A 55239-nucleotide genomic window follows, 5' to 3' on the forward strand; every position below is an offset into this window, starting at 1 on the left:
TACGTCGAGATGAACGGCGCGCACGAGGCCGAGCTCGGTGCGATCCGGCGCGCGATCCGCGACCGGTTCCGCGTGGCGACGTGCGTCGGCTTCGGCCCGCGCTTCCTGCACTCGACGGGCCAGGCCTACAAGGGCGGGCCGAACTCCGGCGTGTTCCTCCAGCTCACCTGCGACGACGCGGCGGACGTGCCGGTGCCGGGCGAGCGGTACACGTTCGGTGTGGTGAAGGCGGCCCAGGCGCAGGGCGATCTCCAGGTGCTCATCGAGCGTGGGCGCCGCGCGCTGCGGATCCACCTCGGCAAGGACGTGAAGGGCGGGCTCGTGACGCTCAAGAACGCGGTCGTCCAGGCGACGACGTAGCAGCGAATCCAGGGCCCCGACGGGAGGACGGCGAGCATGCAGATCGGGATGGTGGGTCTGGGACGAATGGGCGGCAACATGGCGCGGCGGCTCATGCGGGGCGGCCACGAGGTCGTCGCGTACGCGAGAAGCGCGAAGACCGTCCAGGAGGTCGCGGGCGAGGGCGCGGTCGGCACCGTGACGCTCGACGACTTTGTGGCGAAGCTCAAAGCGCCGCGCGTCGCGTGGGTGATGGTGCCGGCGGGCGCGGCGACCGAGCAGGTCGTGATGGACCTCGCCCGGCGCATGGGGCCCGGCGACACGCTCATCGACGGCGGCAACTCGTACTTCAAGGACGACGTGCGCCGGAGCCGGGCGCTCCGCGACAAGAAGATCAACTACCTGGACGTCGGCACGAGCGGCGGCGTCTGGGGGCTCGAGCGCGGCTACTGCCTGATGATCGGCGGCGAGAAGGCGGCGGTCGAGCGCCTCGACCCGATCTTCCGGACGCTCGCGCCCGGGATGGGGACCATCGCGCGTACGCCCGGGCGCGAGCAGCGCGGCGGCACCGCCGAGCACGGCTACCTCCACTGCGGCCCGTCGGGCGCCGGCCACTTCGTCAAGATGGTCCACAACGGCATCGAGTACGGGCTCATGCAGGCGTACGCCGAGGGCCTCGACATCTTCAAGAACGCGAGCTCGAAGGATCTCGATGCCGACCTGCGCTACGACCTCGACCTCGCGGACATCACGGAGGTCTGGCGGCGCGGCTCCGTCGTCTCGTCCTGGCTCCTCGACCTCACCGCGCAGGCGCTCGTCGAGAACCCGACGCTCTCGAACTACACCGGGGTCGTCGCCGACTCGGGCGAGGGGCGCTGGACGATCATGGCGGCGATCGAGGAGGGCGTTCCGGTGGACGTGCTCTCGGCCTCGCTCTACGTCCGCTTCCGCTCGCGTCAGGACCACACGTTCGCGGAGAAGGTGCTCTCGGCGATGCGCCAGAAGTTCGGCGGCCACGTCGAGCGGCCGAGCGGGGGATAGCGTGGGACCCGCCCCCGTGACGGAGCCGGTCTCCCTCGACGCGCACCTCCGCGCCGCCGGCGGGCCCGCGGCCGCAGACCTGACCGTCCTGGTCGGAGCACTCGCGGTCGCCGGCAAGGTCATCGCGCGCGAGCTCGGGCGCGCCGCGCTCGCCGGCCAGCTCGGGGCGACGGGCGACACGAACGTCCAGGGCGAGAAGGTGAACAAGCTCGACGTCTGGGCGAACGACGTGGTCGTGCGGGCGTTGGAGGAGACGGGCCTCGTGGGCGCGCTCGTCTCCGAGGAGATGGCCGAGCCGCTGCGCCCGGCGAGAGCTCGCGGCCGCTACGTCGTGTGCTTCGACCCGATCGACGGATCATCCAACCTGGATGTGAACGGAACCGTCGGCACGATTTTTTCCATCCGCCCGGGCGTCGAGCCGACGCAGCCGGGGACGGCGCAGGCCGCGGCGGGCTACATCATGTACGGGCCCTCGACGCTCATGGTGCTGACGACGGGCGCCGGCGTCGACGGCTTCACGCTCGACCCGACGCTCGGCGAGTTCGTGCGCTCGCATCACAGGATCCGCATCCCCGCGCGGGGCCGCATCTATAGCGTCAACGAGGGCAACTTCTCGAAGTGGGCACGCGGCGTCCAGCGCTACATCGAGTACCTGCGCGGCGCGGAGGTGGCGACGGGCCGGCCCTACACGGCGCGCTACGTCGGCTCGCTGGTCGCCGACGTCCACCGGACGCTCCTCGAGGGCGGGATCTACCTCTATCCGGCCGACGCCGGCAAGTCGGAGGGCAAGCTGCGTCTCCAGTACGAAGCGGCGCCGATGGGGATGATCGTCGAGCAGGCGGGCGGCAAGGCGTCCACGGGCCGCGAGCGCATCATGACGATCCAGCCGGCCGCGCTTCACCAGCGGGTGCCGCTCCTCATCGGGAGCCCCGAGGACGTGACGCTTGGCGAAGACTTCATCGCAGGGAGGCGTCGATGACGGAGCGGGTGCAGGAGATCCTGAGCTGGTACGGAAGCGACAACCCGGGGACGCTGACGAACCTCGCGCGCCTCTTGAGCTGCGGCGCGCTCGCCGGCAGCGGCAAGCTCGTGATCCTGCCGGTGGACCAGGGCTTCGAGCATGGCCCGGGGCGGTCGTTCGCGATGAACCCCGCCGCCTACGATCCGCGCTACCACTTCGAGCTCGCGATCGAGGCCGGCTGCAACGCCTACGCCGCGCCGCTCGGCTTCCTCGAGGCCGGCGCGCGCCAGTTCGCCGGCCGGGTGCCGCTGATCCTCAAGCTCAGCAACCACGACGTGCTCCTCGACGACAAGGACCCCGAGCAGGCGATGACGGGCAGCGTTGAGGACGCGGTGCGCCTCGGCTGCGTCGGCATCGGCTTCACGATCTATCCCGGCTCCGAGCACCGGCTCGCGATGTACGGCCAGCTCCGAGGCCTCGCGGAGGAGGCGAAGCGGCGCGGCCTCGCCGTGGTCGTCTGGTCGTACCCGCGGGGCTCCGGCCTCTCCAAAGATGGCGAGACGGCGATCGACGTCACGGCGTACGCGGCACACATCGCCGCCCAGCTCGGCGCGCACGTCATCAAGGTGAAGCTTCCGTCGGCTCACCTCGAGCAAGCGGCGGCGAAGAAGGTCTACGAGAAGGAGGGCGTGCCCACCGGGACGCTCGCCGAGCGCGTCCGCCATGTCGTCCAGGCGACGTTCGACGGCCGGCGGATCGTGATCTTTTCGGGCGGCACCGCGGACACGGACGAGGCGATCTTCGAACAGGTGAGGGCGATCCGCGACGGCGGCGGCTTCGGCTCGATCATTGGGCGCAACTCGTTCCAGCGGAAACGGCCCGACGCGCTCAGGTTCCTCCGGACGGTCATGGACATCTACGCGGGGGCCAGGAAGTAGCGGCATGATCCTCGCGGGCGACGTCGGCGGCACCAAGACCGCGCTCGCCCTCTACGAGGCGCGGGGCGGCGGGCTCGCGCCGGCGCGCGAGGCCGCGCTGCCGAGCCGCGAGTTCCCGACGTTCGAGGACGCCGTGGCGAGCTTCCTCGCCGCCGCGCCGCGCGGCGCGGTCGAGGCGGCGTGCTTCGGCGTGGCCGGGCCCGTGGTGAACGGGCGCTGCATCGCGACGAACCTTCCCTGGGTCCTCGACGAGGCGACGCTCGCGTCCAGCATCCCGGCGAAGCGCGTGAGGCTCCTCAACGACCTCGAGGCCATGGGCCACGGCGTCCTCGCGCTCGAGCCCGCGTCGCTCGCCACCCTCCAGGAGGGCGCGGTCCGGAAGGGCAACATGGCGCTGCTCGCCGCCGGCACCGGGCTCGGCGAAGCCCTGCTGGTCTGGAGCGGCGAGCGCCATCTCGTCGTCCGCTCTGAGGGCGGGCACGCGGACTTCGCGCCCCGGACGGACCTCGAGGTGGAGCTGCTCAGGTTCCTCCGCAAGGAGTTCGGGCGCGTGAGCTACGAGCGCGTGCTCTCCGGGCCGGGGCTCGTCAACATCTACCGCTTCCTGCGCGACACGGGAGACGCTCCGGAGCCCGCGTGGCTCCGCGAGCGCCTCGAGCGCGAGGACCCGAGCGCCGTCGTCTCCGAGGTCGCGCTCGCGGGCAGCCACCCGCTCTGCGTCAGAGCACTCGAGCTGTTCGCGTCGATCTACGGCGCCGAGGCGGGCAACCTCGCCCTCAAGGCGTTCGCGGTCGGCGGCGTCTACGTCGGCGGCGGCATCGCGCCGAAGATCAGGGCGAAGCTCGCCGACGGCACGTTCGTCGCCGCGTTCTGCGACAAGGGCCGGTTCGCCGCGCTGATGGCGTCGATCCGCGTCTCGCTCGTCCTCGAGCCGCGGGCGGCGCTCCTGGGCGCCGCGCGCGTGGCGCGGGACCTGGTCTAGCGGGGTGCCCGTGGACAAGCGACGCGCCGTCACGCGCGAGGAGGCGAGGCTCAAGGAGGCCCAGGAGCGGACGGCCCACTGGAAGCGCTGGGGCCCGTACCTCGCAGAGCGGCAGTGGGGCACGGTGCGCGAGGACTACAGCCCGGGCGGCACCGCCTGGGAGTACTTCCCGCACGACCACGCCCGCTCGCGCGCCTACCGCTGGGGCGAGGACGGGATCGGCGGCATCACCGACAACCACGGCCGCCTCTGCTTCGCCATAGCACTCTGGAACGGCCGCGACCCGATTCTCAAGGAGCGCCTCTTCGGGCTCACGGGCAACGAGGGCAACCACGGCGAGGACGTGAAGGAGTACTACTTCTACCTCGACTCGACGCCGACGCACTCGTTCATGAAGTTCCTCTACAAGTATCCGCAGGCCGAGTTCCCGTACGCGACGCTCGTCGCGGAGAACCGGCGCCGGGACCGGGGGGCGCCCGAGTACGAGCTCCTGGACACGGGTGTCTTCGACGACGATCGCTACTTCGACGTGATGGTCGAGTACGCCAAGGCGGCGCCGGACGACGTCCTCGTCCGGATCACCGCCACGAACCGCGGCCCCGAGACGGCCGAGCTCCACCTGCTGCCGACGCTCTGGTACCGGAACACGTGGGCGTGGGACACGGCGGGCCCCGAGCGCCCGACGCTCCGCACCGGGAGCCCGGGGTTCGGCCATCTGACGATCGAGGGCGACCACCCCTCGCTCGGCGGCCGCTGGCTCTACTGCGACGGCGCGCCCGAGCTGCTCTTCACCGAGAACGACACGAACGCCGAGCGCCTCTGGGGCGTCCCGAACGCGGGGCCGTACGTCAAGGACGGCATCGGCCGCTACGTCGTCGAGGGGCGGAAGGACGCGGTCAACCCCGCCGAGGTCGGGACGAAGGCGGCCGCGTACCACCGGCTCGCGCTCGCCCCCGGTGCCCACGCGACCGTGCGCTTCAGACTCACGAACACGCCGATCCCGGGCGACGCGTTCGGGCGGGAGTTCGAGGCCGTCTTCGCCCAGCGGATCGCCGAGGCCGACGAGTTCTACGCGACGATCGTCCCGAAGGACTTCTCCGACGACGGCGAGCGCGTGATGCGCCAGGCGTTCGCGGGGCTGCTCTGGTCGAAGCAGTTCTACCACTACGACGTCCGGCGCTGGCTCGAGGGCGATCCCGCCGCCGCGCCGCCGCCGCCCGAGCGGTGGCGGGGGCGGAACCGCGCGTGGCTCCACCTCTACAACGAAGACGTGATCTCGATGCCGGACAAGTGGGAGTACCCGTGGTACGCGGCATGGGACCTCGCGTTCCACATGATCGCGCTCGCTCCCGTGGACCCGGACTTCGCCAAGGCGCAGCTCGTCCTGTTCCTGCGCGAGTGGTACATGCACCCGAACGGCCAGATCCCGGCGTACGAGTGGGCGTTCGGCGACGCGAACCCGCCGCTCCACGCGTGGGCGGCGCTGCGCGTCTACCGGATCGAGCGCCGCGTCCGCGGCCGGGGCGACCGCGAGTTCCTCGAGCGCGTCTTCCACAAGCTCCTCCTGAACTTCACCTGGTGGGTCAACCGGAAGGACGCCGAGGGGAAGAACATCTTCCAGGGGGGCTTCCTCGGCCTGGACAACATCGGCGTCTTCGATCGCTCGGCGCCCCTGCCGACGGGCGGCCGGATCGAGCAGTCCGACGGCACCTCGTGGATGGCGATGTACTGCCTCAACATGCTCGCGATCGCGCTCGAGCTCGCCAAGCAGGACCCGGCCTACGAGGACGTCGCCTCGAAGTTCTTCGAGCACTTCGTCTACATCGCCCACGCGATGAACACCCTCGACCTCTGGGACGAGGGCGACGGCTTCTACTACGACGTCCTCCACACCGACGGCCAGGCCTGCCGGTTGAAGGTGCGCTCGATGGTCGGCCTCATCCCGCTCTTCGCCGTCGAGACGCTCGAGCCCGAGGTGGTGGAGAAGCTCCACGGCTTCAAGCGCCGGATGCAGTGGTTCATCGACAACCATCCCGAGTTCCGCCGGCACGTCGAGATGACGTCGAAGCCCGGCGTGGGGCTCAGGCGGTTCCTGGCGATCGTGTCGCGCGAGCAGCTCCCGCGCGTGCTGGGCTACATGCTCGACGAGGCGGAGTTCCTCTCGCCCCACGGCGTCCGCGCCCTCTCGCGCCACCACAAGGACCATCCGTACGTGCTCAGCGGCGATGGCGGCGAGCACCGCGTGGATTACGAGCCCGCCGAATCCACGAGCGGCCTCTTCGGCGGCAACTCCAACTGGCGCGGCCCGGTCTGGTTCCCGGTCAACTACCTCCTGATCGAGGCGCTGCAGAAGTTCCATTATTTCTACGGCGACGGCGTGAAGGTGCAGTGCCCGACGGGCTCGGGCCCGATGCTGAACCTCTGGCAGGTGGCCGCCGAGCTCTCGCGGCGGCTCACGCGCATCTTCCTCCGCGACCGGGACGGGCGGCGGCCGGCCTACGGTGGCACCGAGAAATTCCAGCGCGACCCGCACTGGCGCGACCTCATCCTCTTCCACGAGTACTTCCACGGCGACAACGGCGCGGGGCTCGGCGCGAGCCACCAGACCGGCTGGACGGGGCTCGTCGCGAAGCTCCTGCAGCAGAGCGGCGAGTAGCGGTAGGCTCGATCACGCCCGCCGCGTCGTCCCCGCCCGGGGCGACGGGTGAAGCCGCAGCGCCGCGGCCAGCGCGGGAAGTCGGGGATGCGCGCCCCCGAGCCGGCGCCGCGGATAGCCGCCGGGGTAACGCCCGGCCGGCGGCCTCAGCTCACCCCTTTTCGACCTTTACCTCGAGCCGCGGCTTTCCGGCGGTCCGCACCGCGTAGAACGCCCCGATCAGGCCGCCGCCGAGCGCGAACAGCGTGTCGCCGCCGAGATCCCAGAGGATCGCCGGGATCTTGCTGATGAAGATGTCCCAGTGCACCGAGCCGCCCCGCGCCTTCGCGTACTGCTGGACCCGGTAGGCGGCGAGGAGGACCTCGCCGAGGAGCACCGAGGCCACCGTGAAGCCGGCGCCGACGACCTGGGGGATCAGGCCGCCGCGGCCCGCCGCCTTGGTGGTGCCCCAGCCGATCAGCGCGCCGCCGGCGATCGCGATGACCCAGAACATGCGGTTGGTCGCGATGGCGACCCCGGCCCAGACGGCGGCCGCCACGATCGCCAGCACCGCCGCGGCCAGCACGGCCAGCGGCACGTTCGTCGGAAGCTCCTCGTAGCGCTGGGTCGCGACCTTGGCTTCGTGCTGGAGGCGCTCGATGCAGGCCGGGCAGACGCGGTCGATGACGCCGTTCACCAGAATCGGCTCGCTCGCGGCGGTGCCGCCGCAGAGGCGGCAGGCGGCCGCCGGCGGCGGGCTTCCGGTCTTGACGGCGGCGAGGAGCGCGTCGAGCTCCGCGGCGATCCGCGCGGCATCGAGCGACCGGAACATGGGCCGGGCGTGCGTGTAGAGGGCGAGGCCGTCGGCGACCTTGACCTTCTTCGGGTGGACGCCCGCCGCCGCGAGCCCGGGCGAGCGCTGAACCGCCTCGCGGACCGCCGGGTCCCTGGCGGGATCGCCATAGCGGACGATCTCGACGATGGCGTTGTTGTCGTCGCCGCCCCTGGCCGCTTCGACGAGATAACCGTCCTTGACGCCGAAGACGATCGCGCTGCCCGCCGCGGGCTTGAGGCCGAGCCGCTTGCCCGTTTCGAGGACGGTCTTCACGAGGCTCGTCATGTCCGGTTCCCTTTCACGCCTTGCCTTCGAGCGCGCGCTTGAGCTGGTCGAGATGGTTGTCGTCGTGCCACGCCCAGAGCGCGGCGACGGCGTCGAGGGTCATCGGGTTGGTCCCGATGGTCCCGGACCGCTTCCACTGCTCGGCGCTGAGCCCGCGCGCGACCCGGAGCGACTCCGCGCGGCGCCGGCGGAACTCGGCGAGCGCCTCCGCCGCGTCGGCCTTCGGGTACTGGCGCTCCGCGCCGATCTTGTCGGCGTCGGGGACGGGGAACTTGGCGCCGTCCTGCGTCGAGATCGTCTTGAGCACGAGGAGGAAGAGCTCCTCCGCGTCGCGGAGATGGCAGACGACTTCCTTCGCCGCCCAGTTCTTGCCGTCCGGCCGCTTCGAGAGGACGGCCTCGCTCTGATCGCGGAGGGCCGCGGCGAGCTCGTCGGGGGTGCGCTCGGAGCGCGCGAGGCGCGCGGCGATCGGCTGCTTGGCGTACTCGGCCATCGTGGGCATCGCGTCGCTCCTTTCCGGCACGAGCTGGGCGAAGAGGCTCGACTCGCGCTTGTAGAAGCCTTCCGTGTGGAAGGAGTCCCGGAGCCGGAGGCCGGTGTAGTCCACGTGGTGGCCGACCTCGTGCAACAGCGTCCGGAGGTACGTTCGAAATGCTACCACGCGCCTCTGCTTCGCGGTGCGCATCCAGAGCTGGATGCGGGGCGGCCGGCCGCGCTCGTTCGTGTAGAGGCCGTGGAGCTCGCCCCAGCGCGCGTGCGGCCGCGCGGCGAGCACCTCCACCCTGACCGGCGGCAACGCCATCGCCGCGCAGAGCCCGCCGGCCAGCGCCTGGCTCGCGCGCTGGACCGCGTCGCGGGCCTCGGACCGGAGCGCGCCCTCGAGCGCCTCGACGGCGGGGTGGAGCTCCGCCGGGCTCGCCAGGCGGATCTCGGTGAGGGCGTCGCTCTTCCGGTAGATCGCTTGCTGGGCGCGCGTGAGGCGCGCGTAGTACGCGAACGGCAACGCGGCTACGTACCGGTGAAGCGGGGCTTGCGCTTCTCGAGGAAGGCCTTGGCGCCCTCGATCCGGTCCTCGGTCGTGCGCAGGAGCGTCGCCAGGTCGTTCTCGAGCCGGAGCCCGTCGGCGAGCGGCAGCTCGAGCCCCTTGACGACCGCCTCCTTGGCGTAACGGAGCGCCACCGGCGCCTTGGCGGCGAGCGTCCGCGCCAGCTCGAGCGCCGACGCCGTCAGCTCGGCCGCGGGCACGACGCGCTCGACGAGGCCGATCCGGAGCGCCTCGCGCGCGTCGATGCGCGCGCCCGTCAGGATCATCTCGAGCGCCTTGCCGCGGCCGACCAGCCGCGGCAGGCGCTGTGTGCCGCCGCCGCCGGGGATGATCGCCAGGTCGACCTCGGTGAGGCCGAGCCGCGCGTCGTCGCCCGCGATGCGGATGTCGCACGCGAGCGCCAGCTCGAGCCCGCCCCCGAAGGCGTAGCCGCGGATCGCGGCGATGATCGGCTGGGGGCAGCGGTCCATGGCCTGGCGGAAATCCACGCGGCGCCGGCTCTCGCGAAACTTCACGGGCACCTGCGGGGCGACGAACTCGCGGATGTCGGCGCCCGCCGAGAACGCGCGCCCGCCCGCCCCCGTGACGACGACCACGCGGACGTCCTCGCTGCCCGCGGCGCCGCCGAAGCAGTCCACGAGCTCGGTCCGCATCCTCTCGTTCATCGCGTTGTGGACGTCGGGACGGTTGAGCGTGAGCGTCGCGACGCCCTCGGCGACCTCCCAGACGATCGTTTGGTAGGTCATTGATCGGGTGCTTCCAGGCCGGCTCCGGTCGTGGCCGGCCCGAGACAGATGCGCCGTTTCAAGAGGTCCGCGATCATGGCCGCGCTGTAGCCGAGCTCTCGGAGGACACCGTCGGTGTGCTCGCCGAGCGTCGGCGGCGGCCCGGGGTCGCGCGTGGGCGTGCCGGCGAAGACCAGCGGCTGGCCCATCATCCGGAGGCGCCCGACCTCGGGATGCTCGTACTCGTGGACCATGTCGTGGTGGCGCACCGCCGGGTGCCGCATGAACTCGTTCACCGTCTGCACGGGCCCGGCGGGGATATCGTGCTTCGCGAGGAGCTCGAGCCAGTGGGCGCGCGGCTCGGACTTGAACTTCGCCTCGAGGAGGGGCAGGAGGACCTGGTTGTTCTCGAGGCGCAGGAGCCAGGAGGCGAAGCGCGGGTCGTCGGCGAGGGGCGCGAGGCCGAGCGCCGTGCAGAGCTTGACCCAGAACGACTGGTTGCCACAGGCGAGGAAGAACCACGCGCCGTCGCCCGCCTGGTAGAGCCGGTACGTCGGGTTGTCGCGGATCAGCGTCGGCTTCGACGGGTACTCCACGGCGATGCCGGCCTGCATCGCCATCACGCCCCTGAGCAGGGACGTCTCGACGCGCTGCCCCCGCCCGGTGCGCTCGCGCGCGAAGAGCGCCGCGAGGATCGCCTGGGCGGCGAGCGCCGCCGTGTAGTAGTCGGTCGGCGCCGTCCGGAGGTACTGGGGCGGGCCACCGAAGCCCTGGAGCGTCATCACGCCGCCGAGCGCCTGGAAGATCGGGTCGAAGCCGGGCCGCTCGTTCTCCGGGCCCGTCGAGCCGAACGCGGTGACCGAGCAGTAGACGAGCCGCGGGTTGAGCGTCGCGAGGCGCGACCAGCCGACGCCGAGCCGCTCGGCGACGCCCGGCCGCATGTTCTCCATGAACACGTCGCCGCGCGCGGCGAGCGTGTCGACGATCTGGAGCCCCTCCGGGGTCTTCAGATTGACCGCGATCGAGCGCTTGCCGCGGTTCCAGCCGAAGAAGCCGGGCAGCTCGCGGAAGCTGTCGCCCTCGAGGGACTCGACCTTCACGACGTCGGCGCCCAGGTCGGCGAGCTGCATCGCGGCGTAGGAGCCCGCGATGTAGCTCGTGAGGTCAACGACGCGGATGCCGTCGAGCGGCGGCGCGGCCACGGCGCGGGCGGGGCGGCTAGGCCGCCACGCGGCGCAGGATCAGCTCGCGGTGGTAGTCGCCGTCCCCGTACATCGGCTCGAGCGCCTTGGCGCGCTTCATGTAGAGGTGGAGGTCGTACTCCCAGGTGAAGCCGATGCCGCCGTGGACCTGGATCGCGTTGTCGGCCACATGCCAGCCGGCGTCGGAGGCATACGCCTTCGCCATCGATGCCGCGTGCTGCAGAGTCTCCGGCTCGGCGTCGGCGGTCCAGGCGGCGTAGTAGACGGCGGAGTGCGAGTTCTCGACCTCGAGGAGCATCTCGGCGCACTTGTGGCGGATCGCCTGGAAGGAGCCGATCGGCTGGCCGAACTGCTCGCGCACCTTGGCGTAGCCGACCGCCATGTCGAGGCAGCGGCGCGCCGCGCCGAGCATCTCCGCCGCGGCGCCAACCGCGCCGCGCCGCAGCAGCGCGGCGAGCAGCGGTCCGCCGTGGCCCGGCGCGCCGAGCACCGCGTCGGCGGCGACGGGCGTCTTGTCGAGCGTGACGTTGACGAGGCGCGTGGCGAGGTCCATCACCGGCACGGGCTCGAGGGTGAGCCCGGCGGCCGAGGGGTCCACCATGAAGAGCGTGAGCCCGTCCGGCCCCTGCGCCGGCACGAGGAGGACGTCGGCGACGTGGGCCCAGGGCACGAACCGCTTCTGGCCCGAGAGCGCCCAGCCCTTGCCGGTCTTCTCCGCGCGCGTCCGCGCGGCCTCCGGGCGCCAGTCGAGCTCGGCGTCGAGGAAGGCGATCGTCGCGCGGGCGTCCCCCGTGGCGAAGGCGGCGAGCCAGCGCTTCTTGTGGACCTCGCTGCCGCCGAGCTCGATCGCCGTCGCCGCGAGCGCGGTGGGCCAGTAGGGGCCGGGGTACGCGGCGCGCCCCATCTCCTCGAGGAGCAGCGCGGTCTCGACCATGCCGAGGCCGCTGCCGCCGTACGCCTCGGGGAGCGAGAGGCCGAGCCAGCCGAGCTGGGCGATCTCCTTCCACATCGTGTCGCTCTCGCCGCGCGGGTCGTCCCAGAGCAGGCGCACCGTGGCGGGCTTGCAGTGCTCGTCGAGGAAGGCCCGCGCCGAGTTCCGGAGGAGCTGCTGGTCGGAGGTGAAGGCGAAGTCCATGGCGTCAGGCCTTCAGCCGGTCGGCGCGCACTTCCTTGGGCAGGCCGAGCACGCGCTCGCCGATGATGTTCTTCTGGATCTCGGAGGAGCCGGAGTAGATCGTGCCGGCGCGCGACCAGAGGAACGCCGTCGCCCAGGTGCCGGGCTCGCCCGAGGAGGTGTCGATCTCCTCGAACTCCTCGCGCGCGGAGATGAGCTGGCCGTACGGCCCGAGGATCTCCAGCGCGAGCTCGAAGTAGCGCTTCTCGAACTCCGTGTAGGAGAGCTTGGTGATGGACGACGCGGCGCCCGGCGAGTCGCTGTTCTGCAGCGCCGACAGCACGCGCAGCGCCGCGTAGCGCTGGACCTCCAGCTCGGCGTAGGCCTTCCCCAGCTTCGCGCGGACGGCCGGGTCCTCGAGGAGCGGCTTGCCGCCGCGCCGGAGCTCCTTCGTGGCCCGGACGAGCTGGTTGAACGCGATGGCGTAGCGCGTGACGCGCCCGAGCGAGTTGGCGCCGCGCTCCCAGCCGAGCGTGGTCTGCGCGATCTCCCAGCCGCGGTTCAGGCCGCCGATGAGGTCGCGCGGCTCCGCCCGCGCGTCGGTCATGAAGACTTCCGAGAAAAGCGAGGAGCCCGTGATCTGCTTGAGTGGCCGTACCTCGACGCCGGGCTGGCGCATGTTGAGGAGCAGGCACGAGATCCCCTTGTGCTTGGCGACCTTCGGGTCCGTCCGCGCGAGGAGGATCCCCCAGTCGGCGATGGGCCCGCTCGACGTCCAGATCTTCTGGCCGTTGACGAGGAAGTGGTCGCCCTGGTCCTCGGCGCGCGTCTTGAGGCTCGCGAGGTCGGAGCCCGCGTTCGGCTCCGAGTAGAGCTGGCACCAGATCTCCTCGGCGGTCAGCATCTTCCGGAGGTAGCGCTGCTTCTGCCAGTCGGTGCCGTGGACGATGATCGTCGGGCCGATGAACCCGATGCCGAGGCCGTTGATGGGCGGCGGGGCGGAGAGGCGCGCCATCTCGTCCTGGACGATGGCTTGCTGCATCGGCGCGCGCCCCCAGCCGCCGTACTCCGTGGGCCACAGCATCCCGACGTACCCCGCCTCGTAGAGCTTCCGGTGCCAGGCCTTACGCTCGTCGAGCGTCTTCAGGTCGTCCCGGGGGACGTTGGCCCCGAGCCAGCGCCGGACGTCGGCACGGAAGGCGCGCTCTTCAGCGGTGGGAGTCAGGTCCATCGTCCGCCTCCTCGCGGGGAATGAGCGTTTCTAGCACGCAGGCCGAGGCGAATCAATGGGCGCGCCCGCGGCGCGTCTAGCCGGCCGCGGGCGGCGGGAGCTTGTAGATCGCCGTGTGAAGGATGTGGGCGACGGGACGCGGCCGGTCGCCCGCGACGATGAGCAGGTCCGCCTCGACGAACTCGCGGCCCTTCTTCTCGAACAGCGAGCGCACGCGGCCGCGCGTCTCGAGCGTGGCGCCGACGCGCGCGCCGCCGAGGTGGCGCACCACGCTGCCGACGTGGAGCCACGGGTCCATCCGCACGTTCCTGTCGAGGGCGCGGTTGGCCTGGTCGAGGAAGAACCCCGGGTGGACGAAGCCGTCGGCGCCCCGGTAGAGGTCGAGCGCGTCGCCGACCTTCTCGAGGTACTCGCCGGCGCGCGCCGCGTCGTAGGCGTTGACGGGCGTGCCGAGGGTGGCGAGCGCATCGAGGTGTGCGCGCGTGGCGGCCGGGCGCTCCGCGGGCAGCGGCGCCCGGGGATAGCGCGCTACGTTCACCTGCGTCGGCGTGCCGGCGGGGATGGTCGCCGTCATCGCCGCGCACTCGCCGGCGCTCGCGGTGGACGCCGTGAGCGAGGCGGTCACGCCGCGCTCGTCGCGCGCCGTGACCGTCCCCGACACCGTGAGCTCCTCGCCGTCGAGGACCGGCTTCACGAACCTGACGCTGGCCGTGCCGCGCTCCAGCCATCCCGTCCCGAACGCCTCGGCGAGCGGATGGGTCATGTAGGCGTACACGGTCACGCCCGGGACCAGGCCGCCGCGGAAGCCGTACCGGCGCGCGACCGCGTCGTCGTGGATCTTGTTCTCCGAGCTCGTCGCGGTGTTGCGCGCCTTGACGCGGTACTCGGGCAGGGCGTCGCCGCTCACGGCAGTGAGGCGATGAGCTTCCGGTACTCGGCCTCGGTGAACGCCTTCATCGTGAGGGTGCGGACGTTCCCGCCCGCCGCGAGCGCGAGGACGAACTTCGCCATCGCCTCGTCGTTCGGCGCCTCGGCCACCGTGACGATGTCGTGGGCGCCCATCGTCAGGTAGAACGCCTTCAGCTCGCCGCCCAGGTCCTTGATGAGCTTCTTGGCGGCGTCGAGACGCTTGGGGCTGTCCTTCACGTTCTTGACGCCTTGGTCGGTGTAGTTGACGAGGGCGATGTAGGTCGCCATGGGGGGCCTCCTTTGGTTGCGCCGGGTGGACAAGTATATAATCGGAGCCGGTCATGGTGCGCGGCCTCCTGATCGCCCTCGCCGTCGTCGTCCTCGTCGTGGGCGGCATCGTCGCGTGGGCGATCTCGGTCAACAACCAGCTCGTCCGTCTCGAGCAGGACGTCAACGAGAAGTGGGCCCAGGTGCAGAACGTCTACCAGCGCCGGGCCGACCTCGTCCCGAACCTCGTCGAGACCGTGAAAGGCTTCGCCGCGCAAGAGAAGACGGTCCTGGAGGAGGTCACGAAGGCGCGCGCGAGCGCGACCTCGATCCAGCTCACCCCCCAGGCCCTGAACGACCCGAAGGCGCTCGAGCGCTTCCAGGCGGCGCAGGGTCAGCTCTCGGGCGCGCTGAGCCGCCTGCTCGTCACGGTCGAGCGCTACCCCGACCTGAAATCGAACCAGAACTTCCTCGCGCTCCAGTCCCAGCTCGAGGGGACCGAGAACCGGATCGCCGTGGAGCGGCGGAAGTTCAACGAGTCCGTGCGCGAGTACAACACGCGCGTGCGGCTCTTCCCCGGCTCCGTCGTCGCGGGGCTCGCCGGGTACCAGCAAAAGGCGTTCTTCGAAGCGGCGCAGGACGCGCAGGGCGCGCCCAAAGTGAAGTTCTAGACCGCTGCTCCCGCTCCTCCTCGCCGCCGCCCTCGTCCTCCCCCCGGCTCCGAGCGCCCGCGTGAACGACTATGCCGGGCTCCTGGCGCCCGCGGCGCGCGAGCGGCTCGAGCGGACGCTCGCCGAGCGCGAGCGCGCGACGGGAGCCCAGATGGCGATCGCGATCTTCCCGTCGCTCGAGGGCGAGGACGTCGCCGACGTCGCCAACCGGCTCTTCCAGAAGTGGAGACTCGGCCGGAAAGGCCTCGACAACGGCATCCTGCTCGCGGTGTTCGTGAAGGACCGCAAGCTGCGCCTCGAGGTGGGCTACGGCCTCGAGTCCGTCGTGACCGACGCGGTCGCGAGCCAGGTCAACCAGGCGGTCGCGGCGCGGTTCCGCGAGGGCCGCTGGGCCGACGGCCTCGCCGCGGCGGTGGACGCGGTGTACGCGCGGATCGGCGCGGCGAGCGCCGACCGGATGCGCGGCGAGGCGGAGGGGTTCCGGCGGAGCCAGCGGCGCCACGAGGAGAGCGCCGACCTCTACCTGATCCTCTTCCTCGCGCTGTTCGGCGGGATCGTCGCGAGCCTCGTGTGGGAGGCGTCGCGCCAGCGTCACGGCCTGACGGCCAGCCGTCGCGGCGTCGACCGGACGAGCGGCGGATGGGGCGGCTGGTACATCGGCGGCGGGGGCTGGTCCGGGGGAGGCTCGGGGGGCGGCGGCTGGTCCGGCGGTGGTGGAGGCGGCGGAGGATTCTCGGGTGGCGGCGGCGGGTCCGGCGGCGGCGGCGCGAGCGGGGATTGGTGATGGCGCGCCACCCGCGATGGGCGCGGCGGTTCCTCTCCGAGGCGGACTTCGTCGCGATCACCGACGCGATCGTGCGGGCCGAAGCTCGGACGTCGGCGGAGATCCGCGTCCACGTCGAGCGCCGCGTCCCGCGCCGGCTCTTCCGGCGCACCCCCGACCCGCTCACCCGGGCCCGGCACGTCTTCGTGAAGCTCGGCATGCACCGGGCCGCCGAGCGTCACGGCGTCCTGATCTACTTAGCACTCGGGGACCGGAAGCTCGCCGTCGTCGGCGACGGCGGGATCCACGCGCGCGTCGGCCCGGGCCACTGGCACGGCGTCCGCGACCGCATGGTGGACAAGCTCCGCGCGGGAGCGCCGCGCGAGGCGATCCGCGGCGCGATCGAGGAGGTCGGGGCGGCGCTCGCGGCGCACTATCCCCGGGTGTAGGCTCTGAGTATCCGAGCATGAGACGGACCGCCGGCGCGCTCCTCGTCCTCCTGGCGCTGCCCGCGCTCGCGGCGGCGCAGAGCGATCCCGCGCGCGAGCCCGGCCGCGTGCCCGTCGAGATCCGGCGTGGCGAGGTGTCCCCCGAGGCGAAGGTCGGCCGCCCGATCGTTCCGCCGCCCGCGCAGGACCCCGCGAGCGTGAGCGAGGCCGAGCGCGCCGCCGCCGCGTTCGAGCTGGTCCGGCGCGGCCAGCAGTTCATCCGCGGCGAGACCCGGCCGATGCCGCGCCGCCCCGACCTCGGCTACGACGTGTACGGCGGCATCCAGCAGAAGAACCTGCAGCGGTCGCCGCCGCGCTAGCGGCCGAGCAGGAACTCCTGGGCGGCGCCGAGCCCGGCGCCGAGCTTCACCGGCACACCGAGCTCCTTCAGCATCATCTCCACGCCCGCGAGGCCTCCGAGCAGGTCGAGCTCGTTGAGGCTCCCGAGGTGGCCGATGCGGAAGACCTTGCCCTTGACGGCGCCGAGGCCGACGCCGAGCGAGAGCTCGAGCCTCCGGTAGGCGAGACGGATCAGCTCGTCGGAATCGAAGCCCTTCGGCATGACGACCGCGGTCAGCGTGTTCGAGTATTCCGCGGGGTTCCGGCAGAGGAGCTCGAGCCCGAGCGCCTTCATCGCGCGGCGGCAGGCTTCGGCGAGCCGCGCGTGGCGCTTGAAGACCTTCTCGAGCCCTTCCTCGTTCAGCATGCGGAGCGCCTCCTCGAGGCCGAAGAGGAGCGCGGTCGCCGGCGTGTAGGGATACTCGCCGCGCTTGTTCCGCTCGAGGACGGGTTTCCAGTCCCAATAGGCGCGCGGGCAGCGCGCCTTCTCGGCGGCGCTGATCGCCTTCTCGCTGGCCGCGAGGATCGCCATGCCGGGCGGCAGCATGAGGCCCTTCTGCGGCCCCGTGAGCGCGACGTCCACGCCCCACTCGTCGAAGCGGAAGTCGATCGACGCGAGCGAGGAGACGGTGTCCACGAGGAGGAGCGCCGGATGCTTCGCGCGGTTCAGCGCGGCCCGGACGGCGGCGATGTTCGACGTGACACCCGTCGAGGTCTCGTTGTGGACGACGAGGAGGGCCCTCAGCTGGTGAGCCGCGTCCGCCTTGAGGCGCCGCTCGACCTCGTCGACCGGCACGCCCGCGCCGTAGTCCACCTCGACGCGCTCGACGTCGATCCCGTACGCCTCGGCGGTGCGGGCGAAGCCCGTCGAGAAGTGACCGTTGACGACGGCGAGCACGCGGTCGCCCGGCGACAGCGTGTTGACGAGCGCCGCTTCCCACGCGCCGGTGCCCGAGCCCGGGTAGAGGATGACGTGGCCGCTCCGCGTCTTGAAGACGCCCTGGAGCCCCTCGAGGCACGCCTCGACGAGCGCGGCGAACTTCGGTCCGCGGTGGTCGATGATCGGCTGCGACATCGCGCGGACGATCCGCTCGGGCACGAGCGTCGGGCCGGGGATCTGGAGGAACGTGCGTCCGGGCATGCGTCGAGTCTAGCATGCTAGATTAGGCGCGCCGCCATGACGCGTGACGAGATCCCGACCCCCGCGCTCCTGCTCGACCTCGACCGCTTCGAGCGAAATCTCGCGACGATGGCCGCCCACGTGCGGAGCGCGGGCAAGGCGATCCGCCCCCACGCGAAGACCCACAAGTGCCCCGAGATCGCGAAGCGCCAGATCGCGGCGGGGGCGCGCGGCGTCGCCTGCGCAAAGCTCGGCGAGGCCGAGGTGATGGCGCGCGCGGGCGTCCGGGGCCTCCTGATCACGACCGAAGTCGTGACGGCGACGGGGCTCGGGCGCCTCACGCGGCTCGTCGCCGAGGCGCCCGACACGATGGTCGTCGTTGACAACGCGGAGAACGTGGCCACGCTCGCCCGCGCCGCGGCGGACGCCGGCATCGTGGTGAGCGTCCTCGTGGACGTCGACGTCGGCAACCGGCGCACCGGGATCGCGCCGGGCGAGCCGGCGCTCGCGCTCGCCCGCGCGGTCGTCGCCCAGCGCTCGCTCCGCCTCCGCGGGCTCCAGGGTTACGCGGGCCAGTGCGCCCACGTCATCGGCTGGGAGAAGCGGCGCGAGGCGTCGCTGGCCGCCATGCGCCCGCTCATGGAGACACGGGCGCTCCTCGTGCGCGCTGGGCTCCCCGTCGAGATCGTCGCGGGCGGGTCGAGTGGCACCTGGGACATCGACGTCGAGCTCGGCGGGCTCACCGAGCTCCAGTCCGGCTCCTACTGCGTCATGGACCTCGACTACCGCCGCATCGGGGGACGGGGCGGGCCGCTCCTCACCGACTTCGAGATGGCGCTGACGGTCGTCGCGACGGTCGTCAGCGTCACGCCGGGCGACCGCGCCATGGTGGACGCAGGGCTCAAGGCCTTCTCGACCGACAAGCCGTTTCCCCCGGAGTCGGTCGAGCGCCCGGGAATCGCGTACGGCTTCGCGGGTGACGAGCACGGCCGGCTCGCGATCACCGACCCCTCGCGCGCGCCGCGTCTCGGCGAGCGTATCGAGTTCTTCCCGCCCCACTGCGACCCGACGATCAACCTCTACGACTGGATCCACGCCGTGCGCGGCCCGAAGGTCGAGGCCGTCTGGGAGATCGCCGCGCGCGGGCGGTCGGACTGACTCGTGCTGTGTTGCGGTGACACTCTGACTTGGAGGGCTCGCCCTATGACCACCCAAGGCCTCATCGTTTTCCTCGTCATCGGCCTCTGTGCGGGCTGGCTCGCGGGGAGGATCATGAAGGGCAGCGGCTTCGGTCTCGTCGGTGATCTTGTGGTCGGGGTTGTCGGTGCGTTACTCGGGGGCTGGGTCTTCGGCTTGCTGGGTATCGTCGCCTACGGCCTGCTCGGCTCCCTGATCACGGCGCTGACGGGTGCCCTGTTGCTCCTCTTCCTCCTGCGCCTGGTCAAATCCGCCTAAATACTCGAGGCGAGGACGCAGACGACGCCTGGCGCTGGCCACGGAGTGAGAGGGTGTCACTCTAGGCGAGGAGCTGAAGCAGCTCCGGGAGCGTAGCCAGCCTGAAGTCGGCCTCGCTGAAGTCCTCGTGGCGCGTGGCGGGGCAGGGGACCGCCGCGCACGCCATGCCCGCCGCCTTCGCGGCGAGGAGACCGTTGCGCGAGTCCTCGACGACGAGACAGTCGCGCGGCGGCAGGGCGAGCCGGCGCGCGGTCTCGAGGAAGACGTCGGGCGCGGGCTTGCCGCGCCCCACCTCGAGCCCGGAGACGAGCGCCTCGAAGACAGGCGCGAGCCCGAGCACCTCCACCGTGGCCTCGATCACCTCGACCGCCGACGAGGACGCGACGGCGAGACGGTAGCCGAGGGCCCGGAGCCGCCGCGGCACCTCCGGGATCCCGCGCATCGGCACCGTGCGCTCGCGCGTCTGCCGGACCAGGAGCTCGGCGCGACGGTGGGCCAGCTCGCGCGCGTCGGGCAGGCGGCCGTGACGCTCGCGCAGGATGCGGAACACCTCGAGGTCGGTGAAGCCGAAGAACTGCTCGTTCTCCTCGTCGGTGTAGGGGACGCTGTACGGCCGCAGGACCTCGCGCATCGCGTCCAGGTGCATGGGCTCGGAGTCCACGAGGACGCCGTCCATGTCGAAGATGACGGCCGCGAACCTCACGCGGCCGGCCGGTAGGCGATCAGGTACCTGTGCTCGCCCTCCAGCACGGTCTCGCCACGCTGGTTCGTGAGCGCGACGCGCAGCGTGAGGAGCCCGGCCGAGCGCTTGCGCTCGAGGCCGACCACCGCGTGCTCCGGGTGGATCGTGTCGCCGATGAAGGCGGGGGCGAGGAAGCGCGTCCGCTGCTCCACGAACGCGACGATGGAGTCCACGATGAGGGGCGCCAGGGTCGACGCCCCGACCGCGGTCATCGATGTGAGCAGGAGGCCGTGAGCGAGCCGCCGGCCGAAGCGCGTCTTCTTCGCGTACGCGTCGTCATAGTGGATCGGGTGCGCGTCGCCGGTCAGGCCCGCGAAGGAGAGGAAGTGGGCGTCGCTGAGCGTCTTCGACGGGCTCTGGAACCGGTCGCCGACGGCGAAGTCCTCGAACCAGCGCTGGGTCACCAGATCCGCCAGAACAGCTCGCGAGCCTCCGCCGCGCTCCGGGCGCGGAAGAGCGCCTCCCGCATCAGCGCGGCGCCGGGGAGCCCATGGCCGTACCACGCGAGGTGCTTCTTCACCTGGACCAGCGCCGTGCGCGGCAGGAGATGCGTCTCGATCAGGTCGCAGTGCCGGCCGATGATCCGCGCCTTCTCCTCGCGGGCGACGTCCGCGCCGCGGAAGATCCAGGGCGCACCGAGGGCGCCACGGCCGATCATGACCGCGGCGCAGCCCGTGGCGGCGAGCATCGCGCGCGCGTCGGCGAGGCTGCGGACGTCGCCGTTGCCCGTGACCGGGATCCGTACCGCGTCCACGACGGCCGCGATGATCTCGCGGGGCGCCAGGCCGGCGAACTGCTGGGAGCGCGTGCGCGGGTGCACGGTGATCGCGCTCACGCCCTCGCCTTCGGCGATCCGCGCGATCTCGACTGCGTTCAGCGTCCGGTCGTCCCAGCCGCCACGGATCTTGACCGTGAGCGGCACGTCGATCGCCTTCCGCATGGTGCGGAGCACGAGCGCGGCGGTCAGCGGGTCGCGCATGAGCGCCGCGCCCTGACCCTTGGCGACGATCTTCGCCACCGGGCAGCCCATGTTCAGGTCCACCGCGTCGGCGCCCGCCGCCTCGAGCCGGCGCGCGGCCTCGGCGAGGGCGTCGGGGTCCGCGCCGAGCAGCTGCATCGCGATCGCGTGCTCCTCGGGGAGGTAGCGGGCCAGCTCGAGCGTGCGCGCGCTGCCCTCGACCAGGCCGCGCGCGTCGATCTCCTCGCTCGTGAGGAGGCCCGCGCCGCACTCGCGCGCGACGAGCCTGAAGGGCGCGTTCGTCACCGCCGCCATGGGCGCCAAACGGAGCTCGAGCGTCATGACAGGCCAGTCTACCATCGGCGCTCCGCGCTCAGGCGCGCGTGGCGGCGAGGACGGCGACGGGGTAGCCGTAGCGGATCGAGGCACCGTCGCGCCGCGCGTGGATGTCGGGGCGGTCGTCGTCGACCGCCTCGGCGAAGATGCGGCGGATCTCCGGCACGTCCTCGGGACGGGGGAACGACCGCGCGAGGAGGCTGTCGAGGTCGCTCTCGAGCCTGTAGCCGGTGATGCGCGGCGCGGGGAGCCGCGCCTGGTCGTAGAGGCGTGTCAGCTCGGTGAGCGGCATCGCGCGCACGTGCGAGGGGTCGCGGAGCTTCTCCAGGCGGTTGAACGCGTCGGCCTTGTCCGGCGCCGGCGCGCTGTCGACGACCACGACCCGGCCGCCCGGCGCGCAGACGCGCGTCATCTCGCGGAGGACGGCGCCCGGATCGAGGAAGTGGTGGAACGCGAAGCGGGACGTCACGATCGAGAACGCGCCGTCCGGGTAGGGCAGGGGCAGCACGTCGCCCTGCTTCCAGGAGACGTTCCTGTGCCCCCGCTCCGCGGCGAGCGCCCGCGCACGCTCGAGCATCGCGGGCGTGATGTCGATCCCCGTCGCGTGGCGCACGACGGGGGCGAAGGCGCAGACGACGAGACCCCCGCCGCAGGCGACGTCGAGCACCGTGTCGTCGGGACCGGCGCCGGAGAAGTCGACGACCAGCCGGAGCACCGCCTCGTCCTTGATGCCCGGCGCCGTCGAGAACGGCACGGCCTGGCGCGTGAACTGGTCGAGGATCTCGTCGCGGTGCTCAGAGGGTCTGCTTGTAGACATGGCCGCCCTTCATGATGAGCTTCAGGTTGTCCTGGATCTGGAACAGGCGCAGGTTCTTCAGCGGGTTGCCCGCGACGACGATCAGGTCGGCGTACTTGCCCGGCTCGACGCCGCCGATCCGGTCCGACATCCGGAAGAGCTCGGCGTTCACCTTCGTCGCCGAGAGCAGCACCTCCATCGGCTTCATCACCTGGCCCTTCAGCTCGAACTCGACGGCGCGCTGGACCATCATGTCGCCCAGGAGGTCGGAGCCCGAGCCGATCTTGCAGCCCGCCTTGTACGCATACGTGAGCCCCTGCACCGACTGCTCGCGCGCCAGATTGATCTTCTGGATCTGGTGGTCGCCGATCCCGTAGCGCTTGCCCTCGCGGTAGATCGCCTCGTAGGTGACCATCGTCGGCACGAGGAACGCGCCCGCATCCTTGATCGCCTTGGCGGCGGCCTCGCGGATCAGGTTCCCGTGCTCGATCGACCGCACCCCGGCCTCGATCGCCTTCCGCACCGCCGCGTCGGAGTACGCGTGAGAGAGGACGTACTTCCCGACCGCCTGAGCTTCCTCGACGGCGGCGCGCATCTCGCCGACGGTGAACTGCGTGGTGTCGAGCTCGTCGGAGGGCGACATGGCGCCGCCCGACGCCATGATCTTGATCTGGTCCACGTCCCGTCGGATCTGCTCGCGCACGGCCTTGCGCACCTCGGCCTCGCCGTCGGCGATGGAGCCCACCATGCCGGCGCAGCAGCCGATCGGCTCGATCCACTCGGCGCGCCGGCGCTTGTCGCCGTGGCCGCCCGTCTGGGAGATGTAGTTGCCCGAGACGAGGAGCCGCGGGCCCGGGAAGTGGCCTTCCTCCAGGACGAGCCTGAAGCCGTAGTCCGCGCCGCCCGCGTCGCGCACCGTCGTGAACCCCTGCAGCAGGCACTCCTCGGCGCGGCGCATCGCCCGTGTGGCGATGTAGGACGGCGGGTACAGGCGGTGCTGGTCGGTGATGTTCTCGGTGACGGCGCAGATGTGGACGTGCGCGTCGGTGAGCCCGGGCATGAGCGTCGCGCCCTTGCAGTCGAGCGTGGTCACCGGGCCCGGCAGCGGGCCGACCTTGCCGCCCGGGAGGACGTCCCTGATGCGGTCGTCCTCGACGACGACCGCGGCACCCTCCTTCGGGTCGGCGCCCGTGCAGTCGATGAGGAACGCGTTGGTGAAGACGGTGAGGCTCATCGCGCGACGATCTTGGCCTCGTACATCCACACCTTCTCGTCGGCGCGCGGCGTCCACTCGACCGTCTGCGCCACGCCGTAGAGGTCGTGCTGCTGCCAGAGGAACACCCACGGCGCCTCGTCGTGGACCAGCCGCTGCAGCTCGGCGTACGCGTCGGCGCGCGCCCTGGGGTCGAGCAGGGTCGAGGCCCGCGCGATCTTTTCATTCAGGACCGGGTTGTTGCCGTAGGACGAGTAGGTCTGGTCGGCGAGGAACAGGGGCTGCATCGTGCCCTGCCCGTGCAGCGCCGGGCCCCAGCCCAGGAAGAACATGTCGCCGGTGTTCCGGTTCTTGATCTTGTCCAGGTGCGTACCCCACTCGTTGACGACGACGCTGACCTTGATCCCGAGCCGCTGGAGCTGCGCGGCGATGGCGAGCGAGACGTCCTTGTCGAGCGGGTAGCGGCCCGACGGGGAGTCGAGCGTGAGGGCGAGCCTGGTCGGGTCCACGCCCGCCTCCTTGAAGAGGGCCAGAGCCCGCGCGGGGTCGTGCTTGGAGCATTCCACCGGCGCGTAGTCGACGTTCGCGGGCGACAGCGGACCGCACATGCGCGTGGCGCGACCCTTGAGCACCTGCTTGATCAGCTCCTCCACGTCCACGGCGTGGTTCATGGCCCGCCGCACGCGCACGTCCTGCATCGGGCCGGGCTTGAGGTTCACCAGCGCGAGGTAGTTGATGCGCGAGGACACCGTCGCGCGGAGCCGCGCGCGCCCGCTCCGCTCGATCGCCTCGACGGCGTGGGGCGGCACGTCCTTCATGATGTCGATCTCGCCGGACAGCAGGGCGGCCATGCGGGCGCTGAACTCGGGGATGAACCGGAACGTGACGCGGCTCACGTCGGCCGGTCCCTGCCAGTAGTCGGGGTTGCGCTCGAGCACCAGCCGCTCGTCGCGCTTCCACTCGACGAATCGGAACGGGCCCGTGCCGACCGGCCGCTCGGCCAGCTTGGCCGGCCCGAGCTCCTTCAGCGCCTTGGCCGGCATGATGAGGGAATTGGTCAGCGAGGCGCTGTCGATGAGATTCGGCCACGGCTGCTTGGTGAGGAACCGCACCGTGTAGTCGTCGACGACCTGCACCTCCTTGACGAGGCCCCAGTACGCGCCGGCCGCGAAGTGGCTCTTGGTCGCCGGGTCGAGCGCGTAGTCGATCGTGGCCTTCACCGAGGCCGCCGTGAACGGCTCGCCGTTGTGGAACTTCACGCCCTTGCGGAGCTTGAACTCCCAGGTCGTGTCGTTGACGATCTTCCACTCCGTGGCCAGCATCGGCTTGGGCTTGAACGTCTTGGGGTCGCGGTCGAGCAGGCGGTCGTAGATGTGCTCGAGCATGTTGTTCGTCGTCCAGTCCACGATCGTGGCGGCGAGCATCGTCCGCGGCTCGGCGCCGAGGCCGACGACGACCTCCTTGGTGCGGGCGCGGTCCTGGGCGTGGGCCGCGGCCGCGCCGACGAGGCAGAGGGCCAGCGACAGGGCGAGCAGCGCGTTCATGCGGCGCATACGGTTCTCCTCTCGTCCGTGACGGACCGGGCGGCTCACTCGGGCACTGGAGGGGTCAAGGATACAACGAGGGGGCCCGGCCGCGTCAGCCGAGCTCGTCCAGCGTCAGCCTGAAGCTCGGGACGAAGGTCTCGAGGAAGTAGCGGACCTCGGGGAGGTCGATGCGCTCGACGCTCCGGCGCAGGGCCTTCTCGGCCTGCGCGAACTCCGGGTTGCCGGCGCTCACCTCCTCGAGGCATTTGAGGTGCGCGCAGAGCTTGTCGGCGGCCCGCACCAGCTCGCGGTGCGCGCGGTCGCCGTCGTGGGGGAGAAAGAACGGGCGGTAGTCCCCCCGGAGCGCGTCCGGGATCATCTCGAGGAGCTTTTCCCGCGACGCGGCCTCGATCGCGTGATACGCGCGCTTGATCTCCGGGTTGAACTCCTTGACGGGCGAGGGGAGATCGCCCGTCAGCACCTCGCTCACGTCGTGGTAGAGCGCCAGCGCCACGGTCCGCTCCGGGTCCACGGTGCCGCCGAACATCCGATTGCGGATGATGGCCAGGGCATGGGCGATCTGCGCGACGCGCAGGCTGTGCTCCTGGATGTTCTCGGGGTACGTGCTGTGCATGAGGCCCCAGCGGCGGATGAACTTCATCCGCGACAGGTACGCGAAGAAGTGGCTCATCGGCGCCTCCCGCGAGCGGCGGCCGGCGTCACCGGCCCGGCCGGCACTCGCCGGCCGGGCCTACTCTAGATCAGACGCCGAGCTCGCGGGAGGTGATCTTGTAACGGAACGAGTCGGGGTCGAGGCTGTCGAGCCGGCCCTCGGCCGTCTCGGCCTGCGGGTACATGAAGAACGCGATCGGCTCGCCGGTCGAGTTCGGCAGCTTCACGTCGTGCGCGTAGTTGTAGGCGAGATAGTTCATCTCCCAGGCGCCGAACAGCTTCGCGCGCGCCCGGCGGACGATCGGGTCGCCGAGCGGCAGGCCGCCCTTCTCCTCGAGCACGACCTTGCGGACGTCGGCCGGATCGACGGGCACCCAGCCGCGCGCCGGCAGGTAGAACTCCGCGCGGCAGTGCTGGGCCTTGGTGATGTCGCCGCTCCTGCCCAGGCTCTTGAATTCCCCCGAGTCCGCGACGCGCACGCCGTAGACGTCGCGCGCCGGGATCCCGACGGCGCGCGCGAGCCCCACGAAGAGCGCGTTGAGGTCGGCGCACTTGCCGCCGAGGTTGCGGGTCTCGAGCATCCAGCCGATGTCGCCGACGCCGCAGCCGCGCACCTTCGGATCGCGGAAGGTGTTGTCGACGATCCACTCGTAGATCGCCCGCGCCTTGTCCAGGTCGGTCTTGGCGCCCTGCGTGATCTCGAGCGCCGTCGCGCGGACGATGCCGTCGGTCCGGATCAGCTTGGTGGCCGCGAGGTACCGGGCGAGGGTGCGCTTGTCCTCGGGCATGACCGTTACCGGCTCCCTGGGGTCCACGGCGCGGTCGCGCGTCGCGTGGCGCGTCGTCACCTCGACGACGGGCGCCTTCTCGGTTTCCGGCCACTCCGCGTAGAGGATCCCGGCGTTGTACTTCTCGTCGCGATAGACGCGCATGACCGTGGCGTTGCCCGTCCACGTCTGCCCGAGGCCCTTCTGGTAGTCCGTGTCCGCCGTGAGCGGGAGGGGCACCCAGGCGCGCGCGACGCCGGCCGGGCTCGCGATCTCCACTCGCGCCGTCACCTCGAACGCGCGCCACTTCGCCGTATCCTGCCCCGCCGCGCCACGCGCGGCATCGGGCCACCCGAGCCCGCCGAGGGCGAGCGCGGCCGACGCGCCGACTCCCGTCCCGAGAAATTGTCGCCGGTCCATCGTGTGTTCTCCTCGTCCAGCGTTTGTCGCATCCCGTGTGAGATGCGAATCGGCTGTCGTTCGATTCGAGCGCACATAGTAGGGGTGCGCGGGACGACGTCAAGGGGTTAGGGCATGACGATGGATGCGGCGCGCGCGGATAGAGCGCTCCTATGGGAGCGGTCAGACGCGGAGTCGGGGATCGAGCGTGTCGCGGAGCCAGTCGCCGAGCAGGTTGACGCCGAGCGCCGTGAGGGCGAGCGCCGCGCCCGGGAAGGCGGCGAGCCACCAGGCGACGTAGAGGAAGTCGCGGCTCTCGGAGAGCATGCTCCCCCACGCGGGCGTCGGCGGCTGGATGCCGAAGCCGAGGAAGCTGATCGCCGCCTCCGCGACGATGAACGAGGAGAACTGGAGGCTCGCGACGACGATGATGGACGGCGCGACGTTGGGCAGGACGTGGCGGAACAGGATCCGCGCCCGGCCCGTCCCGAGCGCCGCGGCGGCCTGCACGTAGTCGCGCTGCTTCACGGAGAGCACCTCGCCGCGCACGACCCGCGCGTAGACGACCCAGCCGGCCGCCGACAGGCTCAGGATGATGTTGCGGAGGCCCAGGCCGACGATCGCGTTGATCGTCAGCGCGAGCAGGATGAACGGGAACGAGAGCTGGACGTCGGCGATCCGCATGATGACGGCCGAGGGCCAGCGCTCGACGAAGCCCGCGACGAGGCCGAGGAGCCCGCCCACCACGGCGGTGAGCAGGACCGTGCACGCGCCGATGAAGAGCGCGAGCCGCGCGCCGTAGAGCACCCGCGCCAGGAGGTCGCGGCCGAGCTGGTCCGTGCCGAGCGGATGCGCGCGCGTCCCCGGCGGCCGGAGGCTCTGGACGAAGTCGGTCGTGAGCGGATCCTCCGGCGCGAGCCAGGGCGCGAGCACGGCGGCGGCGAACGCGGTCGCGGTCAGGCCGATCCCGAGCCATTTCTTCATGGAACCGGGCACAGGCGCCCGGGCTTCGCCACGCCCGTGCCCCGGCGCAGCCACCCACGAGGGCCGGCCATTCGCCCGATCCGAGCCCGCGCCACCGTCGGCGTCACCGTAAGCGCACGCGCGGGTCGAGCCAGCCGTAGGCGAGATCCACCAGGAGATTGATCAGCGTGTACATGACCGAGATCAGGAAGACCGCGGCGAGGACGACCGGGAAGTCGCGGTTCAGGAGCGCCTGTACGGTGAGCCGCCCGAGGCCGGGCCAGGCGAAGATCGTCTCGGTGATGACGGCGCCGCCGAGGAGCTGCCCCGCCTCCAGACCCGCGAGCGTCACGATCGGGATCGCCGAGTTCCGGAGCGTGTGCTTGCCGATGACGCGCCCCTCGCCGAGCCCCTTCGCGCGCGCCGTGAGGATGTACTCCTCGCCGAGCACGTCGAGGACCGCGGAGCGCGTGAGCCGCGCGATGCGCGCGGCGAAGAACGCGGCGAGCACGACGGAGGGCATGACGAGGTGCGCGATCGATCCCGTCCCGCCTGTCGGGAGCCAGCCGAGCCTGACCGAGAAGAGGTAGATCAGCATGAGCCCGAGCCAGAACCCCGGCGTCGCCTGCCCGAGGACGGTCGCGACGGTGCCGACGTGGTCGAGCACGCTGTTGCGGCGCACCGCCGAGAGGACGCCGACCGGGAGCGCGATGCAGACGGTGAGGAGGAGCGAGGCGCCCCCGAGCAGGAGCGTCGCGGGCAGGCGCTGGAGGGCCAGGCCCAGCGCGTCCTGCTTGTAGCGCAGCGACTCGCCGAAGTCGCCGCGCACGGCGCCGGCGACGAAACGCGCGTACTGGACGGGGAGGGGGTCGTTGAAGCCCAGGCGCTGGCGGAACTCGTTCACGTCCTTGGCCTGGATGTCCATCGGTATGAAGAGCAGCACCGGGTCGCCCGCGAGGCGCATCATCCCGAAGACCGCGGTCAGCGAGAGGAAGACGACGAGCGCCGTCTGCGCGAGGCGCGACAGGACGTAGGCCCGCATCGGCCTACAGTTGTATCACGCCGCCAGGCGTGGTCCCGCTCAGCAGTCGGTCGCGCGCTCGGGGACCCAGTAGGGCAGATAGTAGCCCCCGGTCTGGACGCGCGGCTCGAAGTGGCCGGCGACCCAGAGCGCGTCGCTGTCGTAGTGGCTCTCCACCCAGACGTCGTCGGTGTACTGCTGCGGGAGCCAGGTGTAGGCCCAGTAGCCGGGGACGACACAGCGGCGCGGCTGGTACACGTACACGGGCGCCGGGAAGCAGCACACGGGCGGTGCGCCGACGAAGATCCGGCTCGGCGCGTTCACGGTGATCCGGCTCGGCGGCGCGACGAAGACACGGCTGGGCGCGTTGATCGTGACCTGGCTGCCGGAGGGCACGAAGACCTGCCGCCGGGGCGCCGGCGCGCCCACGCCGACGGAGATGCGCACGTCGCCCGCGGCGGCCGGGGCGGGCCCGGCGGCGACCGCCGCGACGAGCACCATGACGAGCGCCATACGAGTGGGCATCCTGCCTCCTTGGACGCGGAAGCGCGCCCCGGTGTTCAGTGGTCGCGGGTTTTCAGCGGGGCGCGATCCGGGCCTCGATGCCCTCCCACAGGAGCTCGGCCCAGCGCGCGTAGCCTGCGTCCGACGGGTGGTAGCCGTCGGACCAGACGAGCTCCGGTCGCTGCGGGAGCTCGCGCCGGCTCGCCGCGTACAGGTCGACGAGCTGGACGCCGTGCGCCCGGGCTCGGCGCGCGAGGACGTCGTTGAAGCCGATCGTGAGCGCGGCGACCGCGTCCCGCTCGCGGCGCCGGTTGAAGCGGGGCGTCAGCGCGAGATCGGGGATCAGGTTCGCGACGACGACCGCCGTCGTTTCGCGAGCGAGCCGCCCCAGGATCGTCTCGAGGTTCTTCTCGTAGGTTTCGACGCGCACGCCCGTGGTGATGTCGTTGGGTCCGACCGAGAGCGTGACGAGGTGGGGGCGACGCTCGATCGCTCGGTCGAGCTGACGCGCGAGCACGTCGCCGGAGGTGGCGCCGCCGACGCCGAGGTTGGTGAGGCGGGCGCTCGGGTACACGGCGCGCAGGCGCGCATGGATCCGGCTCACGTAGTTCAGCTCGGGGCGCGACGCGCCGACGCCCTCGACGGTGCTGTCGCCGAGGGCTACGTACGAGACCACGGGGCTCCGGTCGGCGGGCAGGAGGCGCGCCCCGTCCTGCTGGGCGCACGCGGCGGCGAGCGCCGCGAGCGCGGGGAGCGCCCACCGAGTCGCGTTCACAGGCTCGCCGCCGCCTCGAGCGTCGGGCCGTACCACGGCGCGTCGGGAAAGGTGATCGGGCGGATGGCGGGGAGCGTCACGCCCGCCGCGCGGTAGGCCGCGACGTAGGCCCGCGCGCGCGCCGCGTCGCCGACGGCGCCGAGCGCGTCGGCGAGCGCGTCGGGGACGGCGCGGTCGCGGTCGAAGGCCCGGACGCCCTCGCCGAGGCCGCTCGCCTCGAGCATCGCGCGGTAGAACGGCAGGGCGAGATAGCGCGCGAGCTCGCCCGTGAACGCCCGGCGGGCGGCCGCGGGGTCGCCGGTGACCGCGAGGGGGACCGCGGCGACGATCTCGAAGCCGTCCATGCTCTTGCCCGCGCGCCTCCGCCCGCGGCCGAGGGCGGGGATCGCCACGTCGCGCACGTAGGCCGGCGGGCAGAGCCAGAGGATCGCGCCGTCGGCGAGCTCGCCGGCGAGCTCGAGCATCCGGCGCGAGAGCGCCGCGAGGTACACCCGCGGCGGCGCGGGGCGGCGGGGCAGCGCCGCGCTCCAGCGGACGCGGTAGTGCGCGCCCGTGAAGTCCGCGCCCTCCGCGAGCGCGCCGCGCAGCACGGCGACGTACTCGCGCATCGTGGCGAGCGGCGCCCGGAGCTCGAGGCCGAGCATCTGCTCCATGCTCTCGCGGTGGCTCACGCCGATGCCGAGGATGAAGCGTTCGCCCGTCAGCTCCGCGAGCGTGAGCGCCGCCTGGGCCATCGCGACGGGATGGCGCGGGAAGATCGGGACGACCCCGTTGCCGAGCCCGAGGCGCGTGGTGGCGGCGCCGTAGGCCGCGAGGACGAGGAACGAGTCGCGGCCGAGGCCGTGGGTGACCCAGACGCTCTCGTAACCGAGCGCCTCGGCGCGCCGGGCGAGCTCGACCGCGGCGCCGAGGTCCTGCCCGGGGGAGATGTAGGCCGCGCGCCTCAGTCGCGGATCCACGACTCGGCGAGCGGGATCGGCGGGGCGCTCCGCCGCCGCGCGGCCCGCAGCGGGATCACCTTGGCGCTCCGGCCGGCGCTCGGGGCCAGGCGGAGCAGCGCCTCGACCTCCGCGCGGCGGTAGAGCCGCTGGCGCTTGATCCCCTGACGGTAGCTGCGGAGCACGCCGCGGCTCACGTAGGCGTAGAGCGTCGCGGGCTTCACGCCCAGGAGGCGCGCCGCCTCCTTCACCGTCAGGTACTCCTCGCCCTCGAGCACGACCATGCCCATCCCCGACGCTAGCAGGCTTGCCGGGCCCCGTCCAGCCGACGCGTGCTGAATAAATATAAATCATGTATAATCAACTATTATAGAATCTCAGGAGGGCTCCATGGACGACACGGCGTGGAAGGCGGGGCTCGAGGACGTGATCGCGGCGCGCTCCGCGATCTGTCGGGTGGACGGCGCGGCGGGGCGCCTCTTCTATCGCGGCTACGAGATCGGCGAGCTGGCCGGCGTGGTGCCGTTCGAGGAGGTGACGGCGCTGCTCTGGTCCGGCGAGCTGCCGGCGCCGGCGGAGGCCGCGGCGTTCGGGGCCCGGCTCGCGGCGGCGCGGGGCCTGCCCGGGCCCGTCCTGGCGCTCCTCGAGCGGCTGCCGCGCGACGCGCATCCGCTCGACGCGCTGCGGACGGCGGTGTCGCTCGCCGCCACGCACGATCCCGACGGCCGGCGCGGTGACCCGGACGCGAACGTGCGCAAGGCGGTCCGGCTCATGACCCTCGTGCCGGAGGTCGTCGCGGCGTGGCAGCGGATCCGGACCGGCGAGGCACCGGCCGCGGCGCCGCGGGCGCCCTCGCACGCCGCGTACTTCCTCGAGCTGCTGGCGGGCGGGGCGCCGTCGCCCGAGGTCGCGCGCGTCCTCGACGTGGTGCTGACCCTCCATGCGGACCACGAGTTCAACGCCTCGACGTTCGCCGCGCGCGTCGCGGTGGCGACGCTCGCCGACATCCACGCGGCCGTGACGGCGGCCGTGGCGACGCTCAAGGGGCCCCGGCACGGCGGCGCCAACGAGGACGTGCTCGCGATGCTGCTGGAGATCGGCGACCCCGCGCGGGCCGAGGCGTACGTCGAGCGGCGGCTCGGCGCGCGCGCGGCGCTCTCGAAGCGGGAGCGCGGCGACCCGAAGGCGCGCGTGCCCGGCTTCGGGCACCGCGTCTACAAGGTGGACGACGCGCGGGCGCGCGTGCTGCGGGCGATGGCGAAGACGATGGCGGAGGCGACGGGCAAGCGGCGGCTCTTCGAGGTCGCGGAGCGCGTCGACGACGCCATGCGGGCGCGGACGGCGCTCCCGGTGAACGTGGACTTCTTCTCCGCGGTGGTCTACGACGCGCTCGGGATCCCGCCCGATTTCTGCACCTCGATCTTCGCCGTCGGACGGATCGCGGGCTGGTGCGCCCACGTCCTCGAGCAGTACGCCGACAACCGGCTCATCCGACCGCGCGCCGAGTACACGGGCCCGGCGCCGCGCCCGGTGCCGGCGCGCTAGCGGCGGAGGACCGAGACCTCCATCGCGTCGTCGTCGAACGCGTACTCGCGCGAGTCGTACCGGCCGTTGGCATCGCGCACGTACTCGAGGTACGGGCCGACGTCGCGCCGGTAGACGCCCGTGTTGTCCGCGACGACGACCGCGCCCACCAGCAGCTTCGGCTCGAGCTGCCGGAGGTAGTCGAGGTAGTCCTCCTTGGCGGCGTCGAGCAGGACGAAGTCGAACCGGCCGGGGAGGAGCGGCACCACGCGGAGCGCGTCGCCGACGACCACCTTCACGCGGCGGCCGAGGCCCGCGCGCGCGGCGTTGCTCTTCACGAACTTCGCCAGGTACGGGTTCGCCTCGACGCACATGAGCCGGCCGCGCGGCGGCAACGAGGCCGCGACGAGGATGGCCGAGTAGCCGAGGAGCGAGCCGATCTCGATGCCGCGCGTGGGGCGGTAGCGGTCGAGCAGGCGGCGGATGACGCGGCCCTTGGCGCGCCCGATGTTCGGGATGTGCCAGACGGCCGTGGCGCGGTCCATGACCGCCAGCATGCGGCGCGCGCGCGCGTTCACTTCGGCAGGCGCGCGGCGACGCCGTCGGGGACGGGGTACCGGCGCGTGAACGGGCCCGCCTTGACGATCTGGCCGGGCAGCGCGCGCCCGACGATCTCCTGCACGCGCTTCGAGACCGCGATGAGCCGTTCGAGATCGATCCCGGTCTCGACGCCCATCGCGTGGAAGCAGTGGACCAGGTCCTCGCTGCAGACGTTGCCGGAGGCGCCCGGTGCGAAGGGGCAGCCGCCGAGGCCACCGATCGAGCTGTCGAAGTTCGTGACGCCGCGCTCCAGCGCGGCCAGGATGTTCGGGATCGCCATCGCGCGCGTGTCGTGCGTGTGCAGGGTCCACTCGATGCCCGGGAAGCGCGCCGTCAGGTGCTCGAGCACCCGGCCGACCTGGCGGGGGTTCGCCACGCCGGTCGTGTCGGCGAGGCCGATCGCGCGCGCGCCCGCGTCCACGAGCCCGCGGACGACGCGCTCGAGCCGGTCGAGCGGCACGTCGCCCTCGAACGGGCAGCCGAAGGAGGTCGAGATGCCGCAGGCGACGGGGACCCGCGCGCGCTCGGCGACGCGCAGGACGACGGCGAGCTTCTCGAGGGACTCGGCGATCGTCATGTTGACGTTCGCCAGGTTGTGGCTCTCGCTCGCGGACAGGACCGTGTGGATCGCGTCCACGCCCGCGTCCACGGCGCGGACGGCGCCCTTCTCGTTCGGCACCAGCGCCGCGTAGCGCGTGCCGGGCCGCCGGCGGATCGTCGCCATGACGGCCTCGGCGTCGCGGAGCTGCGGGACCGCCTTGGGGTGGACGAACGAGGTCACCTCGATGCGCGACAGGCCGGCGTCGGAGAGGCGGTTCACCACCTCGACCTTCAGCTCGGTCGGGATGAAGTCGGGCTCGATCTGGAACCCGTCCCGGGTTCCCACCTCGCAGATCGTCGCGCGCGCCGGCAGCGTCATGGCCTCCTCCTCGGCGGCTCTCGCTAGTAGGAGCGGGGCATCCCGAGCACGTGCTCGCCGACGTAGGCGAGCACGAGGTTGTTGTTGATCGGCGCCGTCTTGTAGAGGCGGCACTCGCGGAACTTGCGCTCCACGTCGTATTCCTCGGCGTAGCCGTACCCGCCGTGGCAATCGATGCAGGCGTTCCCGGCGTCCCACGCCGCCTCGGCCCCGAGGTACTTCGCCATGTTGGCCTCGCCGCCGCAGGGCTCGCCGGCGTCGAAGAGCGCCGCGGCCTTGTCGCGCATGAGCTGCGCCGCCTCGATGGCGACGTGGGCCTTGGCGATCGCGAACTGCACGCCCTGGTTCGCGCCGATGGGCCTGCCGAAGATGACCCGCTGGTTCGAGTACGCCACGGCCTTCTCGATGAACCAGCGCGAGTCGCCGAGCGAGTCGGAGGCCACGAGGATCCGCTCGGCGTTCATGCCGTCGAGGATGTACGCGAAGCCCTTGCCCTCCTCGCCGATGAGGCTGTCGGCGGGGATCTCCATGTTGTCGAAGAAGAGCGCGTTCGTCGAGTGGTTCATCATCATCCGGAGTGGCCGCACCTCGAGCCCTTTCAGGCCGCGGATGTCGATGAGGAAGACGGATAGGCCGTCCGTCTTCCGCTTCACCCGGTCCACGGGCGTCGTCCGCGCGAGCAGAAGCATGAGGTCGGACTGGAGGACGCGGGAGATGAACATCTTCTGGCCGTTGACGACGTAACGATCGCCGCCGCGGACCGCGGTGGTCTGCAGCTTCGTCGTGTCCGAGCCCGAGTTCGGCTCCGTCACGCCGAAGGCCTGGAGCCTGAGCTCGCCCGTCGCGATCTTCGGCAGGTATTGCCGCTTCTGCGCCTCGCTGCCGTGACGGAGCACCGTGCCCATGATGTACATCTGGGCGTGGCACGCCGCCGCGTTCCCGCCCGAGTAGTTGATCGTCTCGAGGATCAGGCCGCCCTCGCGGATGCCGAGCCCCGCGCCACCGTATTCCTGGGGGATCAGCGCCGCGAGATAGCCCGCCTGTGTCAGCTCGGCGACGAACTTCTCCGGGTACTCGCGCTTGGCGTCGAGCTCGCGCCAGTACTCGCCGGGGTACCGCTTGCAGATCTCGAGGACGCCCGCCCGGAGCGCGCGCTGCTCGTCGCTGAGCGCGAGGTCGATGCTGGCCACCGTCATTTCCCTCTGAACCGCGGCGTCCGCTTCTCGTTGAAGGCCCGGACGCCCTCGAGACGGTCCTCCGTGACCACGGTGGCATTGTACGCCTCGATCGCGAGGACCATCGCCGTGTCGAGGTCGGTCTCGAGGCCGTACGCGATCGCCTTCTTCGCCTGGCGGACGGCGACCGGCGCGTTGCGGGCGATCGTCTGCGCGAGCTCCTGCGCCTTCGCGCGCGCCTGGCCCGCGGGGACGAGGTGGTTGACGAGCCCGGCGGCCTTCGCCTCGTCGGCCTTCATGCGCCGGCCCGTGAAGATCAGCTCCTTCGCGAGCGGCGCCCCGAGGATGCGCGGCAGGAGCTGGGTGCCGCCGATCCCGGGGAAGATCCCGAGGGTCGTCTCCGGCACGCCGAAGACCGCGGTCTCGCTCGCGACGATGAAGTCCGACAGCACGGCGAGCTCACAGCCGCCGGCCAGCGCGAAGCCCTCGACGGCGGCGAGCACCGGCACCGGGCAGCGGAGGAGGGCAAACGCGCCGCGCTCGAAGATGACATGCTGGGCGCGCCACGCCTCGTCCGTCATCTCGTTGCGTTCCTTCAGGTCGCCGCCCGCGCAGAACGCGCGGTCGCCGGCGCCGGTGAGCACGACCGCGCGCGCGCCCGGGTCGCGCGCGAGGCCCTCGAAGCAGGCGAGCAGGTCCTCGCCCATCGCCGTGTTCATCGCGTTCATCTGCTCGGGGCGGTTCAGCGTGACGGTCACGACGTGGCCCTCGTCGGCGCGCGTGACGAGGAGGTGCCGGTACCCGCTCACTGGACGACGCCCTGGGCCCGGAGGCCGCGCACGTCGTCGAGCGTGTACCCGAGCGTCGTGAGCACGTCCGCGCTGTGCTCGCCGAGCAGCGGCGGGACGCGCCGCACCTCGGGCCTGACGCCGTCCCAGAGGAGGGGCAGCCCCACGGACCGGTACCCGGGGATCCGCGGGTGGGGTGCCTGCACGAGCATGCCGCTCGCGCGCGTCTGCGGCTCCTCCACGACCGCGTCGATCGTCAGGATCGGTGCCGCCGGCACGCCGGCGGCGCGCAGCCGCTCGAGGAGCTCGGCCGTCTTGAGGCCGCGCGTCAGCGCGGCGAGGGCCTCGCCGAGCGCCGCGCGGTTCCGCACGCGCGCGGGGTTGTCGGCGAAGCGCGCGTCGTGCGCGAGGGCCGGCGCCGCCAGCCCCTCGCACAGGCGCTGGAACAGCACGTCGGAGCCCGCCCCGACCATCGCGTAGCCGTCGGCCGTCGGGAACGCCTGGTAGGGCGCGATCATCGCCGTCCCCGAGCCGTGCGGCCGCGGAACCTCGCCGTCGCCGAGGTAGCCCATCGCGTGATACGAGACCCACATGAGCGCGGTCTCGAAGAGCGCGGTCGTCACCTCGACGGCGCGCCCCGTCGCGTCGCGCCGGCGGAGCGCCGCGACGACGCCGAGCGCGGCCCACATCCCGGTGCCCATGTCGACGATCGAGGTGCCGACCCGCGCCGGCTCCTGGCCCGGGTGGCCGTTGACCGACATGAGGCCGCCGTAGGCCTGCATCAGCGGGTCGTAGCCGGGCAGGTCGGCGAGCGGGCCGCGCGCGCCGTAGGCGGTGATCGAGCAATACACGAGGCGCGGGTTGAGCCGGGTCGCGCCGGCGAAGTCGACCCCGAGCTCGGCGACCGCGCCGGCGCGGAGGCTCTGCACGAAGACGTCGGCGCGCGCGACCAGGCGCCGGAGCACCTCGAGCCCGCCGTCCTTCTTCAGGTCGAGCGCGAGGCTCTTCTTGTTGCGATTCATCGCCATGAAGGCCGCGCTCTCCCCGCCCCACCAGGGCGGGGCCCAGGCGCGCGCGTCGTCGCCGCGGCCCGGGCGCTCGACCTTGACGACCTCGGCGCCCATGTCGCCGAGGATCTGGGTGCAGAACGGACCCGCGACGTTCTGGGTGAGGTCAGCGACGAGAACGCCGTCCAGGGGTAGCGCCACGGGGTAGGAGTCTACCAGAACGAAACTGGCCACCCTGTAGCGAAACTGGTCGCCCGGAGCGCGAGACCAACCGCGGCTCAGCCACGACCCGACCCGATTTTCCCGAGAGTTACGGATCGGGCGGCCGAAACTTACCACTGGCATCGAGCTTGCCTATCATGGGATTCGCGACCATGAAGACGGCGCGGAAGGGCGACATCACGCAGCTGTTCGAGCTCGGGCGCTCCGAGGGGGACGGGAAGGCCTCCGCCGCTCCCCAGGGCCGCAACGGGAGCCAGAGCGCGGTGGGCCGCCGCTTCGGCGACCTGATCCTGGCGGATGGCCTCGTCACGCAGGAACAGTTCGAGCAGGCGCTCGCCGAGCAGAAGAAGACCAACGAGAAGCTGGGCGAGATCCTCGTGCGCCTGGGGCTCATCACCGAGGAGCAGCTCGTCCACTTCCTGTCGCGCCAGTACGGCGTCCCCGAGGTCGCGTTCCCGGAGAAGATCGCGCCCGAGATCATCAAGCTGATCCCGGCGCGCATCGCGCGGAAGTACGGCGTCGCGCCCATCGGGCGGACGCTCGGCTCCGTCACCCTCGCCGTCGCCGACCCGACGAACCTCTCGGCGCTCGACGACGTCGCGTTCATGACGGGCCTCAAGGTCGTGCCGGCGATCGCGTTGCCGTCCATCATCCGCCAGGCGATCGAGCACTACTACGAGAAGGCGCCGTCGACGATCGCCGACGCGCTCTCGGACGTCGAGGCGGAGGCGGCCGAGATCGAGCTCATCGAGGGTCAGCAGACCAACGCGAGCGTCGACCTCAACGCGCTGCGGTCGTCGGCCGACGAGGTGCCCGTCGTCCGGCTGGTGAACTCGATCCTCCTCGATGCGATGAGGCGGGACGCCTCCGACGTCCACATCGATCCGGGCGACGGGACCCTGACGATCAGGTACCGGATCGACGGCATCCTGCACGAGGTGATGGCGCCGCCCAAGCGCGTGGAGGCGGCGCTCGTGTCGCGGCTCAAGATCATGGCGAACCTCGACATCGCCGAACGGCGGCTCCCGCAGGACGGGCGCATCAAGCTCCGCCAGCATGGCCGCGAGATCGACTTCCGCGTCTCGATGGTGCCGTCGATCTTCGGTGAGAGCGTCGTGCTCCGGATCCTCGACAAGCAGGCGCTGAAGGCCGATCTGAGCCAGCTCGGATTCGAGCCCGCCGCGCTGGGCGAGTTCCAGAAGGCGGTCAACGCCCCGCACGGCCTGATCGTCATCACCGGACCGACCGGCTCGGGCAAGACCACCACGCTCTACTCGGCGCTCAACACGATCAACGCGAAGGAACGGAACATCGTGACCGTCGAGGACCCCGTGGAGTACGAGCTGGCGGGCGCGACGCAGGTCCAGGTCTGCGACGAGATCGGCCGCACCTTCGGCGCCGCGCTCCGCTCGTTCCTCCGTCACGACCCCGACGTCATCCTCGTCGGCGAGATGCGCGACCAGGAGACGGCGCAGATCGCGGTGCGGGCGGCGCTGACGGGCCATCTCGTGCTGAGCACGCTCCACACGAACAGCGCCGGCGAGAGCATCTCGCGGCTGACGGACATGGGCGTCCCGCCCTTCCTCCTCTCCTCCTCGCTCCGCCTCGTCGTGGCGCAGCGGCTCGCGCGCAAGGTGTGCTACGAGTGCCGGGAGCCCTACGAGCTGGACGAGGAGAGCCTCATCCAGTACGGCCACACGCCCCTGGGCCTGGGTCGGCGCACCGTCTACAAGGGGAAGGGCTGCGCGACCTGCCACGAGACCGGGATGAAGGGGCGGGTCGCCCTCTACGAGGTGCTTCCGGTCACGCCGGAGATCCGCGGCCTCGTCCTCAACAGCACGTTCGCGGGTGAGATCCAGGACGTGGCGGCCAAGCAGGGCATGAAGACGCTGCGCGAGGCCGGCCTGCTCAAGGTGCTCCAGGGCGTCACGACGGTCGAGGAGGTCCTGCGCGTCACGAGCGAGTAGCGGGGGACCGCGCCAGCGCGTGTTTGACACATCCCGGCGGCACGCCTAGAATCGCAAGCACCTCATGACGTCGAACGCGGACGACCTCGCCCGGCATCTCGCCGAAATCACGGAGCGATTCGGGACGCTGGCGGCCGTGCTCGGCCAGGCGGCGCGCGAGCTGCAAGTCTCGGGGACGCTGCCGCCCGAGGCGCTGGCCGAGGCGCTCGGCGCCGCGCGCCGCGAGTTCCTCGAAATGCGCGCGGGCATCCTCGAGGCCGCGCGCGCGCTCTCGATCAACGCGCCGAGCGCGGCCGAGCTCGACAGCATCAAGAAGCTCGAGCCCCTGATCCGGGCGGTCATCGGCGCCATCGCCGTGGAGGAGACGCGGCAAGCGGCCGGGGAGGCCAGGAAGCGCGCCCTGGCCGTGCTCGACCGTGTCCTCGCGGTCACCCACACCGACGATCCCGGCTTCGCTCCCCTGGTGCAGTGTCAGGCGAAGGCGAAAGAGCTCCGGCAGATCGTGAACGACCCGAAGACGCTCGAGACGGCCAACCCCGCGGCCATCGCCGAAGGCGCCGCGCCCTTCGCGAACCTGCTCACGCTGATCGAGGGCCGCGAGCAGCTCGATGACGAGCGCTTCGCCGCGCTCGAGGACAGCGTCAGTCACGCGTTCGGGCGCCAGATCGCCGTCGTCGCCACGCGCGGCAAGCTCGTGGTCGCGGGCGCCGCCACGGCCGCGCCCGCGCCGCCCCCCGCCGGGCGACCCGCGCCGCCGCCCAGGGCGGTCGCGGAGGCCCCGCGCCCGGCGGCGTCGCCCGCCGCTCCGGCTCCGCCGCCGCCCCCGCTCGTCGTCCAGGAGGTCGCGGTCACGCCGCGGCCTGTCAAGGAGGACGCGGGCGCCGCGCGGGCGGTGGAGCAGGCCGCCCAGGACGAAGCGGCGCAGTGGTGGGTCTCCGCGTGGGCCCGCTGGACGAGCTGGAAGAGCTCGATCTCGTTCAACGACGCGGTGAAGCAGGAGCTGCAGAAGTACTCCTACATCCTGAGCGTGCCGATCCAGAAGAGCACCGACTACGAGGAGGGGCTTCTCGCGTACGGCTACTCGATCCTGCTCGAGTTCGCCGAGAAGCAGAACCCGGGGCTCGTTAACAAGGCGCTCAACAGCCTGAAGACGTTCGCGCCCGGCCCGGGGAAGTCCGTCGGCACGCACCTCTACGACTTCCTCGTCACCGAGGGAAGGCTCGTCGAGCTCTACCCGGAGTTCGTGAAGAACGTGCTGGTCGCCGCGGTGCCGGAGCCCGGGCTGTGGACGCAGGCCCGCATCCTCGAGTCCACCGTCGAGACCCGCGTGTTCACGCATCCGACCCCGCGGATCGGCGACACCGAGCACAACTCACAGCGCCTGACGCAGGACCGGCAGCGCTTCACCGACCACCGGTTCCAGGTCGCGATGGCGCCGCTGACCGCGCGCTTCTTCGCGATCGCCGGCGACCTGCGCGAGCCGCGCTCGATCGACGTGAAGCTCGTGGACGGACGCAGCGACTCCGACCAGGCATGGCTCCTCACCATGCCGCCCGCCGGACGCGCCGACCTCAAGTCGGAGCTCCTCCGGCTGGCGCCGGAGGGCACCTCGGTCCCCGGTCTCGGGAGGGACTACGCGACGCTCTGGGTCGCCGTGTTCAACACGGAGACCGCCGCCGAGAAGAAGTACGAGCTGGCGCTCGGGCTGCGGAAGGAAGGGGCGGCGAAGCCCGCCGCGACGTTCAGGTCCGCTCGGGCGTAACCCTCAGGCCTTCGGGCGCTCGGCGGCCTTCGGCGGCTCCCCCGCCTTCGCCGGCTCGGCGGCCTTCGGGGGCTCGCCGGGCCTCGCCGGGTGATCGCCGCCGGGGGTGCGCTCGAAGGGGCTCTTGCGCGGCGCGATGCCGAGCTTCGCGGCGACCTGGCCCATCGCCTGGGTGATGTCGTCCTTTTCGACGCGAAGCTGGTGGTTCTCCCGCCTGAGCTCCTCGACCTCTTTCTTCAGCTTCTCGACTTCCCTCTCGGCCGCGGCCGCCCGCTCGTTGACGTGCGTCTCGCTGGCGAAGAGCTCGGGCAGGAGGGTAAAGAGCTGCCTGGTCTCCTCGATCCACTTGGTCACTCGCTCACGGGCTTCGGCAGCCATTGTCGCGTCCAGGCTCCTCGCTTGCCCCTCGGGGCTCGTGCAAGGAGACTAGCACCGAGGTTCCGCTCTTGGCAACCTTTGGGTCACCGCCGATAGCGCGTCTCGAAGAGCAGCACCCCGTGCGGCGAGCGGTACGGGCCGTGGCGCATGCCGGGCGGCCGGCAGGCGTACATCCCCGCGCTGAACGTCCGGCCCTTGCCGAGATCGATCACGGAGCCCTCGAGGATCCAGACCTCCTCCCAGAAGTCGTGGGCGATCGTGTCCGGGGTTTCCGTGCCTGGCGCCATGCGGAGGAGGCGTGTGACGTCGCCGGACAGTGGGTCACGGCTCAGGATTTTCTCCTCGATCCCCGGGCCCCCGGCGCCCGTGTCGGGCGAGCCCGCGACGGGCCGCCACGGCAGGTCGTCGGGGCGGAAGAACTCGAGCTCGGGCTTCGGCACCCTCAGGGCTTCTTGGGGAGCGCCAGCAGGTCCTGGACGAGCTTGCGGGCCGCCGGCTTGTCCCAGTCCCGCGGGCCCACCATGCGGGCGATCAGACGCCCCTGGCGGTCGACGAGGTACGCGGTCGGCGGGCCGAAGACGCCATAGGCCTTGCCGGTCACGTCACCCCTCTCGTCCAGCAGCACGGGCGCGACGTAGCCGCGCTCGGCGACCGTGCGCCTGACGAGCGCCGGATCCTCACGGAAGCTGATCAGCCGCACCTCGAGCCCCTGCTTCCTGAGCTCCCCGTATAGCCGGTTGACGGAAGGTAACTCCTCCCGGCAGTCCGGTCACCACGTGGTCCAGAAGACGAGGAGCACCACCTTGCCGCGCAGGTCGGCGAGGGTGACGGTTTTCCCTTGGAGGTCCGGCAGGGCGAAGTCCGGCGCGGGCTTCGGCGGGTCGTAGCGCTGGATGCCGAGGCTCGCAAAGTCCGCCGCCGCGGCGCCGGCGGCGAACGCCAGGAGCGCCAGGACGAGTGCGCCCGCGCCGAGGCGCCGCGCCATCAGGCGCCCGATGCCTTGAAGGCCGCCAGGACCTCCTCAGGGTTCAGGAGATCGAGCGCGTTGTCCTGGATCTTGATGTACTTGACGATGCCGTTCCGATCGATGATGAAATAGGTGCGCTTCGCGTACCGGAAGATCGGGCTCTTCTCGTCCGTGACCATCGCGCCCCACACCGGCAGCATCTGGCGGCGGAAGTCGGACAGGAGGAGGTGCTTGATCGGGTTCTGCTTGGCCCACCCGGCGAGCGTCGCCTGGTGGTCAGCGCTCACGCCCACGACCTGGGCGCCCGCGGCCTCGAACTGCGCGTGGAGCGCGTCGAAGCCGAGGATCTCCTTCGTTCAGGTGGGGGTGAAGGCCTGGATCACGGTGTACAGGACGACCGGGCCCTTGGCCGTGAGCTCGGAGAGCTTGACGGGCTTGCCGTCCACGCCGAGCAGCGCGAAGTCGGGCGCCTTCTGGCCCACCTCGAGCGCGCTCGCGGCGCCGGCGGAGACCAGGACGACGAGCAGGCCCCAGAGCAGGGCGTGCACGACTGAACGCTTGGATCGCATGGGAGGCCTCCTTGGGCTGACTACGGGATGAACGGCCGGCGCCGTCGCCGGGTTCCCCTCACATCATCGCTTGCCGGTCAATTCGCGCCGCACGAGCGCGGCGCCCGCGGCCAGCCCCGCGAGCTTCTGGTTGCACATGTACCGCGGCGACCAGCCGAAGCCGCAGTCGGGGTTGACCGTGAGCTTCTCCGGCGGGCAGACCTGGAGCACCCTGCGGACGCGGCGCGCCACGTCCTCGGCCGTGTCCTGCGCGAAGCCCTTGACGTCCACGACGCCGGCGCCGAGCTCGCGCCCCTCGCCGTACCGCTTCCAGAGATCGAGCTCGGCCAGCTCGCGGCTCGCGAACTCCAGCACGAACTGGTGGGCGCGCGATTTCAGGATCCCCGGGAAGTAGGGCTCGTAGGTCCGCTGGAAGCGCGAGCGACCGAACCGGTTGCCGAAGCAAACGTGGAAGGCGAGCTTCACGTCGATCCCCGCCGTGGCGAGGTTGAACAGGCGCGCCATCTCCTCCCCGGAGACGTTGCCGCGCGCCGGCTCATCGATCTGGATGAGGTCGGCGCCCGCGGCCACGAGACCGTGGAGCTCCTGATTGATGACCTCGGCGAAGCGCTCGGCCACGTCCACGACACCCGTGTAGACCTTGCCCGGATGGATCCGCGAGCCGAACGTCAACGGGCCCGCGCACGTCGCCTTGGTGTGCCGCGTCGTGTGCTTCTTGAGGTACTCGAACTCGCGCACGATGCCGAGCCCGGCGGGGGGCGTCTCGATGCGCCCGACCGCCTCGTAGCGCGTCTGCTGGTCGTACCCCCAGGGACCCGCCTTGCGCCGCACGGGGAGCGGCTCGATGCCCTTGATGATCGCGTAGTACGAGTCAACGTAGCCGTCGAGCCGGCGGACCTCGCCGTCGGTGAGGATGTCGATGCCGGCGGTCTCCATGTCGCGGACCGCCGTGTGCACGGCGTCGTCGAGCATCTCGTCGAGGTCGCCGGGCCCGAGCTCCCCCTGTTCCCAGGCCTTGACGGCGGCGAACCACCAGCCCGGCCTGCCGTGGGAGCCCACGACGGCGGTCGGGATCAGCGGCAGCGTCATTGGAGCGGGGCCCGCGAGGCCGGTGGCACTCGGGGCGTGCCCTGTTCCAGACGCGTGGCGGCTCCGTTCAGCATGGCGCGTCTCATTCCATTCATCGTGGCGCGCCCCCGATTATCCGCAAAACGGTCGGGTCGCGCCAGGCGTCGTCGCGCGAGCCCGCGAAGACGATCTCGCCGCGCTCGATGACGTAGAGGCGGCTGCCGTACTCCGGCACGTGGTGGATGTTCGACTCGGCGATCAGGATCGAGCGGCCGAGGCGCGTGATCTCGGCGATGCCCTCGGCGACGGCGGGAATGATCGCCGGGGAGAGCCCCTCGAACGGCTCGTCGAGCACGAGCATCTCCGGGTCGAGCGCGAGCGCCCGCGCGATCGAGAGCATCTTGCGCTCGCCGCCGCTCATCTCGGGGCCCCGGCGGGCGGCGTAGCGCCGGAGCCCGGGGAAGACGCGGTACGCGAGCTCGATGCGCTCCGCGGCGGGCCGCCCGGCCGGCCGCGTCCACGTCGAGATCTCGACGTTCTCCGCGACCGTGAGGGCGGGGAAGATGGCGGAGTCCTCGGGCGCCCAGCCGAGGCCGCGCCGCGCGATCTCGTGCGGCGGCCGGCCGTGGATCGGCTCGCCCCGGAACGTGATGCGGCCGCCGCGCGGGGCCAGGAAGCCCATGATGGTGCGGAGCGTCGTGGTCTTGCCCGCACCGTTCCGGCCGACGAGGCAGACGACCTCGCGCGGGCCCACCTCGAGCGAGACGCGCCGGAGGATGTGGCTCGTCTGGATGAAGACGTCGATCCCCTCGACGGCCAGCATCGCGGCGGCGCTCACCGGGCGCCCGTGCGGCGTCCGATCACCGTGTCCACGACGCGCCGGTCGGCCTGGATCGCCGCGGGCGTGCCCTCGGCCAGCACGCGGCCCTCGTGGAGCGCGATGATGCGGTCGGAGTAGCCGAACACGATGTCCATGTCGTGCTCGACCTGGAGGATCGCCGAGAGCCCGACGCGCTGCGAGGCCGAGACCAGGATCTCCATGATCGCCGTCTTGTCCGCGGTGCTGACGCCGGAGGTCGGCTCGTCGAGCAGGATCATCTCGGGCCGCAGCGCGAACGCCGACGCCACGTCGAGGAGCTTCTTGTCCCCCTGCGGGAGCTGCCGCGCCGGCGTGTGGCGGCTTGCCGCCAGGCCGAACAGCTCGGCCACTTCGAGCGCGCCCTCCTGCACTTCGCGGTCGTCCGCGAGGGAGGCCCAGAAGCGGCCGCCGCGGCGGAGCCGCGCGACGACGGCGGCCTGGAGCGTCTCGAGCACGGTGAGCTCGGGGAAGACGTGGACGAGCTGGAAGCTGCGGGCCATGCCGAGGCGCGCGAGTCGCACGGGGCCGAGGCCGGTCACGTCGCGGCCCTTGAAGGTGACCGTGCCCGCGGTCGGCGCGACGACGCCCGTCAGCACGTTGAGGAGCGTGGACTTGCCGGCGCCGTTCGGCCCGATGACCGAGACGAACTCGCCCGCGTCGATCGCGAGGCTCACGCCGTCGAGCGCGCAGAACCCGCCGTAGAGCTTCCGGATCCCCTCGGCGCGGAGGATCATGCGCGCGCCGCCTCGATCGGCCGGCGCCGGGCGAAGAGCCCCATGAGGCCGCCCGGCGCCCGGATCACGATGACCGCGAGCAACGCGCCGAAGATCAGCCGCCAGTACGGGACGACCGACATGACGAAGTCCTGGAGGTAGATGAAGACGAACGCGCCCAGCACCGGCCCGAAGAAGCTCGAGAAGCCGCCCAGCAGCGTCATGAACACGAGGTTACCCGAGTGCGTCCAGTAGGCGAGCGTCGGGTCCACGTTCCCCGTCGGCGGGCCGAGGAGTGCGCCGCCGACGGCCCCGTACACCGCCGAGATCATGAAGGCGAGCCAGCGGTAGCGCGTGACGCCGAGGCCGAGGGTCTCGGCCTTCGCCGGGTTGTCGCGGATGGCCCGGAGCGCGAGGCCGAACGGCGAGTGGACGACGCGCCACATCGCGAGGGCCGCCAGCACGAGCACCGCGAGCGCGTAGTAGTAGTACGGGCCCACGAGGTAGTCGGTCTTCGAGATCGCGTCGAGCCGCTGGCCGAGGAGGGCGGGTCGGAGGAACGGCATCCCCTCGTCGCCGCCGGTCAGCCGGTAGAACTTGAGCACGAAGGTGTAGAAGACCATGCCGAAGGCGAGCGTGAGCATGCCGAAGTAGATCTTCACGTAGCGGACGCAGAGGGCCCCGACGGGGGCGGCGACCGCGGCGCCGAGCACCGCGGCGGCCAGGAGGATCGCCTCCATCGAGCGGATCTTGACGACGCTCGTGAGGAACGCGCCCACGTACGCGCCGATCCCGACGAACAGGGCGTGGCCGAACGAGACGAGACCCGTGTAGCCGAAGAGGAGGTTCAGGCCGAGCAGGATGACGGCGTAGGCCATGAACGGCAGCATCAGCAGCGCGTAGTAGGTCGGGACCAGGAGCGGCGCCGCCGCCACGCCCGCGAGCGCCAGCGCGACGGCCAGCGGGCGCCTCACGCCTCGGCCCGCCCGAAGAGCCCGCGCGGCCGGAGGACGAGGACGCCGATCACGATCAGGTAGATCAGCAGCATCTCGAGCTCCGGGTAGACGGAGATCGCGATCGCGCGCAGGACGCCGACGACCAGCGCGCCGACGAACGCGCCCCGCATGGAGCCGAGGCCCCCGATGACGACGACGGCGAACGCCTCGACGATCAGCTCGACGCCCATCTCGCTCATCGCGGCCGTGGCGGGGATGACGAGGGCCCCGCCGAGCGTGCCGAGCGCCGTGCCGAGCGTGAACACCGTGGCGTAGAGCCGACGCATGTCCACGCCGAGCGCCGCGGCCATCTCGCGGTTGTCGGCGGCCGCGCGGATGATGCGGCCGAACGCCGTCCGCGTGAGGAGCCAGCCGATGCCCAGCGCGATCGCGAGGCTCGCCGCGATGACGACGAGATTGTAGACGGGCACGGTCGCGCCCAGGACGCTCACGCGCCCGTAGGCGAGGTAGAGCCCGGACGTCGAGCGCGGTGAGGGACCCCACGTCATGCGGATCGCGTCCTCCATCATGAGGACGACGGCGAACGTGAGCAGGAGCTGGAAGGTCTCGTCGCGGTCGTACACGAAGCTCAGGAGCCCGCGCTCCACCACCAGCCCGACGGCGCCCACCGCGGCGCCCGCGAGCGTGAGCGGCACGATGAAGAGTCCGGGGGGCCCGCCCGCGTCCGCGTACCAGCCCACCGCGGAGACGCCGACGTAGGCGCCGAGCGCGTAGAAGGAGCCGCAGGCGAGGTTGAAGATCTTCTGGACGCCGAAGACGACCTGCAGCCCCGCCGCCACGAGGAAGAGGATGCTCGCGTGGAAGACCCCGCCGAGCAGAACGCTGACGACGTGCGCGGTCAGAGCTTCCAGGAGTTGATCCAGTCGAACAGCTTGGCCCCGGCGGGCTTCATGGCCCGCTTCGTGGACACGACCTCGACCGGGCTGATCGTCACGAAGTCGTAGGCGTTCTTGTGCGTCGTGATCCCCTGGTAGAAGTTGCACATCTGGACGTGGTCCTCGCGCCAGCTCCGGCGGCCCGAGAGCGACTCGATCTCGATGCCCTCGAGCGCCTTGACGACCTGCGCGCTCGCAGGCCACTGCCTGGCCTGGCCCGCGGCCTTCTCGACGGCCGCCTTGTACGACTCGGCGCAAAAGTAGGCGTGGTCGCACTCGTAGGGTGGGTACTCGTTGTACTTCGCCTTGTACTCGCGCACGAACTGCTTGAGGAGCGCGGAGCCCTTCGGGTCGTCGAAGTACATCGTGTTGTAGCCGAGGAGCAGCCCCTCGGGGGTGAACTCCTTCTTGAGCGAGTCGTGCACGCCGCCGGCCGTGGTGAAGACACCCTTCATGGTCCTGAACAGGCCGACCGCGGTCGCCTGCTTCATGATGATCGTGGCGTCGCCCGACCAGAACGAGCACATCAGGAGGTCGGGCTTGGCCTGCTGGATCGCGGCGATGTGCGAGGTGAAGTCGGTCACCCCGAGCTTGGGGAAGAGCTCCAGGACGAACTTCACGTCGGGGATGTAGCGCCGCAGAACGGCCTGGTAGGACTCCCAGCAGTCGTGGCCGTACGAGTAGTCGTTGCCGATCCCCGCCACGGTCTTGATCCCCTTGAAGTACTTCGGCGTCAGGAGCCCGGCGACGATCGCCTCGACCTCGTTGTCCACGCTCTTGAACGCCCACTTCGGGCTGGGCATGGTCTCGTCCACGCCCTTCTGCGTCGTGCCGTCCCACGAGAGCCACGGGGTCGCGAGGTCCTCGGCCACCGGGCCGACCGCCAGCGTGACGCCGGTGGAGATGCCGCCCAGCACGACCTCGACCTTGTCCTGGAGGACGAGCTTCCGGTAGCGCTCCACGGTGTCCTTGGGGTTCGACTCCTCCTCGACCACGAGCTGCACGGGCCGCCCCAGGATCCCGCCGGCCGCGTTGACGCGCGCGGCCCACCACTCGGTCGCCCGGAGCCCCGCGGCGCCCACGGGCGCGGCGATGCCCGCGCGGATGGCGAGGACGCCGAGCTTCACGGGCGCGCCTTGGGCGCGCGCGCGGCCCGGGTCGAGACCGGCGCCGGCCGCGACCGCGGCGCCGCCCACGAGCTTCACGAAGTTCCGCCGTGTGGTGATCATCGTTGGCCTCCCGTTGGGCTGAGCGACGCGCGCATTCTAATGCGTTCGGGCCGGCGGCCGCTAGGGGCAGGAGTTCGCGGCCCCTTCCGTATATGATAGAAATGTCCTCCATGCATGTACGCTTCTGGGGAACACGTGGGTCCATCGCCGCGCCCGGTCCGAAGACGGCCGTGTACGGCGGCAACACGTCCTGCGTCGAGGTCCGGGCCTCCGACGGCACCGTGATCGTCCTCGACTGCGGCACGGGCGCGCGTGAGCTCGGCCTGCACCTCGCCCGGACGCTGCCCCATCCCATCCGGCTCCACCTCTTCATCGGCCACACGCACTGGGACCACATCCAGGGCTTCCCCTTCTTCGTGCCCGCGTTCCTCCCGGGCGCCGAGCTGAACATCTACGCGCCGCTCGGCTTCCAGCGGAGCCTCGAGGAGGCGATGGCCGGGCAGATGGAGTACTCGTACTTCCCGGTGAAGCTCCGCGAGCTGCGGAGCCGCATCCACTTCACGGAGCTCGACGAGGGGTTCTTCCGCGTGGGCGACGTGCTGGTCGAGACGCAGTACCTGAACCACACCGCGCCGACGATCGGCTACCGCATGTCGTGCGGCGGCGCCACGCTGGCGTACGTGACCGACCACGAGCCCTTCTGGAGCGCGTCGGGCTCCGTCGCGCAGCACCCCGGGGACGAGCGTCACGTCGCGTTCATGCGCGGCGCCGACCTCGTCATCCATGACGCCCAGTACACGGAGGAGGAGTACCGCGGCAAGGTCGGCTGGGGGCACGCGTCCATCGATTACGCCGTGGACGTCGCGCTCGCGGCCGACGTGGGGCGCCTCGTGCTCTTCCATCACGACCCGACGCACGACGACGCGATGCTCGAGCGCATGGAGACGGCGGCCCGCGCCCGGGCCGCGGTGGGCGGCGGCCGGCTCGAGGTGCTCGCGGCGCGCGAGGGGCTCGAGCTCGAGGTGCGGGGCGGCGCCGCCGCGCCCTCCGTGGCGGAGGCCTCGGCGCTCCAGCACCGGCAGATCACGGGCGGCCGCGTCCTCGTCGTGAGCGCGAACGAGAACGAGGTCGCAGCGATCGAGGAGGTCCTGACCGAGGACGGGCTCGTGCTCCTGCGTCTGCCCGACATGCGCGGCGCCCTCCAGCGCGGTCGTGAGCTCATGCCGGACCTCGCGATCGTGGACCGTGAGCTCATGGGTGAGGACGGCGACGCGGCGGTCGAGACGCTGCGCGAGCGCCTCGGACGGCGGAACTTCCCCGTGGTCGTGCTCGCCGACGGCTCGTTCGCGTCGGACGCGATCTATCGCGGGGAGGCCGCGTCCGCCGACTACCTCGCGAAGCCCTTCAGCCCGCCGATGCTGCGCGCCCGCGTCCGCGCGTGGCTCGCCCGGACGCTCATGGCCTTCGACGTCGCGGACGCCGCGCGCCGGACCACGGAGGCGGCGGGCGCGCCGGGCGGCCGCGGCGACGCGCGCGCGCGCTACGCGAGCCTGCTCGCCGCGGTGCCGCTCTTCCGTCCGCTCCCGGCGGAGCAGCGCGAGCTGCTGGCCGCCCAGGCGTCGGAGCAGGTCTTCCCCGCGGGGCACGTGATCATCCAGGAGAACGCGCCGCCCGACCGCCTCTTCGTCGTCCTCGAGGGGCGCGTGCGGATCCTCGAGACCGCACCCGACAATCCCCTCGACGTCATCCTCGGCGAGCTCGGGGAGGGCGAGCTCTTCGGGGAGCTCGGCGTCCTGCGGAACCAGGCGCGCTCGGCGTCGGTCGTCGCGATCGAGCGGACGCACTGTCTCGTGCTCCAGCAGGCCGACTTCCTGCGCGCGCTCCAGGGCTCGACGGAGCTCGCGGTCTCGCTGCTCCGGCTGCTGGCGGGGCGCCTCTACGAGACCGACCGCCGGCTCTCGCGCTACGCGCCGGACGGCGTCACCGGCCTCGCGGGCCGTCGCGCGTTCCACGACCAGTACCGGCGGCTGGCGGCCGTCGCGCGGCGGCGCGGCACCGGCGCGCTGCTGCTCGTGATGGACGTGACGCGGCTCAAGACGATCAACGACCGTCACGGGTACGGCGTGGGCGACGACGTGCTCCGCTGCGTCGCCGACGCGCTCATCGAGGCGACGCGCACGACGGACCTCGTGACGCGGCACGGCGGCGATGAGTTCGTGGTGTTCTTCCCCGACGCCGGGCCGAACGACGAGGCCAACGTGGTGGGCCGCGTTCGCGAGAAGATCGCCGCGCTCGTCGCCAAGCGCGGGATCCCGACCCCCATCCAGGTGAGCGTCGGCGTCGCGTACCGCCAGTCGCCCCCCGAGTCGGCGGACGAGATGCTGCGCGAGGCCGACCAGGACATGCACCGCCGGCGGGCCTAGCCGGCGCGCCGCTCGCCGCTACTTCCGCTTCCGCTCGACGAAGGCCCGGATCCGCGCGCGCGCCTCGGGGCTCGTCCGGAGGGCCGCGCCGTAGGCCTCCGGCTCCCGTCCCCGCTCGCCCTTGCGGATCGCCGCGACGATCTCCTTGGTCGCCGCGAGCCCCGCGCGCGGGGCTCGCGCGACGTCGGCCGCGAGCGCGGCGACGCTCGCGTCGAGCGTCGCCGGGGCGACGACGCGGTTGACGAGCCCCATCCGGAGCGCCTCGCTCGCGTGGACGGTGCGGCCCGTCAGCAGGAGCTCGCGCGCCCAGCCGCCGGGCACGACGTCGAGCAGCCGCTCGATGCCGTAGCCGGGGTTGAAGCCGAGCGTGACCTCGGGGAGGCCGAAGCGCGCGCGGTCGGAGGCGATGCGGAGATCCTGGGCCACGGCCAGCATGAGGCCGCCGCCGAGGGCGTGGCCGTCGATCGCCGCGATCGTCACCTGGGGGAGCCGGCCGAAGCGCGCCATGAGGCGCGCCTGGCGGGTCGCCAGCGCCTCGGCGTCGTCGCCCGAGAGCCCGGCCATCTCGGCGATGTCGTTGCCGGCGCAGAAGGCGCGGCCGCGCGCGGCGACGACGAGGACGCGCGCCTCGTCCATCGCGGCGACGCGCTCGAGCGCCTCCTCGAGCGCCGCGGTGAGCGCCCGATTGAGCGCGTTGAGTGCCTCCGGCCGGTCGAGCGTGAGCCGGGCGACGCCGTCCGCGGCCTCGAGCGCGATCACCTGTCCGACCGTCGCGCGAGCAACGCGAGCGCGCCGACCGCGACCAGCGCCATCGCCGCGGCCGCCGCCGGCCAGAAGCCGGTGCGGAAGAACGGGATCGCGAAGAAGGGCGAGCGCGGCGCGGCCGGCGCGACGCGCCCGTCGAGCAGGCCGTCCACGAGCTCCATCGTCTCGGCGAGGAGGACCTCGGACGCCGCCTTGGCGAACGCGGGGTCGGCGAGCGCGGGATGGCCGACGTAGCCCCGGCCGCCGCCCCGCAGCGGATAGTTCGGCACGAGGCGCTCGGGCCACGAGTAGCGCGCGGGCGGGAGCGTGCGATAGCCGTCGTCCACCAGGTCGGGCCGGAGCATCAGCATCAGCGACGTCTCCCACCAGCCGCCGTGCGCGTCCTCGGCGAACGCGCGCCGCTCCTCGGCGGAGAGCGTCCGGCCGAGCTCGGCCTCGATCCGGTCGAGGTACCGGCCGCGCAGGAACTCCCACGCGAGCCGCCCCGTGAACGACGCCATGACGATCCCGTGGCGCCGCGAGACCGCGCCGGCGGCCTCCTCGAGCGCGGTCAGGTGACCGGGGCCCCCGTGGCCGTTTGCGACCAGGACGTAGCGGAAGCCGGAGCGCGCGAGCGCGTCGCCGTAGTCGAGCACCACGTCACGCACGACGCGCTGGCGCACCCCGACGGTGCCGACCGAGTCGAAGGTGAACGAGCCGAGGTGGAGGGTGGGCGCGAGCACGACGCTCCAGCCCGGGCGCGCGGCCACGAGCCGCTCGCCGACGCGCTGGGCGATGTGCCGCGCGGCGATCGCGTCCACGCCGACCGGCAGGTGCGGGCCGTGCGTCTCGAGCGGGCTCACCGGCAGGATGACGACCGTGCGCGCGCGGTCGAGCGCGTCGAGCGCCGGCGTGGACATCTCGTCGAGCAGGTAGAGGCTCAAAAGGAGCTCCCCTTCGTGGCCGTGAGGTAGTCGGTCTTGGCGCGTTCGAGCTCGGCGACGAGCGCCTGCCGCTCGGCGACGAGCCGCCGCGCCGCGTGCTCGCGGGTGAGCGCGAGCGCCGCGAAGCGGAGCCGGCTCCGCAGGCGCCCCGCCCCCACCCAGTAGCGATACGCGAGGACGCCCGAGACCGGGAGCGAGGCGGCGAACGCCGCCGCCCAGCGCGCCCCCGCGAGGGCCCAGACGAGCCAGATCTCGAGGCCCCAGAAGAGGGGGTACGCGACGATCGAGGCGAGGAAGCGCCACGTCGCGTAGTCCGTCTCCTTGCGCGCCATGCGGCGCGCCACCCAGCGCGGCACCCAGTAGACGAGGAAGTTCACACCGGCGCCGTACACGAAGAACGGGAGGCCGGCGACCGCCTCCCAGCCCCGGCGGATCCGCTGGCGCGGCGCGCGCGGCTCGAGGCGCGCCCGCACCGCCTCGTCCTTCACCCGGTAGACGGCGAGGAGCGCGCGGTAGCTCTGGATCCGCTGCCAGAGGCGCTCGACGCGCTCCGGGTCCCGCGCCTTGAAGTGGTTCACCGCGTCCACGATTGCTCGCGAGAGGCGGACGAGGTCGATCTGCCCCGGCGCGAGCCCGCGCTCCTGCATGAGCTCGCGCGCGAGATCGGTGCGGTAGAGATCCTCGACGGCGCGGACGAGGTCGGCCGCCTCGATGCGCTCGACGTGGACGACCTCGGCCTCCATCGCCCACTGGATCGCGGTCGTCAGCGCTTCGACGGCCTTCACGGGGTCCGCGCGGTACGCGTCGAGATAGGGCGTGACGGGCATGGGCGGGCCGAACGACACGAGCACGCGCCCGCGGAACGACTTGCGCGCCTCGAAGCTCAACCCCACCGGCACGACGCGGAGCGCGCCGGGGTGCGCGGCCTCGAACCCGAGCGCCAGGCGCGCGGCGCCGGTCTTGATGCGCACGACGCGCGCCTCGGCGTGGGTCGTGCCCTCCGGGTAGATGGCGACGAGGCGGCCGCGCTCGAAGGCCGCGTGGCACGCCTCGAACGTCCCCGCGTTCTTCTCCATCTTGTCCGGGTCGTCCTGCTTCCGATAGACCGGGATCGCGCCGCACGCGCCCAGGAAGCGCGCGAGGAGCGCGTTCCGGAAGAGCGCCGCCGTCGCGAGGTAGTGGACCTTGCGCCCGAGCGCGGCGCCGACGAGCAGCGAGTCGATGAAGTTGTTCGGGTGGTTGATGCAGAGGAGCACGGGGCCACCCTCCGGCACGCGCTCCGGCCGGCGCACGTCCACCGACTTGAAGAAGAACCAGAGCCAGAAGCGGGCGACGGCGCGCACGGTCCGGTAGAACCGGTCGGTGTGGTCCCGGGCGGGGGCGGTGTCGAGCGCGATGGTCATGGAGCCGGGCGCTACTCTAGCATCCCGTCACATGCTGTAGAGGCGCCAGACGCCGTCGTCGTCGATGACGAAGCGGACCTCGTAGGACATGGTGCGGCCCTCCTGGCTCCGCAGCATTTCGTAGATCGCGATCCCGGAGTACTGCTCGACGAAGCGGATCGAGGTCAGCGTCGTGTCCACGTCGAGCGCCCCGGCGAGGGTGCGGAAGACGCCCTCGTATTTCCGGCGCGCGCCGCTGTGGACGCAGTCGAGGGCGCCGGCGACGTCGCCGCGGCGCAGCGCGTCCTTGAGGTCGTTCCAGCGCGTGTCGAGGTCGCGCTCGAACTGCGCCCGCGAGAAGACCTCGACGCGAGCGCTGAGGCTGGTCACGCGCCCGCCCGACTCGTGGATGCGGACGGTGAAGTCGTAGCGGCCCGGCTGCGGGTACGTGTGGTCCCTCAGTACGCCGCCGTACGTGGTCTCCGTCCATTCGGCGGTGCCGTCGCCGTCGGCGTCGAACTCGATACGGACGGGATTCTCCACGGGGGAAAAGAGCCACTTCAGCCGCACCCGGAGCGGCGCCGGACCGGTGGACGGCTGGACCTGGAACGGCGGGATGTTCTCGCGCTTGAAGAACTCGATGAGCTCGGCGTCGCTCGGCGGTCCCTTGGCGCTCTGGCGCGCGGCGGCGAGCCGCTCGAGCCACGAGGCCGGCCCGCTGAACGTCGGGCAGGCCGCCGCGGCGCTCGTCGCGCCGGCGAGCGTGAGGGCGAGCGCGGCGACGGCCCACAGGGCGGCGAGGCGCGTCGGCGTCACGGCGCCTTCTGGGCGTAGCGCTTCAACAGCTCCTCGAAGTCGGCCACGGCGAGGCCACGCGCCCACTCGATCCCCTCGGACTCCCGCCCGTACGCCTCGCCCATGTACGTGACCGCCTCGCCGCGCGTCCTGAAGAGACGCCAGAGGTGGCCGGCGCCGCCGCCCACCAGGCGGAGGTGAAAGACGGGATCGGCGGGTGACGAGGGCGCGTACGTGGCGCGCTGGCCGAAGCGGTCGAGCGTGATCCAGGCCACCGCGATCCCGTGCGCCGACACCACCCGCGCCCTGAGCGACTCCTCGCGCGGGAGCGATTCGAGGTCGGAGAGCTGCGGACCGTAGTAGACCGCGACGCGCTCGGCGGGGAGCACGAGCTCCGTCTTGAGCGGCTCGCCGACCG

General features: G+C 71.8%; 59 protein-coding genes. 16 read left to right on the plus strand and 43 right to left on the minus strand.

Annotated features, from left to right (window positions below):
• The 6 genes from VKG64_04400 to VKG64_04425 form a co-directional block, all read left to right on the plus strand.
• On the plus strand, positions 1 to 360 hold a 360-nt coding region (locus VKG64_04400; protein HKB24275.1), incomplete at its 5' end, for a transaldolase.
• Positions 361 to 396: 36 nt separating this feature from the next.
• A complete protein-coding gene (gene gnd, locus VKG64_04405; protein HKB24276.1) occupies positions 397 to 1380 on the plus strand; it encodes a decarboxylating 6-phosphogluconate dehydrogenase in 984 nt (327 codons plus the stop codon).
• A gap of 16 nt (positions 1381 to 1396) precedes the next feature.
• A complete protein-coding gene (fbp, locus tag VKG64_04410) occupies positions 1397 to 2359 on the plus strand; it encodes a class 1 fructose-bisphosphatase (GenBank protein ID HKB24277.1) in 963 nt (320 codons plus the stop codon).
• Positions 2356 to 3279: a class I fructose-bisphosphate aldolase gene (locus VKG64_04415; protein HKB24278.1), complete on the plus strand. Its 924-nt coding sequence runs from the start codon at positions 2356 to 2358 to the stop codon at positions 3277 to 3279. The genes fbp and VKG64_04415 overlap by 4 nt, the downstream gene beginning before the upstream one ends.
• Before the next feature lie 4 nt (positions 3280 to 3283).
• A complete protein-coding gene (glk, locus tag VKG64_04420) occupies positions 3284 to 4261 on the plus strand; it encodes a glucokinase (GenBank protein ID HKB24279.1) in 978 nt (325 codons plus the stop codon).
• Between the two features lie 10 nt (positions 4262 to 4271).
• The gene (locus VKG64_04425) at positions 4272 to 6917 is read left to right on the plus strand and encodes a glucosidase (GenBank protein HKB24280.1); all 2646 of its coding nucleotides are present in this window, start codon (positions 4272 to 4274) and stop codon (positions 6915 to 6917) included.
• A 151-nt stretch (positions 6918 to 7068) separates the two neighbouring features.
• Here VKG64_04425 and VKG64_04430 read toward each other — a convergent pair whose 3' ends face one another.
• The 8 genes from VKG64_04430 to VKG64_04465 all read right to left on the minus strand — a co-directional run bounded on the left by VKG64_04430 (position 7069) and on the right by VKG64_04465 (position 14530).
• The gene (locus VKG64_04430; protein ID HKB24281.1) at positions 7069 to 8016 is read right to left on the minus strand and encodes a hypothetical protein; all 948 of its coding nucleotides are present in this window, start codon (positions 8014 to 8016) and stop codon (positions 7069 to 7071) included.
• A gap of 13 nt (positions 8017 to 8029) precedes the next feature.
• Positions 8030 to 9019: a DinB family protein gene (locus VKG64_04435; protein ID HKB24282.1), complete on the minus strand. Its 990-nt coding sequence runs from the start codon at positions 9017 to 9019 to the stop codon at positions 8030 to 8032.
• Between the two features lie 5 nt (positions 9020 to 9024).
• Positions 9025 to 9807 carry an enoyl-CoA hydratase-related protein gene (locus VKG64_04440; GenBank protein ID HKB24283.1) on the minus strand — a complete coding sequence of 261 codons (783 nt, stop codon included), beginning with the start codon at positions 9805 to 9807 and terminating at the stop codon, positions 9025 to 9027.
• Complete coding sequence (locus tag VKG64_04445) at positions 9804 to 10988, minus strand: CoA transferase (protein HKB24284.1); 1185 nt, start codon at positions 10986 to 10988, stop codon at positions 9804 to 9806. Before VKG64_04445 ends, VKG64_04440 begins: the two co-directional genes overlap by 4 nt.
• 16 nt (positions 10989 to 11004) lie before the next feature.
• Entirely contained in the window at positions 11005 to 12123 is a 1119-nt protein-coding gene (locus VKG64_04450; protein HKB24285.1) for an acyl-CoA dehydrogenase family protein, read from the minus strand.
• Positions 12124 to 12127: 4 nt separating this feature from the next.
• Positions 12128 to 13333, minus strand: a complete 1206-nt coding sequence (locus tag VKG64_04455) for an acyl-CoA dehydrogenase family protein (protein ID HKB24286.1) — start codon at positions 13331 to 13333, stop codon at positions 12128 to 12130.
• Positions 13334 to 13409: 76 nt separating this feature from the next.
• Complete coding sequence (locus tag VKG64_04460; GenBank protein HKB24287.1) at positions 13410 to 14240, minus strand: MaoC family dehydratase; 831 nt, start codon at positions 14238 to 14240, stop codon at positions 13410 to 13412.
• A complete protein-coding gene (locus VKG64_04465; GenBank protein ID HKB24288.1) occupies positions 14237 to 14530 on the minus strand; it encodes a GYD domain-containing protein in 294 nt (97 codons plus the stop codon). The genes VKG64_04460 and VKG64_04465 overlap by 4 nt, the downstream gene beginning before the upstream one ends.
• A gap of 53 nt (positions 14531 to 14583) precedes the next feature.
• On the opposite strand from VKG64_04465, the gene VKG64_04470 reads away from it, so the two are divergent.
• The 4 genes from VKG64_04470 (at position 14584) to VKG64_04485 (ending at position 16751) form a co-directional block, all read left to right on the plus strand.
• Positions 14584 to 15180, plus strand: a complete 597-nt coding sequence (locus VKG64_04470) for a LemA family protein (protein ID HKB24289.1) — start codon at positions 14584 to 14586, stop codon at positions 15178 to 15180.
• 61 nt (positions 15181 to 15241) lie between these two features.
• A complete protein-coding gene (locus tag VKG64_04475; GenBank protein ID HKB24290.1) occupies positions 15242 to 15964 on the plus strand; it encodes a TPM domain-containing protein in 723 nt (240 codons plus the stop codon).
• Positions 15964 to 16392, plus strand: coding sequence for a TPM domain-containing protein (locus tag VKG64_04480; GenBank protein HKB24291.1), 429 nt, complete (start codon positions 15964 to 15966; stop codon positions 16390 to 16392). Before VKG64_04475 ends, VKG64_04480 begins: the two co-directional genes overlap by 1 nt.
• A gap of 17 nt (positions 16393 to 16409) precedes the next feature.
• Positions 16410 to 16751 (plus strand): hypothetical protein, encoded by a 342-nt coding sequence (locus VKG64_04485; GenBank protein HKB24292.1) that lies wholly within the window; start codon positions 16410 to 16412, stop codon positions 16749 to 16751.
• Here the strand turns inward: VKG64_04485 and VKG64_04490 are convergent.
• Positions 16748 to 17911, minus strand: coding sequence for an aminotransferase class V-fold PLP-dependent enzyme (locus VKG64_04490; GenBank protein HKB24293.1), 1164 nt, complete (start codon positions 17909 to 17911; stop codon positions 16748 to 16750). The genes VKG64_04485 and VKG64_04490 overlap by 4 nt on opposite strands.
• Before the next feature lie 36 nt (positions 17912 to 17947).
• Between VKG64_04490 and VKG64_04495 the strand changes: the two genes are divergently transcribed.
• Both VKG64_04495 and VKG64_04500 read left to right on the plus strand, forming a co-directional pair.
• Positions 17948 to 19048 (plus strand): DSD1 family PLP-dependent enzyme, encoded by a 1101-nt coding sequence (locus VKG64_04495; protein HKB24294.1) that lies wholly within the window; start codon positions 17948 to 17950, stop codon positions 19046 to 19048.
• A 45-nt stretch (positions 19049 to 19093) separates the two neighbouring features.
• A complete protein-coding gene (locus tag VKG64_04500) occupies positions 19094 to 19345 on the plus strand; it encodes a GlsB/YeaQ/YmgE family stress response membrane protein (GenBank protein ID HKB24295.1) in 252 nt (83 codons plus the stop codon).
• 61 nt (positions 19346 to 19406) lie between these two features.
• Here the strand turns inward: VKG64_04500 and VKG64_04505 are convergent, their stop codons facing one another.
• From VKG64_04505 to VKG64_04570, 14 genes are all read right to left on the minus strand, one after another.
• On the minus strand, positions 19407 to 20048 hold the full coding sequence (locus VKG64_04505) for an HAD family phosphatase (GenBank protein ID HKB24296.1): 642 nt from the start codon (positions 20046 to 20048) through the stop codon (positions 19407 to 19409).
• Complete coding sequence (locus tag VKG64_04510; GenBank protein ID HKB24297.1) at positions 20045 to 20491, minus strand: MaoC/PaaZ C-terminal domain-containing protein; 447 nt, start codon at positions 20489 to 20491, stop codon at positions 20045 to 20047. Before VKG64_04510 ends, VKG64_04505 begins: the two co-directional genes overlap by 4 nt.
• Positions 20488 to 21387: a tRNA dihydrouridine synthase DusB gene (gene dusB, locus VKG64_04515; protein HKB24298.1), complete on the minus strand. Its 900-nt coding sequence runs from the start codon at positions 21385 to 21387 to the stop codon at positions 20488 to 20490. The genes VKG64_04510 and dusB overlap by 4 nt, the downstream gene beginning before the upstream one ends.
• A gap of 31 nt (positions 21388 to 21418) precedes the next feature.
• Positions 21419 to 22198 carry a methyltransferase domain-containing protein gene (locus VKG64_04520; GenBank protein HKB24299.1) on the minus strand — a complete coding sequence of 260 codons (780 nt, stop codon included), beginning with the start codon at positions 22196 to 22198 and terminating at the stop codon, positions 21419 to 21421.
• On the minus strand, positions 22176 to 23411 hold the full coding sequence (locus VKG64_04525; protein ID HKB24300.1) for an amidohydrolase family protein: 1236 nt from the start codon (positions 23409 to 23411) through the stop codon (positions 22176 to 22178). Before VKG64_04525 ends, VKG64_04520 begins: the two co-directional genes overlap by 23 nt.
• Entirely contained in the window at positions 23408 to 24943 is a 1536-nt protein-coding gene (locus tag VKG64_04530; GenBank protein HKB24301.1) for an ABC transporter substrate-binding protein, read from the minus strand. Before VKG64_04530 ends, VKG64_04525 begins: the two co-directional genes overlap by 4 nt.
• 85 nt (positions 24944 to 25028) lie before the next feature.
• The gene (gene yfbR, locus VKG64_04535; protein ID HKB24302.1) at positions 25029 to 25607 is read right to left on the minus strand and encodes a 5'-deoxynucleotidase; all 579 of its coding nucleotides are present in this window, start codon (positions 25605 to 25607) and stop codon (positions 25029 to 25031) included.
• Positions 25608 to 25677: 70 nt separating this feature from the next.
• The gene (locus VKG64_04540; protein HKB24303.1) at positions 25678 to 26775 is read right to left on the minus strand and encodes a transglutaminase domain-containing protein; all 1098 of its coding nucleotides are present in this window, start codon (positions 26773 to 26775) and stop codon (positions 25678 to 25680) included.
• Between the two features lie 162 nt (positions 26776 to 26937).
• Positions 26938 to 27738, minus strand: coding sequence for an ABC transporter permease (locus VKG64_04545; protein HKB24304.1), 801 nt, complete (start codon positions 27736 to 27738; stop codon positions 26938 to 26940).
• A gap of 103 nt (positions 27739 to 27841) precedes the next feature.
• Positions 27842 to 28759 carry an ABC transporter permease gene (locus tag VKG64_04550; protein HKB24305.1) on the minus strand — a complete coding sequence of 306 codons (918 nt, stop codon included), beginning with the start codon at positions 28757 to 28759 and terminating at the stop codon, positions 27842 to 27844.
• 39 nt (positions 28760 to 28798) lie between these two features.
• Positions 28799 to 29263, minus strand: coding sequence for a hypothetical protein (locus VKG64_04555; GenBank protein ID HKB24306.1), 465 nt, complete (start codon positions 29261 to 29263; stop codon positions 28799 to 28801).
• A gap of 52 nt (positions 29264 to 29315) precedes the next feature.
• Positions 29316 to 30017, minus strand: a complete 702-nt coding sequence (locus VKG64_04560; GenBank protein HKB24307.1) for an SGNH/GDSL hydrolase family protein — start codon at positions 30015 to 30017, stop codon at positions 29316 to 29318.
• Positions 30014 to 30976: an LLM class flavin-dependent oxidoreductase gene (locus tag VKG64_04565; protein HKB24308.1), complete on the minus strand. Its 963-nt coding sequence runs from the start codon at positions 30974 to 30976 to the stop codon at positions 30014 to 30016. The genes VKG64_04560 and VKG64_04565 overlap by 4 nt, the downstream gene beginning before the upstream one ends.
• On the minus strand, positions 30961 to 31239 hold the full coding sequence (locus VKG64_04570) for a helix-turn-helix domain-containing protein (protein HKB24309.1): 279 nt from the start codon (positions 31237 to 31239) through the stop codon (positions 30961 to 30963). Before VKG64_04570 ends, VKG64_04565 begins: the two co-directional genes overlap by 16 nt.
• A 106-nt stretch (positions 31240 to 31345) precedes the next feature.
• Between VKG64_04570 and VKG64_04575 the strand changes: the two genes are divergently transcribed.
• The gene (locus VKG64_04575; protein ID HKB24310.1) at positions 31346 to 32500 is read left to right on the plus strand and encodes a citrate/2-methylcitrate synthase; all 1155 of its coding nucleotides are present in this window, start codon (positions 31346 to 31348) and stop codon (positions 32498 to 32500) included.
• On the opposite strand, the gene VKG64_04580 is transcribed toward VKG64_04575, so the two are convergent.
• The 5 genes from VKG64_04580 to VKG64_04600 are packed head-to-tail and all read right to left on the minus strand — an operon-like array spanning position 32497 to position 37169.
• Positions 32497 to 33057 carry a class I SAM-dependent methyltransferase gene (locus tag VKG64_04580; protein HKB24311.1) on the minus strand — a complete coding sequence of 187 codons (561 nt, stop codon included), beginning with the start codon at positions 33055 to 33057 and terminating at the stop codon, positions 32497 to 32499. The genes VKG64_04575 and VKG64_04580 overlap by 4 nt on opposite strands.
• A complete protein-coding gene (locus VKG64_04585; protein HKB24312.1) occupies positions 33054 to 33998 on the minus strand; it encodes a hydroxymethylglutaryl-CoA lyase in 945 nt (314 codons plus the stop codon). Before VKG64_04585 ends, VKG64_04580 begins: the two co-directional genes overlap by 4 nt.
• 23 nt (positions 33999 to 34021) lie before the next feature.
• A complete protein-coding gene (locus tag VKG64_04590; GenBank protein ID HKB24313.1) occupies positions 34022 to 35194 on the minus strand; it encodes an acyl-CoA dehydrogenase family protein in 1173 nt (390 codons plus the stop codon).
• Positions 35191 to 35982: an enoyl-CoA hydratase-related protein gene (locus tag VKG64_04595; protein HKB24314.1), complete on the minus strand. Its 792-nt coding sequence runs from the start codon at positions 35980 to 35982 to the stop codon at positions 35191 to 35193. The genes VKG64_04590 and VKG64_04595 overlap by 4 nt, the downstream gene beginning before the upstream one ends.
• The gene (locus VKG64_04600; protein ID HKB24315.1) at positions 35979 to 37169 is read right to left on the minus strand and encodes a CoA transferase; all 1191 of its coding nucleotides are present in this window, start codon (positions 37167 to 37169) and stop codon (positions 35979 to 35981) included. The genes VKG64_04595 and VKG64_04600 overlap by 4 nt, the downstream gene beginning before the upstream one ends.
• A 173-nt stretch (positions 37170 to 37342) precedes the next feature.
• Here VKG64_04600 and VKG64_04605 point away from each other — a divergent pair, with 173 nt between their 5' ends.
• Both VKG64_04605 and VKG64_04610 read left to right on the plus strand, forming a co-directional pair.
• Complete coding sequence (locus tag VKG64_04605) at positions 37343 to 39157, plus strand: ATPase, T2SS/T4P/T4SS family (protein HKB24316.1); 1815 nt, start codon at positions 37343 to 37345, stop codon at positions 39155 to 39157.
• Between the two features lie 64 nt (positions 39158 to 39221).
• A complete protein-coding gene (locus VKG64_04610) occupies positions 39222 to 40919 on the plus strand; it encodes a hypothetical protein (protein HKB24317.1) in 1698 nt (565 codons plus the stop codon).
• Positions 40920 to 40922: 3 nt separating this feature from the next.
• On the opposite strand, the gene VKG64_04615 is transcribed toward VKG64_04610, so the two are convergent.
• The 10 genes from VKG64_04615 to VKG64_04660 form a co-directional block, all read right to left on the minus strand.
• On the minus strand, positions 40923 to 41273 hold the full coding sequence (locus VKG64_04615; protein ID HKB24318.1) for a hypothetical protein: 351 nt from the start codon (positions 41271 to 41273) through the stop codon (positions 40923 to 40925).
• 107 nt (positions 41274 to 41380) lie between these two features.
• The gene (locus VKG64_04620; protein HKB24319.1) at positions 41381 to 41737 is read right to left on the minus strand and encodes a cupin domain-containing protein; all 357 of its coding nucleotides are present in this window, start codon (positions 41735 to 41737) and stop codon (positions 41381 to 41383) included.
• Between the two features lie 2 nt (positions 41738 to 41739).
• Positions 41740 to 42282 (minus strand): TlpA disulfide reductase family protein, encoded by a 543-nt coding sequence (locus VKG64_04625; GenBank protein ID HKB24320.1) that lies wholly within the window; start codon positions 42280 to 42282, stop codon positions 41740 to 41742.
• A complete protein-coding gene (locus VKG64_04630; protein ID HKB24321.1) occupies positions 42282 to 42833 on the minus strand; it encodes a redoxin domain-containing protein in 552 nt (183 codons plus the stop codon). Before VKG64_04630 ends, VKG64_04625 begins: the two co-directional genes overlap by 1 nt.
• 63 nt (positions 42834 to 42896) lie before the next feature.
• Entirely contained in the window at positions 42897 to 43922 is a 1026-nt protein-coding gene (locus VKG64_04635; GenBank protein HKB24322.1) for a methionine synthase, read from the minus strand.
• Between the two features lie 91 nt (positions 43923 to 44013).
• Complete coding sequence (locus tag VKG64_04640; protein HKB24323.1) at positions 44014 to 44739, minus strand: ABC transporter ATP-binding protein; 726 nt, start codon at positions 44737 to 44739, stop codon at positions 44014 to 44016.
• The gene (locus tag VKG64_04645) at positions 44736 to 45494 is read right to left on the minus strand and encodes an ABC transporter ATP-binding protein (GenBank protein HKB24324.1); all 759 of its coding nucleotides are present in this window, start codon (positions 45492 to 45494) and stop codon (positions 44736 to 44738) included. Before VKG64_04645 ends, VKG64_04640 begins: the two co-directional genes overlap by 4 nt.
• Positions 45491 to 46447, minus strand: coding sequence for a branched-chain amino acid ABC transporter permease (locus VKG64_04650; protein ID HKB24325.1), 957 nt, complete (start codon positions 46445 to 46447; stop codon positions 45491 to 45493). Before VKG64_04650 ends, VKG64_04645 begins: the two co-directional genes overlap by 4 nt.
• Complete coding sequence (locus VKG64_04655; GenBank protein HKB24326.1) at positions 46444 to 47268, minus strand: branched-chain amino acid ABC transporter permease; 825 nt, start codon at positions 47266 to 47268, stop codon at positions 46444 to 46446. Before VKG64_04655 ends, VKG64_04650 begins: the two co-directional genes overlap by 4 nt.
• A gap of 59 nt (positions 47269 to 47327) precedes the next feature.
• A complete protein-coding gene (locus VKG64_04660) occupies positions 47328 to 48593 on the minus strand; it encodes an ABC transporter substrate-binding protein (protein ID HKB24327.1) in 1266 nt (421 codons plus the stop codon).
• 101 nt (positions 48594 to 48694) lie between these two features.
• On the opposite strand from VKG64_04660, the gene VKG64_04665 reads away from it, so the two are divergent.
• The gene (locus VKG64_04665; GenBank protein ID HKB24328.1) at positions 48695 to 50956 is read left to right on the plus strand and encodes a diguanylate cyclase; all 2262 of its coding nucleotides are present in this window, start codon (positions 48695 to 48697) and stop codon (positions 50954 to 50956) included.
• 18 nt (positions 50957 to 50974) lie between these two features.
• Here VKG64_04665 and VKG64_04670 read toward each other — a convergent pair whose 3' ends face one another.
• The 5 genes from VKG64_04670 to VKG64_04690 all read right to left on the minus strand — a co-directional run.
• Entirely contained in the window at positions 50975 to 51715 is a 741-nt protein-coding gene (locus VKG64_04670) for an enoyl-CoA hydratase/isomerase family protein (protein HKB24329.1), read from the minus strand.
• On the minus strand, positions 51712 to 52644 hold the full coding sequence (locus VKG64_04675; protein ID HKB24330.1) for a creatininase family protein: 933 nt from the start codon (positions 52642 to 52644) through the stop codon (positions 51712 to 51714). The genes VKG64_04670 and VKG64_04675 overlap by 4 nt, the downstream gene beginning before the upstream one ends.
• On the minus strand, positions 52641 to 54047 hold the full coding sequence (locus VKG64_04680) for a lysophospholipid acyltransferase family protein (protein ID HKB24331.1): 1407 nt from the start codon (positions 54045 to 54047) through the stop codon (positions 52641 to 52643). Before VKG64_04680 ends, VKG64_04675 begins: the two co-directional genes overlap by 4 nt.
• Before the next feature lie 27 nt (positions 54048 to 54074).
• Positions 54075 to 54842 carry a PKD domain-containing protein gene (locus VKG64_04685; GenBank protein ID HKB24332.1) on the minus strand — a complete coding sequence of 256 codons (768 nt, stop codon included), beginning with the start codon at positions 54840 to 54842 and terminating at the stop codon, positions 54075 to 54077.
• Positions 54839 to 55239: hypothetical protein (locus tag VKG64_04690; protein HKB24333.1), on the minus strand; the 401-nt coding region annotated here is incomplete at its 5' end. The genes VKG64_04685 and VKG64_04690, both read right to left, overlap by 4 nt.

This window comes from Candidatus Methylomirabilota bacterium (genome assembly GCA_035260325.1).
Classification (GTDB): domain Bacteria; phylum Methylomirabilota; class Methylomirabilia; order Rokubacteriales; family CSP1-6; genus AR19.

Bases quoted from the DNA above. Each gene is read 5' to 3' on its own strand.
- gnd (HKB24276.1), top strand. From the start codon at position 397: ATGCAGATCGGGATGGTGGGTCTGGGACGAATGGGCGGCAACATGGCG.
- VKG64_04415 (HKB24278.1), top strand. From the start codon at position 2,356: ATGACGGAGCGGGTGCAGGAGATCCTGAGCTGGTACGGAAGCGACAAC.
- glk (HKB24279.1), top strand. From the start codon at position 3,284: ATGATCCTCGCGGGCGACGTCGGCGGCACCAAGACCGCGCTCGCCCTC.
- VKG64_04430 (HKB24281.1), bottom strand. From the start codon at position 8,016: ATGACGAGCCTCGTGAAGACCGTCCTCGAAACGGGCAAGCGGCTCGGC.
- VKG64_04440 (HKB24283.1), bottom strand. From the start codon at position 9,807: ATGACCTACCAAACGATCGTCTGGGAGGTCGCCGAGGGCGTCGCGACG.
- VKG64_04450 (HKB24285.1), bottom strand. From the start codon at position 12,123: ATGGACTTCGCCTTCACCTCCGACCAGCAGCTCCTCCGGAACTCGGCG.
- VKG64_04455 (HKB24286.1), bottom strand. From the start codon at position 13,333: ATGGACCTGACTCCCACCGCTGAAGAGCGCGCCTTCCGTGCCGACGTC.
- VKG64_04465 (HKB24288.1), bottom strand. From the start codon at position 14,530: ATGGCGACCTACATCGCCCTCGTCAACTACACCGACCAAGGCGTCAAG.
- VKG64_04470 (HKB24289.1), top strand. From the start codon at position 14,584: ATGGTGCGCGGCCTCCTGATCGCCCTCGCCGTCGTCGTCCTCGTCGTG.
- VKG64_04480 (HKB24291.1), top strand. From the start codon at position 15,964: ATGGCGCGCCACCCGCGATGGGCGCGGCGGTTCCTCTCCGAGGCGGAC.
- VKG64_04485 (HKB24292.1), top strand. From the start codon at position 16,410: ATGAGACGGACCGCCGGCGCGCTCCTCGTCCTCCTGGCGCTGCCCGCG.
- VKG64_04490 (HKB24293.1), bottom strand. From the start codon at position 17,911: ATGCCCGGACGCACGTTCCTCCAGATCCCCGGCCCGACGCTCGTGCCC.
- VKG64_04495 (HKB24294.1), top strand. From the start codon at position 17,948: ATGACGCGTGACGAGATCCCGACCCCCGCGCTCCTGCTCGACCTCGAC.
- VKG64_04500 (HKB24295.1), top strand. From the start codon at position 19,094: ATGACCACCCAAGGCCTCATCGTTTTCCTCGTCATCGGCCTCTGTGCG.
- dusB (HKB24298.1), bottom strand. From the start codon at position 21,387: ATGACGCTCGAGCTCCGTTTGGCGCCCATGGCGGCGGTGACGAACGCG.
- VKG64_04520 (HKB24299.1), bottom strand. From the start codon at position 22,198: ATGTCTACAAGCAGACCCTCTGAGCACCGCGACGAGATCCTCGACCAG.
- VKG64_04525 (HKB24300.1), bottom strand. From the start codon at position 23,411: ATGAGCCTCACCGTCTTCACCAACGCGTTCCTCATCGACTGCACGGGC.
- VKG64_04530 (HKB24301.1), bottom strand. From the start codon at position 24,943: ATGCGCCGCATGAACGCGCTGCTCGCCCTGTCGCTGGCCCTCTGCCTC.
- yfbR (HKB24302.1), bottom strand. From the start codon at position 25,607: ATGAGCCACTTCTTCGCGTACCTGTCGCGGATGAAGTTCATCCGCCGC.
- VKG64_04540 (HKB24303.1), bottom strand. From the start codon at position 26,775: ATGGACCGGCGACAATTTCTCGGGACGGGAGTCGGCGCGTCGGCCGCG.
- VKG64_04545 (HKB24304.1), bottom strand. From the start codon at position 27,738: ATGAAGAAATGGCTCGGGATCGGCCTGACCGCGACCGCGTTCGCCGCC.
- VKG64_04550 (HKB24305.1), bottom strand. From the start codon at position 28,759: ATGCGGGCCTACGTCCTGTCGCGCCTCGCGCAGACGGCGCTCGTCGTC.
- VKG64_04555 (HKB24306.1), bottom strand. From the start codon at position 29,263: ATGCCCACTCGTATGGCGCTCGTCATGGTGCTCGTCGCGGCGGTCGCC.
- VKG64_04570 (HKB24309.1), bottom strand. From the start codon at position 31,239: ATGGTCGTGCTCGAGGGCGAGGAGTACCTGACGGTGAAGGAGGCGGCG.
- VKG64_04575 (HKB24310.1), top strand. From the start codon at position 31,346: ATGGACGACACGGCGTGGAAGGCGGGGCTCGAGGACGTGATCGCGGCG.
- VKG64_04585 (HKB24312.1), bottom strand. From the start codon at position 33,998: ATGACGCTGCCGGCGCGCGCGACGATCTGCGAGGTGGGAACCCGGGAC.
- VKG64_04590 (HKB24313.1), bottom strand. From the start codon at position 35,194: ATGACGGTGGCCAGCATCGACCTCGCGCTCAGCGACGAGCAGCGCGCG.
- VKG64_04605 (HKB24316.1), top strand. From the start codon at position 37,343: ATGAAGACGGCGCGGAAGGGCGACATCACGCAGCTGTTCGAGCTCGGG.
- VKG64_04610 (HKB24317.1), top strand. From the start codon at position 39,222: ATGACGTCGAACGCGGACGACCTCGCCCGGCATCTCGCCGAAATCACG.
- VKG64_04635 (HKB24322.1), bottom strand. From the start codon at position 43,922: ATGACGCTGCCGCTGATCCCGACCGCCGTCGTGGGCTCCCACGGCAGG.
- VKG64_04645 (HKB24324.1), bottom strand. From the start codon at position 45,494: ATGATCCTCCGCGCCGAGGGGATCCGGAAGCTCTACGGCGGGTTCTGC.
- VKG64_04660 (HKB24327.1), bottom strand. From the start codon at position 48,593: ATGATCACCACACGGCGGAACTTCGTGAAGCTCGTGGGCGGCGCCGCG.
- VKG64_04665 (HKB24328.1), top strand. From the start codon at position 48,695: ATGTCCTCCATGCATGTACGCTTCTGGGGAACACGTGGGTCCATCGCC.
- VKG64_04680 (HKB24331.1), bottom strand. From the start codon at position 54,047: ATGACCATCGCGCTCGACACCGCCCCCGCCCGGGACCACACCGACCGG.